General features: G+C 64.2%; 50 protein-coding genes and 1 pseudogene (2 of these 51 running past the window's edge). 34 read left to right on the forward strand and 17 right to left on the reverse strand.

Annotation, left to right across the window (positions count from 1 at the left end):
- From AC0L2K_RS02065 to AC0L2K_RS02115, 11 genes are all read left to right on the forward strand, one after another.
- A protein-coding gene (locus AC0L2K_RS02065) for a 2-dehydro-3-deoxygalactonokinase (RefSeq protein ID WP_473530459.1) crosses the window boundary here: on the forward strand, positions 1-286 show its 3' portion. 656 nt of this gene lie to the left of the window's left edge; the window shows 286 of its 942 coding nt (coding positions 657-942); its start codon lies beyond the left edge, outside the window; the stop codon is at positions 284-286.
- Positions 287-308: 22 nt separating this feature from the next.
- Positions 309-950, forward strand: coding sequence for a 2-dehydro-3-deoxy-6-phosphogalactonate aldolase (locus AC0L2K_RS02070; protein WP_128169325.1), 642 nt, complete (start codon positions 309-311; stop codon positions 948-950).
- On the forward strand, positions 947-1828 hold the full coding sequence (locus AC0L2K_RS02075) for an SMP-30/gluconolactonase/LRE family protein (protein WP_473530460.1): 882 nt from the start codon (positions 947-949) through the stop codon (positions 1826-1828). The genes AC0L2K_RS02070 and AC0L2K_RS02075 overlap by 4 nt, the downstream gene beginning before the upstream one ends.
- Before the next feature lie 79 nt (positions 1829-1907).
- Positions 1908-2978 (forward strand): D-alanine--D-alanine ligase family protein, encoded by a 1071-nt coding sequence (locus tag AC0L2K_RS02080; RefSeq protein WP_128169327.1) that lies wholly within the window; start codon positions 1908-1910, stop codon positions 2976-2978.
- 107 nt (positions 2979-3085) lie between these two features.
- Complete coding sequence (locus tag AC0L2K_RS02085) at positions 3086-3754, forward strand: helix-turn-helix domain-containing protein (RefSeq protein ID WP_473530461.1); 669 nt, start codon at positions 3086-3088, stop codon at positions 3752-3754.
- A 29-nt stretch (positions 3755-3783) separates the two neighbouring features.
- The gene (locus tag AC0L2K_RS02090; RefSeq protein WP_287176117.1) at positions 3784-4854 is read left to right on the forward strand and encodes an extracellular solute-binding protein; all 1071 of its coding nucleotides are present in this window, start codon (positions 3784-3786) and stop codon (positions 4852-4854) included.
- A gap of 10 nt (positions 4855-4864) precedes the next feature.
- Positions 4865-5755 (forward strand): ABC transporter permease, encoded by an 891-nt coding sequence (locus AC0L2K_RS02095; protein ID WP_128169330.1) that lies wholly within the window; start codon positions 4865-4867, stop codon positions 5753-5755.
- On the forward strand, positions 5755-6540 hold the full coding sequence (locus AC0L2K_RS02100; RefSeq protein WP_027154694.1) for an ABC transporter permease: 786 nt from the start codon (positions 5755-5757) through the stop codon (positions 6538-6540). The genes AC0L2K_RS02095 and AC0L2K_RS02100 overlap by 1 nt, the downstream gene beginning before the upstream one ends.
- Before the next feature lies 1 nt (position 6541).
- Complete coding sequence (locus AC0L2K_RS02105) at positions 6542-7651, forward strand: ABC transporter ATP-binding protein (RefSeq protein ID WP_128169331.1); 1110 nt, start codon at positions 6542-6544, stop codon at positions 7649-7651.
- Between the two features lie 26 nt (positions 7652-7677).
- Positions 7678-9063 (forward strand): NAD(P)/FAD-dependent oxidoreductase, encoded by a 1386-nt coding sequence (locus AC0L2K_RS02110; protein ID WP_473530462.1) that lies wholly within the window; start codon positions 7678-7680, stop codon positions 9061-9063.
- A 25-nt stretch (positions 9064-9088) separates the two neighbouring features.
- Positions 9089-9442 carry a cupin domain-containing protein gene (locus tag AC0L2K_RS02115; RefSeq protein ID WP_473530463.1) on the forward strand — a complete coding sequence of 118 codons (354 nt, stop codon included), beginning with the start codon at positions 9089-9091 and terminating at the stop codon, positions 9440-9442.
- Between the two features lie 48 nt (positions 9443-9490).
- Here the strand turns inward: AC0L2K_RS02115 and AC0L2K_RS02120 are convergent, their stop codons facing one another.
- The 6 genes from AC0L2K_RS02120 to dnaK all read right to left on the reverse strand — a co-directional run bounded on the left by AC0L2K_RS02120 (position 9491) and on the right by dnaK (position 15471).
- Positions 9491-9778 (reverse strand): DUF1330 domain-containing protein, encoded by a 288-nt coding sequence (locus tag AC0L2K_RS02120; RefSeq protein ID WP_128169334.1) that lies wholly within the window; start codon positions 9776-9778, stop codon positions 9491-9493.
- Positions 9779-9795: 17 nt separating this feature from the next.
- Positions 9796-10479, reverse strand: coding sequence for an orotidine-5'-phosphate decarboxylase (gene pyrF, locus AC0L2K_RS02125; protein WP_091592414.1), 684 nt, complete (start codon positions 10477-10479; stop codon positions 9796-9798).
- A 20-nt stretch (positions 10480-10499) separates the two neighbouring features.
- Positions 10500-11096: an NADPH-dependent FMN reductase gene (locus AC0L2K_RS02130; protein WP_128245677.1), complete on the reverse strand. Its 597-nt coding sequence runs from the start codon at positions 11094-11096 to the stop codon at positions 10500-10502.
- 268 nt (positions 11097-11364) lie between these two features.
- Positions 11365-11970: a phospholipid N-methyltransferase PmtA gene (gene pmtA / locus AC0L2K_RS02135; RefSeq protein WP_128174786.1), complete on the reverse strand. Its 606-nt coding sequence runs from the start codon at positions 11968-11970 to the stop codon at positions 11365-11367.
- 142 nt (positions 11971-12112) lie between these two features.
- On the reverse strand, positions 12113-13243 hold the full coding sequence (gene dnaJ, locus AC0L2K_RS02140; RefSeq protein WP_128174784.1) for a molecular chaperone DnaJ: 1131 nt from the start codon (positions 13241-13243) through the stop codon (positions 12113-12115).
- 311 nt (positions 13244-13554) lie between these two features.
- Positions 13555-15471 carry a molecular chaperone DnaK gene (dnaK, locus tag AC0L2K_RS02145; RefSeq protein ID WP_128174782.1) on the reverse strand — a complete coding sequence of 639 codons (1917 nt, stop codon included), beginning with the start codon at positions 15469-15471 and terminating at the stop codon, positions 13555-13557.
- Between the two features lie 558 nt (positions 15472-16029).
- Here dnaK and AC0L2K_RS02150 point away from each other — a divergent pair.
- The 4 genes from AC0L2K_RS02150 (at position 16030) to AC0L2K_RS02165 (ending at position 24170) form a co-directional block, all read left to right on the forward strand.
- Positions 16030-19650 carry a hypothetical protein gene (locus AC0L2K_RS02150; protein WP_473530464.1) on the forward strand — a complete coding sequence of 1207 codons (3621 nt, stop codon included), beginning with the start codon at positions 16030-16032 and terminating at the stop codon, positions 19648-19650.
- 147 nt (positions 19651-19797) lie between these two features.
- A complete protein-coding gene (locus AC0L2K_RS02155) occupies positions 19798-21756 on the forward strand; it encodes an EB domain-containing protein (RefSeq protein WP_473530465.1) in 1959 nt (652 codons plus the stop codon).
- A 130-nt stretch (positions 21757-21886) separates the two neighbouring features.
- Entirely contained in the window at positions 21887-22564 is a 678-nt protein-coding gene (rpe, locus tag AC0L2K_RS02160) for a ribulose-phosphate 3-epimerase (protein WP_473530466.1), read from the forward strand.
- A 226-nt stretch (positions 22565-22790) separates the two neighbouring features.
- Positions 22791-24170, forward strand: coding sequence for a malonyl-CoA decarboxylase (locus AC0L2K_RS02165; protein WP_473530467.1), 1380 nt, complete (start codon positions 22791-22793; stop codon positions 24168-24170).
- Positions 24171-24229: 59 nt separating this feature from the next.
- Here AC0L2K_RS02165 and nagA read toward each other — a convergent pair.
- The 4 genes and pseudogenes from nagA to AC0L2K_RS02185 all read right to left on the reverse strand — a co-directional run.
- Positions 24230-25390, reverse strand: a pseudogene (nagA, locus tag AC0L2K_RS02170) (N-acetylglucosamine-6-phosphate deacetylase); the annotation flags it as partial.
- Positions 25387-26418: an SIS domain-containing protein gene (locus tag AC0L2K_RS02175; RefSeq protein WP_287290142.1), complete on the reverse strand. Its 1032-nt coding sequence runs from the start codon at positions 26416-26418 to the stop codon at positions 25387-25389. The gene AC0L2K_RS02175 and the pseudogene nagA, both read right to left, overlap by 4 nt.
- A complete protein-coding gene (locus AC0L2K_RS02180; protein ID WP_128174772.1) occupies positions 26415-27197 on the reverse strand; it encodes a GntR family transcriptional regulator in 783 nt (260 codons plus the stop codon). Before AC0L2K_RS02180 ends, AC0L2K_RS02175 begins: the two co-directional genes overlap by 4 nt.
- Positions 27194-28075 (reverse strand): glucosamine kinase nucleotide-binding domain-containing protein, encoded by an 882-nt coding sequence (locus AC0L2K_RS02185; RefSeq protein WP_473530468.1) that lies wholly within the window; start codon positions 28073-28075, stop codon positions 27194-27196. Before AC0L2K_RS02185 ends, AC0L2K_RS02180 begins: the two co-directional genes overlap by 4 nt.
- A 200-nt stretch (positions 28076-28275) precedes the next feature.
- Here AC0L2K_RS02185 and AC0L2K_RS02190 point away from each other — a divergent pair, with 200 nt between their 5' ends.
- The 6 genes from AC0L2K_RS02190 to AC0L2K_RS02215 all read left to right on the forward strand — a co-directional run bounded on the left by AC0L2K_RS02190 (position 28276) and on the right by AC0L2K_RS02215 (position 35074).
- Positions 28276-29232: an N-acetylmuramic acid 6-phosphate etherase gene (locus AC0L2K_RS02190; RefSeq protein WP_473530469.1), complete on the forward strand. Its 957-nt coding sequence runs from the start codon at positions 28276-28278 to the stop codon at positions 29230-29232.
- Positions 29233-29234: 2 nt separating this feature from the next.
- A complete protein-coding gene (locus AC0L2K_RS02195; RefSeq protein WP_287282984.1) occupies positions 29235-30494 on the forward strand; it encodes an ABC transporter substrate-binding protein in 1260 nt (419 codons plus the stop codon).
- Positions 30495-30725: 231 nt separating this feature from the next.
- Positions 30726-31649 carry a carbohydrate ABC transporter permease gene (locus AC0L2K_RS02200; RefSeq protein WP_473530470.1) on the forward strand — a complete coding sequence of 308 codons (924 nt, stop codon included), beginning with the start codon at positions 30726-30728 and terminating at the stop codon, positions 31647-31649.
- Positions 31650-31885: 236 nt separating this feature from the next.
- Positions 31886-32725, forward strand: a complete 840-nt coding sequence (locus AC0L2K_RS02205; protein ID WP_473530471.1) for a carbohydrate ABC transporter permease — start codon at positions 31886-31888, stop codon at positions 32723-32725.
- On the forward strand, positions 32722-33783 hold the full coding sequence (locus tag AC0L2K_RS02210; protein ID WP_473530472.1) for a Gfo/Idh/MocA family protein: 1062 nt from the start codon (positions 32722-32724) through the stop codon (positions 33781-33783). The genes AC0L2K_RS02205 and AC0L2K_RS02210 overlap by 4 nt, the downstream gene beginning before the upstream one ends.
- Positions 33784-34075: 292 nt before the next feature.
- Entirely contained in the window at positions 34076-35074 is a 999-nt protein-coding gene (locus AC0L2K_RS02215; RefSeq protein ID WP_128185661.1) for an ABC transporter ATP-binding protein, read from the forward strand.
- A 165-nt stretch (positions 35075-35239) separates the two neighbouring features.
- Here the strand turns inward: AC0L2K_RS02215 and AC0L2K_RS02220 are convergent, their stop codons facing one another.
- The 4 genes from AC0L2K_RS02220 to deoC all read right to left on the reverse strand — a co-directional run bounded on the left by AC0L2K_RS02220 (position 35240) and on the right by deoC (position 40502).
- Positions 35240-36085: a fumarylacetoacetate hydrolase family protein gene (locus AC0L2K_RS02220; RefSeq protein WP_023801471.1), complete on the reverse strand. Its 846-nt coding sequence runs from the start codon at positions 36083-36085 to the stop codon at positions 35240-35242.
- Between the two features lie 61 nt (positions 36086-36146).
- Positions 36147-36878: an SDR family oxidoreductase gene (locus AC0L2K_RS02225; RefSeq protein ID WP_473530473.1), complete on the reverse strand. Its 732-nt coding sequence runs from the start codon at positions 36876-36878 to the stop codon at positions 36147-36149.
- A 170-nt stretch (positions 36879-37048) separates the two neighbouring features.
- Positions 37049-39421, reverse strand: coding sequence for an aldehyde dehydrogenase family protein (locus AC0L2K_RS02230; protein WP_473530474.1), 2373 nt, complete (start codon positions 39419-39421; stop codon positions 37049-37051).
- A 16-nt stretch (positions 39422-39437) separates the two neighbouring features.
- On the reverse strand, positions 39438-40502 hold the full coding sequence (deoC, locus tag AC0L2K_RS02235; RefSeq protein WP_473530475.1) for a deoxyribose-phosphate aldolase: 1065 nt from the start codon (positions 40500-40502) through the stop codon (positions 39438-39440).
- Positions 40503-40838: 336 nt separating this feature from the next.
- Here deoC and AC0L2K_RS02240 point away from each other — a divergent pair, with 336 nt between their 5' ends.
- The gene (locus AC0L2K_RS02240) at positions 40839-41126 is read left to right on the forward strand and encodes a GIY-YIG nuclease family protein (protein WP_473530555.1); all 288 of its coding nucleotides are present in this window, start codon (positions 40839-40841) and stop codon (positions 41124-41126) included.
- Positions 41127-41261: 135 nt separating this feature from the next.
- Here the strand turns inward: AC0L2K_RS02240 and AC0L2K_RS02245 are convergent, their stop codons facing one another.
- A complete protein-coding gene (locus AC0L2K_RS02245; RefSeq protein ID WP_473530476.1) occupies positions 41262-42089 on the reverse strand; it encodes a ferredoxin--NADP reductase in 828 nt (275 codons plus the stop codon).
- 219 nt (positions 42090-42308) lie between these two features.
- Between AC0L2K_RS02245 and AC0L2K_RS02250 the strand changes: the two genes are divergently transcribed.
- The 10 genes from AC0L2K_RS02250 to AC0L2K_RS02295 all read left to right on the forward strand — a co-directional run bounded on the left by AC0L2K_RS02250 (position 42309) and on the right by AC0L2K_RS02295 (position 55798).
- Positions 42309-44393 carry a hydantoinase/oxoprolinase family protein gene (locus AC0L2K_RS02250; RefSeq protein WP_473530477.1) on the forward strand — a complete coding sequence of 695 codons (2085 nt, stop codon included), beginning with the start codon at positions 42309-42311 and terminating at the stop codon, positions 44391-44393.
- 172 nt (positions 44394-44565) lie between these two features.
- Complete coding sequence (locus tag AC0L2K_RS02255) at positions 44566-46311, forward strand: hydantoinase B/oxoprolinase family protein (RefSeq protein ID WP_473530478.1); 1746 nt, start codon at positions 44566-44568, stop codon at positions 46309-46311.
- 117 nt (positions 46312-46428) lie between these two features.
- Positions 46429-47205 (forward strand): ABC transporter substrate-binding protein, encoded by a 777-nt coding sequence (locus AC0L2K_RS02260; RefSeq protein WP_473530479.1) that lies wholly within the window; start codon positions 46429-46431, stop codon positions 47203-47205.
- 463 nt (positions 47206-47668) lie between these two features.
- Positions 47669-48796 carry a transporter substrate-binding protein gene (locus AC0L2K_RS02265; protein ID WP_473530480.1) on the forward strand — a complete coding sequence of 376 codons (1128 nt, stop codon included), beginning with the start codon at positions 47669-47671 and terminating at the stop codon, positions 48794-48796.
- Positions 48793-49395: an ANTAR domain-containing response regulator gene (locus AC0L2K_RS02270; RefSeq protein ID WP_473530481.1), complete on the forward strand. Its 603-nt coding sequence runs from the start codon at positions 48793-48795 to the stop codon at positions 49393-49395. The genes AC0L2K_RS02265 and AC0L2K_RS02270 overlap by 4 nt, the downstream gene beginning before the upstream one ends.
- A complete protein-coding gene (locus tag AC0L2K_RS02275) occupies positions 49373-50281 on the forward strand; it encodes an ABC transporter permease (protein WP_473530482.1) in 909 nt (302 codons plus the stop codon). The genes AC0L2K_RS02270 and AC0L2K_RS02275 overlap by 23 nt, the downstream gene beginning before the upstream one ends.
- Entirely contained in the window at positions 50278-51198 is a 921-nt protein-coding gene (locus AC0L2K_RS02280; RefSeq protein ID WP_128170087.1) for an ABC transporter permease, read from the forward strand. Before AC0L2K_RS02275 ends, AC0L2K_RS02280 begins: the two co-directional genes overlap by 4 nt.
- A 92-nt stretch (positions 51199-51290) precedes the next feature.
- Complete coding sequence (locus AC0L2K_RS02285; RefSeq protein ID WP_413468625.1) at positions 51291-52886, forward strand: ABC transporter substrate-binding protein; 1596 nt, start codon at positions 51291-51293, stop codon at positions 52884-52886.
- Positions 52876-53820, forward strand: a complete 945-nt coding sequence (locus tag AC0L2K_RS02290) for an acetamidase/formamidase family protein (RefSeq protein WP_473530483.1) — start codon at positions 52876-52878, stop codon at positions 53818-53820. Before AC0L2K_RS02285 ends, AC0L2K_RS02290 begins: the two co-directional genes overlap by 11 nt.
- Before the next feature lie 208 nt (positions 53821-54028).
- Positions 54029-55798: an ABC transporter ATP-binding protein gene (locus AC0L2K_RS02295; protein ID WP_473530484.1), complete on the forward strand. Its 1770-nt coding sequence runs from the start codon at positions 54029-54031 to the stop codon at positions 55796-55798.
- Between the two features lie 30 nt (positions 55799-55828).
- Here the strand turns inward: AC0L2K_RS02295 and AC0L2K_RS02300 are convergent, their stop codons facing one another.
- Positions 55829-56317 carry a methyltransferase family protein gene (locus AC0L2K_RS02300; protein ID WP_473530485.1) on the reverse strand — a complete coding sequence of 163 codons (489 nt, stop codon included), beginning with the start codon at positions 56315-56317 and terminating at the stop codon, positions 55829-55831.
- A 131-nt stretch (positions 56318-56448) separates the two neighbouring features.
- On the opposite strand from AC0L2K_RS02300, the gene AC0L2K_RS02305 reads away from it, so the two are divergent.
- On the forward strand, positions 56449-56946 hold the full coding sequence (locus tag AC0L2K_RS02305) for a MarR family winged helix-turn-helix transcriptional regulator (RefSeq protein WP_473530486.1): 498 nt from the start codon (positions 56449-56451) through the stop codon (positions 56944-56946).
- 177 nt (positions 56947-57123) lie between these two features.
- A complete protein-coding gene (locus AC0L2K_RS02310; RefSeq protein WP_473530487.1) occupies positions 57124-57405 on the forward strand; it encodes a hypothetical protein in 282 nt (93 codons plus the stop codon).
- A gap of 98 nt (positions 57406-57503) precedes the next feature.
- On the opposite strand, the gene AC0L2K_RS02315 is transcribed toward AC0L2K_RS02310, so the two are convergent.
- Positions 57504-57671: the 3' portion of a hypothetical protein gene (locus tag AC0L2K_RS02315; RefSeq protein ID WP_128185627.1), read on the reverse strand. It continues 66 nt past the right edge of the window; only the last 168 of its 234 coding nucleotides appear in the window; the start codon falls outside the window, past its right edge; its stop codon occupies positions 57504-57506.

Consider the following 57671-nt stretch of genomic DNA (forward strand, 5'->3'; position numbering starts at 1 on the left):
GCTGTTCTCGATCCGCGCTGCGGGCCTTTTGCAGGACCTGAAGGCCGACGATGCCGCTGCTTGCCTGTCCGGCCTGCTGATCGGCGGCGAGATCGCCTCGGCCAGCCGCCGCAATCGAAAAGGCGCGGCGTCGATCGTGCTGGTCGCATCCGGCGCGCTCGGCACCCTCTACACTGAGGCGCTCGGTCTTGCCGGGCTTGCGGTGAGAGCCGTCGATGCCGACGAGGCGGTGCGTGCCGGCCTGATCGAGGCGGCGCGCGAAAATGGCATGATTGCCCAGACATGATCGACAACAGCGGAGTTGCCGCATGACCGAGACCGCATCGTTTCCGAAGCTCGAGCGCGGGCTTGTCGCCATCCTGCGCGGCCTCAAGCCGGACAAGGCGGTGGCCGTCGGCCGGGCGATCTTCGAGGCCGGCATCGAAGCGATCGAAGTGCCGCTCAATTCGCCGGACCCGTTTGTCTCCATCGCGAGAATTGTTGAGGCGCTGCCGGCGACGGCATTGGTCGGTGCCGGGACCGTGTTGACCGCAGCCGATGTCGACGGACTGAACAAGGCCGGCGGGCGGCTGCTGGTCAGCCCCAACATCGATGCGGAGGTCATGGGTCGCGCCATGAATTACGGCATGGTGACGATGCCGGGCGTATTCACGCCGACCGAAGCCTTCCAGGCCATCCGGCTCGGCGCCTCGGCGCTGAAATTCTTCCCGGCCAGCGTGCTCGGCGCGGCCGGGATTGCGGCGATGCGCGCCGTTTTGCCGGCTGAGACGCTGGTCGGCGCGGTCGGCGGCGTGTCGGAGAAGGACTTTGCCGGCTACAAGGCGGCCGGTGTCAGCGTCTTCGGCCTCGGCTCCAGCCTGTTCAAGCCTGGTATGAGCGTCGACGAGGTGGCAACGCGGGCGCAGGCCGCAGTCGCGGCCTGGGACGCAGCGTTTGGAGCAGCGCCATGAGCGAAGCCATCGTTTCGGTTTTTTCCGACCATGTCTGTCAACTCGGCGAAGGCCCGAGCTATGACCCCGCCACCGAAACGCTCTACTGGTTCGACATCGTCAACGGCCAGCTTCTGGAAAAGCCCCTGTTCGGCGGTGCCGTCAAAATCCACGAGCTTGGCCAAATGGCCAGCGCGAGCGCCGTCGTCGACGACAAAAGACAGTTGATCGCCACCGAAACCGGCCTGCATGTCCGCGACGTGGCGACCGGCAAAATGACGCTGCATACGGCCATCGAGGCCAACAATCCGGCGACGCGCTCGAACGATTCGCGCGTCCATCCCTGCGGCGCCTTTTGGGTCGGCACGATGGGCAAGGGCGAGGCAAAGGCCGCTGGCTCGATCTACTGGTTCTTCAGGGGTGAATTGCGCCGGCTCTATTCAGACATCACGGTGTCGAACTCGATCTGTTTTTCCGAAGATGGAACCGTTGCCCATTACACCGATACCAGCACCGGCCTGTTGATGCGCGTCGGCTGCGATCCGGCGACCGGCCTGCCGGCTGGCGAGCCAAAAATCTTCGTCGATCACCGCAAGGCCAAGGGCTATATCGACGGTTCGGTGCTCGATCGCGACGGTGTCCTGTGGAACGCCTGCTGGGGCGGCAGCGTCGTTGAAGCCTACGGGCCTGACGGCAAGCTCATCCGTTCGGTCGCGATGCCGGTGACGCAGCCGTCCTGCCCGGCCTTTGTCGGCAGGAATGCCGACCGGCTGGCGGTCACCTCCGCCTGGTCGGGCAAGGATGAGAAACAGCGCCTGCTGGATCCGCAAGCCGGCATGACGTTTCTGCTCGACATTCCGGTCAACGGCCGCTTCGAGCCGCGCGTGCTGATTGCCTAGGCTGACGTCGATTTCGCGGCCATGCGATGGTAGGCAGTCGCGCTGCCAGGCCCGTTCATCGCCAGGAATCGTTGATGCCATGTCAAGCCGCAGGCCGAAGCTGATCCTAGTCTACGAGCCGGAAAACGCCTGCTTCGAGCGGCTGGTTGCCGATGGCCACGTGCCGGGGCGCGCCGCCGAAATCGCCTCCTATCTGGCGCAATCGACCGACATCGCCCCTGAGTTCGACGCGCTGGCCGCAGCCTGCCAGACGCGCGGCCTGTCCTTCGCACCGGTGGCGCTCGACGATGCCGCAAATCTGCTTGCCGGTGAGGATCCGAAGACGACGCTGGTGTGGACGCTGACCGACGGCATCGCCTATTTCCGCGGCGGCGCGGCGCCGGCCCTGGCAAGGCTGAACGGCCTGAAGCTGCTCGGCGCCGATGATGCGCTGTTTGCGCTCTGTCAGGACAAGTTCCGCTCCGGCGCCGTGCTCGGCGCGCTCGGCCTGCCGGTGCCGCAATCCGGTTTGGCACGCGACGGCCGCTGGCTGGCCGAGCCACCGGCTTCGCCAGCCGGCTGGTTCGTCAAGCCGAACCGGCTCGGCGCCAAGATCGGCATCTGGCCGGATTCGCGCAGCAGAGATCTCGGCCACGCGCTTGAGCTTAGCCGGCGCGTCTTCGCTGCCTATCGCGACGATGTCGTCGTGCAGCCCTACGTCACCGGGCGCAATGCGCGCGCCAGTTTTCTCGGTCTGAAGCCGGACACCGGCGTCGAAGCGCTCGGCATCGTCTTTGTCGAGTCGGGAAGTGATTTCCAGACAATGGAAGACAGCCTGGCGCTCTACGGCGACACCGGCGAGGCGGCCAGGGCGGCGGGAACATATGCCGAGCCGGTGCTGCTGCCGGTTGCCGCCAGCCAGCCGCGAGCCGATGCAAGGATCCGAGGGATCGCGCAAAGCCTGATCGCCGGGCTTGGCCTGCGGGATGTGTTTTCCGTCGATTTCCGGGTCGAAGCCGACGATAGCATCCATCTCATTGAATTCGAGGTCTGCCCGGGCCTGCCTTGCTTCGATTTCCGCGCCTATTGCCGCACGCAATGGGAGATGGGCCTCGCCGATGCGATGGCCGCGACCGCCGCGAGCCGTTTTTTGGCCTCGCCCACGAAATGAGCAGGGCCCGCGTACGCAGCCGCGCCGACGGGCCAGGACCGTGCCTCGACAAACGGCTTGCGTTCCGACATTTCACTTAATAGGGTGTTAAGTGAAGGAGGCGCTCGGTGAAAGTCGACCCTGCGACATCCGCGGAGGTAGCCGCGCTGGCGACGACGGAAGCCGGCAAGGCCAAGCATGTCGGCGGCCGGATCAAGGCCATTCGCATGGCCCGACGCATTTCGCTTCGCCAGCTGGCCGACATGGTCGGCACGACGGCGAGCTTCATCAGCCAGCTCGAGCGCAATCTGAGCGGCGCCAGCGCCAGCACTCTGATGCGGATCGCGGCAGCGTTGGATCTCGGCATCAACGAGCTGTTCGAGCAGACCGAAGGTGGGTTCCACAAGGTGCTTACCAGAGCCGACCGCCCCCTGCTGCCGATCAGCCACGGTTGCCGAAAGACGCTGCTGTCGCGGCGGCCGATCCATGAATTCGAGGTTTATTCGGGGGAGTTCGACGTCGGCGGCTCGACCGGCGACGACGCTTACACGCATGGCGGCAAGCACGAGATGTTCGTCGTCCTGAAGGGCACAGTCGAGCTGACGCTGGCAGACGAGCGCTTCGTCATGAACGAGGGCGACAGCATCGAGTACGCCACCTCGACGCCGCATCGTACAGAGAATATCGGCAAGACGCCGGCGCAGGTGCTCTGGATCATAGCCCCTCCGACCAGTGGCGCGGCGGAACTCAATCGATACACGCCCGGACAAGGCTCGCAGCCGGGCGGACCGAAGTAATGCGGGTGCACATAAATGGGAGATAAAACATGAAGACCAAGATCGGACAGGTGGCCGCGCTCGGGCTGCTGATGATCACCACAGCAGCGCTTGCGCAGAGCAAGCCGGTGGCGGGCGAGGTGGCAGAGGGCTCGCTGAAGGGCAAGACGCTTACCTTCGTCTCGTATGGAGGCATTTATCAGGATGGTCAGATCGCCGCGCTGAAAGAGTTCGTCGACAAATCAGGCGTGACGCTGCTCAGCGACGGGCCAACCGAGATCTCGAAATTGCAGGCGCAGGTCGAGTCCGGCAATGTCACCTGGGACGTTGTCGATACCGGCGATTTCCCACCCTATGTCTATTGCGGCAAGCTGTTCCAGAAGCTGGACTTCTCAAAGATCGATACGTCCAACATTCCGGAGGGCCAGACCAGCGAATGCAGCGTGCCGGCCATGAACTATGGCGTGGTGCTGATGTACAACACCGAAAAGTACAAGGATAACCCGCCCAAGAGCTGGAAGGATTTCTTCGACATCGAGAAATTCCCGGGCTCGCGCGCCCTGGAGGGCAGCGGCGATCTGTCCGGCGGCATGATCGAGCAGGCACTGCTCGCCGCCGGCGGGTCGGTCGAAAACATGACGGTGGCCGATATCGACAAGGCTATCGAGAAGGTGAAATCGCTTGGCCCGGACACGATCTTCTGGAAGACCGGCGCCGATTCCCAGCAGCTCGCCGAATCCGGCGAAGCCGACATGATCGCGATGTGGACCGGACGTGCCATGACCGCGGTGAAGAACGGCGCGAAGTACACGCCGGCGTGGCAGGACTGGCTGGTGGTGATGGATCAGATGACCATTCCGATGGGCGTCAAGGACCCCGACGCGGCGCATGCGCTGATCAACGCCTATCTTGGCAAGAGCGCGCAGGAGACGCTTGCAAAAACCACCTCGTATACCCCGATCCACAAGGACGCGAAGCCCGAAGTGGACGAGATCACCGCGGCGTTCATGACCAACACGCCGGACAAGCTGAAGCTTGGCTATCAGCAGAACATCAAGTTCTGGGTGGAGAACTTCGAGGTGGCGAACGAAAAGTGGAATGGGTTGATGGCCGGCAATTAGGTCCGCCGCCGTGGCAACGAGAGCAATCGACAGCCGGGACACTGTTCCGGCTGTCGCGGCAGACGACCGGCGGCGCTGGTTTCGTGGACAGGCTTTCTGGCTCGTCGCGCCGGCGCTGCTGCTGCTCGTCATCTGCCTGGGCCTGCCGCTCGCCATCGTCACCTTGCGCAGCTTTTCCGAGCCGCAATGGGGATGGCAGAACTATGCCTGGTTCTTCGGCACACCGGTCAATCTGACCGTGCTTCAGCGGACCTTCGCGATCTCCGCCTGGGTGACGCTGGTATGTCTCATTGCCGGCTATCCCTATGCCTATGTGATGACCGCGGTCGGACCCAGGATGCGGCTCATCCTCATCCTGTGCGTGCTGGTGCCGTTCTGGGTGAGCGGCGTCGTGCGCACTCTGGCATGGGTCATCCTGCTGCAGGATTCCGGCGTGATCAACTCCGTCATCAGGGCAGTCGGCCTCAGCCCGGTCAAGCTGATCCGCACGCAGACAGGCGTGGTGATCGGCATGGCGCAGGTGCTGTTGCCGTTCATGATCCTGCCGCTCTATTCGGTGATGAAGACGATCGACCTGCGGCTCATGCAGGCGGCACGGAGCCTCGGCGCGAGCCCGGCGCGCGCCTTTGCCCAAGTCTATCTGCCGCTCTCGCTTCCGGGCGTCTACGCGGGCGCCATCATTGTCTTCATTCTTGCACTCGGGTTCTACATCACCCCGGCGCTGCTCGGTGGTCCGCGGTCGACCATGCTCTCGACCCTGATCCAGAACCAGGTGCTCAGCCTGCTCAACTGGGGCCGCGGCGGTGCGATGGGTGTGGTGCTGTTGATCGCCACCTTCGTCCTGCTCGCGCTCGCAGCACCGCTGTCGCGTCAACCGCACAAGATGGGCTCGAGACGCTGATGAAACAGCCCGGTCGAATCCTGCTCGGTCTGTACTGCCTGCTGGTCGCGGTCTGGCTGGTCGCACCGACAATCGTCGTCGTGCCAATGTCGTTCAACGACAAGAAGTCGCTGGCCTTTCCGCCATCCGGCTTTTCCTGGCAGTGGTACCAGAACTTTTTCACCAACCCCGAATGGTCGGCGAGCCTGGTCGGCTCGCTCAAGGTCGCCGTCGTCACGGCGCTGTTCGCCACCGTCATCGGCACGCTGGCGGCATTCGGCCTCGATCGCATGAAAAGTCGCGTCAGCGGCGTGCTGCGCGCGCTGCTGATCACGCCAATGGTCGTGCCGGGGGTGGTGCTCGCCGTCGGAATCTACGCGGTCTATCTCGATACGCGGTTGGTCGGCACCATGACCGGCTTCGTGCTGGCCCACACGATGCTCGCCGTTCCTTTCGTCATCATCGCCGTCTCCGCCAGCCTGGAAGTCTTCGACAAACGGCTGGAGACTGCTGCGGCCAGCCTCGGCGCGACCCGGCTGACGGCGTTCAGGACGGTGACCTTGCCGCTGATCGCGCCGGGCATCCTGTCGGGGCTGCTGTTTGCGTTCGTGACCTCATTCGACGAGATCATCGTCGCGCTGTTCATCACCAGCCCGTATCTGAAGACACTGCCGGTCCAGATATTCTCGAGCATTACCCGGGACGCCGACCCCACCGTTGCGGCAGTGGGCACGCTGCTCTTCATCGTGACGTCGCTAGTGATCGGGGCGGGGCTGCTGATCGGTTCGAGACAGGGAAAACGTTGACATGGCCTCACCATCGACCCGCGGCGCAGCCATAGATCTCAAATCCGTCAGCAAGCACTATGGCAGCTTCATCGCCCTCGACAAGGTCTCGCTGCGCATCGAGCCGGGGGAGTTCATGACGCTGCTCGGACCCAGCGGTTCGGGCAAGACGACCACGCTCAACGTCATCGCCGGCTTCACCGAAGTCAGCTCGGGTTCGCTTGATGTCGGCGGCAAAAGCGTCATCGGCGTACCGGCGCACAAACGCAATATCGGCGTCGTCTTCCAGCACTACGCGCTGTTCCCGCATATGACGGTGAGCAGGAACGTCGCATATCCGCTGACCCTGCGCAGCATCGCCAATCCCGATCGCGCGGCCCGGGTGCGCAAGGCGCTGGACATGGTGAGGATGGCCGATTTCGGCCACCGCTTCCCCAGCGAGCTCTCCGGCGGACAGCAGCAGCGCGTCGCGCTGGCACGTGCCATCGTATTCGACCCGCCGCTGCTCTTGATGGACGAGCCGCTCGGCGCACTCGACAAGAAGCTGCGTGAATGGCTGCAGCTCGAGATCAAACGGATCCACAGGGAATTGGGCACCACCTTCGTCTACGTCACGCACGATCAGGAGGAGGCCCTGGTCCTCTCGGACCGCATCGCCGTGTTCAACCAGGGACGCATCGAGCAGATCGGCACCGGTCGCCAACTCTACGACGAGCCCGAGACGTTGTTCGTCGGAAAGTTCGTCGGCGACTCGACGATACTGCGTGGTGCAGCCTCCACCTCCGGCAACGAGACCGCCATCGACGTAGCCGGACGGAAAGTGGCCGCCGCCAAACGCCTTGCCGACGGCGCCAAGCCGGTGATGCTGCTGCGGCCGGAGAAGCTGAGCCTCGCCAGGCGGGGAAAGGGCGGACAAGATCGAAACACCCTGCCCGGGCGCATCGGCGAGGCCATCTATCTCGGATCTGGCTCCAAATACGAGGTCGTGCTGGCCGACACCTCGAAGGCGATCGTGCGCTCGACGCTGGAGGCCGAAACCTTCGCCATCGGCGACGAGGTCGACCTCGTATTCGCGGGCAACGACGTGAAGCTGCTGGCCGACGACGAGAATGCCGATTTCACGCTGACCTAAAATCCTGTCTGGGAAAAATCGCGACAATGGACGTGAAGAAGAACGGCGACGTTTCATTCTGGTATGCCGACATCGGCGGCGTGCCCGGCTATCGGCCGCCGCTGCAGGGCGATATCGTGGCCGACGTCTGTATCGTCGGGGCCGGCTACACCGGCCTTTGGACCGCCTATTATCTGAAGCAGGCAGCCCCGCATCTCAATATTGTCGTCATCGAGAAGGAGTTCGCCGGCTTCGGTGCTTCGGGGCGCAATGGCGGCTGGCTGTCCGGCGGCTTCTCATGGTCGCGCGAAAAATATGAGGAGGCAACCTCGCGCGCTGGAGTCATCGCCATGCAGGCGGCAATGACGGGCACAGTGAACGAGGTCATATCGGTTGCGGAAGCTGAAGGCATCGACGCCGACATTCGTCGCACCGACGAACTGCTGGTCGCAACCAACGAGGCGCAGGAGCAGCGCGCCAAGGCGATGTATGCCCATGCCAGATCCTGGGCGCTGATCGACGAGCGCGTCGGGTATATCGATGCAGCCGAGATGCGTCGGCGCATAGCGGTACACAACGCCCGCGGCGCCTTCGTCATCAAGAAGGTTGCGCGGATTCAGCCCGCAAAGCTGGTGCAGGGGCTCGCCAGGGCAGTGGAGCGGCTCGGCATCCCGATCTACGAACAGACGACCGTGCTGTCGATCGAGAGCGGCAAGGTCGCAACCAACCGGGGCGTGGTGCGGGCCGAAAAGATCGTGCGGGCGACCGAGGGTTTTACCGCGGGAATCGCCGGCCACGAAAGACTGTGGTTGGCGCTCAACAGCGCCATCGTGGTCACCGAGCCGCTTTCCGACAAGCTGTGGAGCGAAATCGGCTGGGATGGCTACGAGGTGCTCGGCGACGCCGCGCACACTTACTGCTACGCCCAGCGCACCCGGGAAGGACGCATTGCCATGGGCGGGCGCGGGGTGCCCTATCGGTTCGGCTCGAAGACCGACGTTCGAGGCGTCACCCAGCAGGCGACGATCGACAAGCTGCATAAAATCCTGACGACGCTTCTGCCGCAGACCAAGGGGCTCAAGCTCGACCATGCGTGGTGTGGAACGCTGGGCGTGCCGCGCGACTGGTGCACGACGGTGGGCTTTGACAGGCAGACCGGAATAGGCTGGGCCGGCGGTTATGTCGGCCTCGGCGTTTCCACCTCGAACCTCTCGGGGCGCACTCTGCGCGATCTGCTGCTGGGCAACGACACCGAGTTGACGCGGCTTCCCTGGGTCAATCGAACCGTGCGCAAGTGGGAGCCAGAGCCGCTGCGCTGGCTTGGCGTCCATTCGATGTATCAGCTCTATCGAATTGCCGACGAGCGGGAAGCAAAGGGGCTGCCGCGCACGTCGCGGCTGGCCGCCCTGGCCGATCGCATCACCGGGCACTGAACCGCATCACTTCAGGAATTTAGCAATGATCGACTTCAAGACCTTCGCCCACCTGGCGCATATCGACCTCGGTGAGCCCCAGCCGAAGCCCACCTCGCTGGAAGGCGATCAGATGGAAGCAGCCAACACGCTTTGGACTTCCGGGGATGGCAAGATCGAAGTCGGTGTCTGGGAATGTTCGCAAGGCCAGTTCACCGCGCGCCGTGACACGAATTCCGAGATTTGCCACATCGTGTCCGGCCGCGTGACGCTGCACGGTCCTGGTGGCGCAGCCAAAGATGTCGGACCCGGCGAATTGCTCGTCCTGCCGCTTGGCTGGGAGGGCGAATGGACCATCCATGAGAAAACGCGCAAGCTTTACATCCTGCATTCGATCTGAACGCCGCGGGCACGTTCGCGACGGTACGGCAGTGGCCGCTGAACTAAACTAGACCCCTTCGACCAGCACGATCTCGCCGTCGGCCACCTTCTGCCGGATCGTGACGGCGCGCTGGTATTCGGGCGAGCGATAGCAATCGTGCGCCGCAGCCAATGACGGAAACTCGATGATCACGTTGCGGTCGCGGCCCGGCCCTTCTGCTTTTTCATGCGCACCGCCTCGTGCCAGGAAAACCGCGCCGAAGCGATCGAAAGCCGGTTTGGCGGCAGTGACATAGTCCTTGTAGCCTTCCGCATCGCGCACATCGACGCGGGCGATCCAGTATCCCTTCGGCATGCTTGTTCTCCGAATTGTTAGGCCGAGCGCATTTCGTCAAGAATTGCTTCCGCGACCGCTCGCCTGTCGGCGGCGCTGACGATCGGCCGGCCGACGACGAGATGGCTGGAGCCGTTGCGGATCGCCTGCGCCGGCGTGACGACGCGTTTCTGGTCGCCATGGTCGCTGCCCTTGGGCCGTATCCCCGGCGTGACGACGGCCATGTTGGGGCCGACGATCCGGCGCACCGCTTCCGCTTCCTCGGCCGAGCAGACGATGCCGCCCATGCCGGCATGCAGCGCCTGCTCGGAGCGCCTCAGCACCAGCGTATGCGGGTCATGCTCATAGCCGGCGTCGATCACGTCCTGCTCGTCCATCGAGGTCAGCACGGTGACGCCAAGCAGGCAGAGATCGCTGCCCCTGGCGGCCGCGACCGCTGCCTTCATCGTCTTCGGATAGGCGTGCAGCGTCAGCATGGTCATGCCCATCCTAGCAATGGCCTCGACGCCCTTGGCCACCGTGTTGTCGATGTCAAGCAGCTTCATGTCGAGGAAGATCCTGGTGCCGCCGCTGGCGAGCTCGCGGGCGAAGTCGAGGCCGCCGGCGAAGGCGAGCTGATAGCCGATCTTGTAGAAGGAGACGACTCCGTCGAGCTCGCGCACCACCGTCTCGGCGTCCTTCAGCGTCGGCACGTCGAGGCCGACGATCAGCCTGTCTTGCATGGTGCTGGCGCGCTCCTGGATCACGCCTCGATCCGCGTCGACAGCAGGCGCGAGGTTTCGATCAGCGTGCGGCATAGGTGCTCCATCGATCCGTGCAGTCGCTCGTCCCTGAAATTCCCGTCCTCGTCGAAGGCGTTGCCGCCCTCCGGGACAGAGCACTCCGGCGTCACCACCTCCATCTGGCAGCGCACCAGCACGGCGCGCAGATGGTTGATGCAGCGTACCCCGGCGAAATGTCCTTTGGAAGACGAACAAAGGCCGGCGGGCTTGCCGGTGAACGGCCTGAACGACCGCCCGTCATCCGTGCGCACCCGGCTCACCCAATCGATGGTATTCTTGAGCAGCGGCGGGATCGAGCCGTTATATTCGGGCGTCGCGATCAGCAGCCCGTCATGGGCCGCGATTTGCCGGGCAAGCTTGATGGCGTTCTCGGGAATGCCTTTCTCCTTTTCCAGGTCCTCGTCGAGGATCGGCAGCGGATAGTCGGCAAGCGAGATGCGGGTCACCTCGGCGCCATGCAGGGCGAGTTCCTTCTGCGCCACATCGGCGGTCCTGCCGCTGTAGGCGCCAGAGCGAATCGAACCGGCGAAGACGAGAATTTTCGCGATCACTGCCATCGGGCCCCCTTGTTCCCGGACAGGTACAGCCAGGGATCTGTCAAATCAACGCCAACTTCGTCATCCCTGGGCGGAGCAGGAGCGAAGCTCCGTCGCGGAGACCCTGGGATCCATTCCGCGACCTTGGCCGCGGAGCAGAATCCCGTACCGCTGCGGTGCTCAGATGTCCCGGCATGGATTCTCGGGTCTGGGCTGCGTCGCTACGCTCCCGTGGATGACGAAGTGACGCGCGTTTCCACTAATCGCCGAACGGCTTTGCGCGGAGAAGCTAATGCGCCCCGCGCCGGTAGATCCACAGCTGCGTTGGCGGGATGTTGCGGATGACGAAATGGAAATGCTCGACCGTGTAGTCGCCGCGGCCGGGCGGGATCGGCGACAGCGGGCCGTAGGTCAGCTGCACGACCGGGCGGCCCGTCGGGATGCGGTCGAGAAGGCTTTCGACGTAGGCGACGCGCTGTTCGACCGGGAAATTGAGCAATGGCACGCCGGAGATGACCGAATCGAAGGTCAGGCCGCTCTTGTCGCCGAGCGTCGCATCGAGATTGAAGGCATCGCCCTCGATGACGTTGACGCCGGGATAGAGCTGGCGCAGATGGCGCACGAAATCGGGGGAGTATTCGACTGCGTAGAGATTTTCAGGCTTTACGCCGTGGGCGAGGATGGCTCGGGTGATGACACCGGTGCCGGGCCCGACTTCGAGCACCGGCAGGCCCGACATCGAGTTGACGACGGAGGCCATCTTGCGGGCCGTGATGGAACTGGTCGGCACGATCGAACCGACCGCCTTCGGCTTGTCGATCCAGCCCTTGAAGAACTTCAGCTCGTCGTCGAACTTCTCTGCCAGCGTCTTTCGCAGTCCGGGACCATGTGCCATGCAAGTTCTCCTGAACGGTCCCCCGAGTGGCTACTTAGCAGCTACGGGCTTCAAGGCAAGGCGGTCGCCGGTATAAGGTGTTGATGACGCTAGGGGAGCTTCCGCTCGGCTGTATCCTACACCCGATCGGCGAGAGGCGCCATCAGCGCTCGCCGAAGGTCTCGAAAAAGTCCTTCATGCGGGCGAAAAAGCCGCTCGACTGCGGCGAATTATCCTTCGAGGAAAGCTGCTCGAACTCCTCCAGCAACTCGCGCTGGCGGCGGGACAGGTTCTGCGGCGTCTCGACCGCGGTCTGGATGTAGAGATCGCCGACATTGTGCTGGCGCAGCACAGGCATGCCCTTGCCCTTGAGGCGGAACTGGCGGCCGTTCTGGGTGCCTTCCGGCACTTTGACCTTCGTCTGGGTGCCGTCCAGCGTCGTCACCTCGAAGGAACCGCCAAGGGCAGCCGTCGTCATTGAGATCGGCACCTTGCAGTAGAGATCGGCGCCGTCGCGCTGGAAGAATTCGTGCGGCTTGACCGCCAGGAAAATATAAAGATCGCCCGACGGGCCGCCGCGCAGGCCGGCCTCGCCCTCATTGGCAAGGCGGATGCGGGTGCCGTCCTCAATGCCGGCCGGGATGTTGACCGACAGCGAGCGCTCCTCGGTGACGCGGCCCTGGCCGGCGCATTTCGCGCACGGCTCCTTGATGGTCTGGCCACGTCCCTGGCATTGCGGGCAGGTGCGCTCGATCGAGAAGAAGCCCTGCGTGGCGCGCACCTTGCCGTGGCCGTTGCACATCGAGCAGGTGACGGGCTGGGTGCCGGGCTTGGCGCCGCTGCCGGAGCATTCCATGCAGGAGATCGAGGCCGGCACGTGGATCTGCGCCGTCTTGCCGGCAAACGCCTCCTCCAGCGTGATTTCCATATTGTAGCGCAGGTCTGCGCCGCGTTCGCGTCCGCCTGACGAACGGCGCTGGCGCCCGCCCATCATGTCGCCGAAAATATCCTCGAAAATGTCCGCGAAACCGCCGGCGCCGAAGCCGTGTGCGCCGCCGTTCATGCCGCCCTGTTCGAAGGCGGCGTGGCCGAAACGGTCGTAGGCCGCCCGCTTCTGCGGATCCTTCAACGTCTCGTAGGCTTCGTTGATTTCCTTGAACTTGTGCTCGCAGGCATGATCGCCGGGATTGCGATCGGGGTGGAACTGCATGGCCAGCTTGCGAAAAGCGCTCTTGAGCTCCTTCTCGTCGGCCCCCTTTTGCACGCCCAGCGTTTCGTAGAAATCAGCTTTCATCTTTTCCCGCAGTCCGGATATTCAACGTCTTGAAGCACTTTGCGTCGTTCGCCGGCACGCTGTTCCGATTTAGGTGCGATCGAGCCGGGATGCCAGTGTTGACACGGGCTTGCCCGCGTTTTTTCGATCAGGCGCGCACTTTTTCGGCCAGAGTTGCAAAAAAGCCCGGCTTTACGCCGGGCTTTACTACAGCGCCGCGCGTCCTGTTGGACACGCAAAGGACGCTATAGCACTTTGATTTTTGCGCATGATCCTTTCCGGAAATCGATTCCGATTTCGGGGTCATGCGCCTAAACCTGCCGGCAGGCCGCTCAGGCCGACTTCTTCTTATCGTCGTCCTCGTTGATTTCCTCGAAGTCGGCATCGACCACGTCGCTGTCCTTAGCGGCGTCCGCCTTGGCGTCAGCTTCCGCGGCCTCCTTCTGCGAAGCCTCGTACATGGCCTGGCCGAGCTTCATCGAGGTTTCGGCGAGCGCCTGCGTCTTGGCTTCGATCTCGGCCACGTCGTCGCCTTCGGCAGCGGTCTTCAGCGCCGCGATCGCATCGGCGATCGCCGTGCGGTCGGCCTCGGAAACCTTCTCGCCATATTCCTTCAGCGACTTCTCCGAGGAATGCACCAGCGCCTCGGCCTGGTTGCGGGCCTCGACCAACGCACGCCGCTTTTTGTCGGCCTCGGCGTTGGCTTCGGCATCCTTCACCATCTTCTCGATGTCGGCGTCCGAAAGGCCGCCAGACGCCTGGATGCGGATCTGGTGCTCCTTGCCGGTGCCCTTGTCCTTGGCCGAGACGTTGACGATGCCGTTGGCGTCGATGTCGAAAGTGACCTCGATCTGCGGCACGCCACGCGGCGCCGGCGGAATGCCGACCAGGTCGAACTGGCCGAGCGCCTTGTTGTCGGCGGCCATTTCACGCTCGCCCTGGAAGACGCGGATGGTCACGGCCGATTGTGAATCCTCGGCAGTCGAGAACACCTGGCTCTTCTTGGTCGGGATCGTCGTGTTGCGCTCGATCAGCCGCGTGAACACACCACCCAGCGTCTCGATGCCGAGCGACAGCGGCGTCACGTCAAGCAACAGCACGTCCTTGACGTCGCCCTGCAGCACGCCGGCCTGGATGGCGGCGCCCAATGCGACGACCTCATCCGGATTGACGCCCTTGTGCGGCTCCTTGCCGAAGAACTGCTTCACGATCTCCTGGATCTTGGGCATGCGGGTCATGCCGCCGACCAGGACGACCTCGTCGATTTCGCCGGCCTTCAGGCCGGCATCCTTGAGCGCCGCCTTGCAGGGTTCGATGGTGCGCTGGACGAGATCCTCGACCAGGCTCTCGAACTTCGCCCGCGTCAGCTTCAGCGTCAGGTGCTTGGGGCCGGTGGCATCGGCGGTGATGAAGGGCAGGTTGATCTCGGTCTGCGTCGTCGACGACAGCTCGATCTTGGCCTTTTCGGCCGCTTCCTTGAGGCGCTGAAGCGCGAGCTTGTCGCTGCGCAGGTCGATGCCCTGTTCCTTCTTGAACTCGGCCGCCAGATATTCGACCAGACGCATGTCGAAATCCTCGCCGCCGAGGAAGGTGTCGCCATTGGTCGACTTCACCTCGAACACGCCGTCGCCGATTTCGAGCACCGAAATGTCGAACGTGCCGCCGCCAAGGTCATAGACAGCAATGGTCTTGCCTTCCTTCTTGTCGAGGCCGTAGGCAAGTGCGGCCGCGGTCGGCTCGTTGATGATGCGCAGCACTTCCAGGCCGGCGATCTTGCCGGCATCCTTGGTGGCCTGGCGCTGGGCGTCGTTGAAATAGGCCGGAACGGTGATCACCGCCTTCTCGACCTTCTCGCCGAGATAGGCTTCCGCCGTTTCCTTCATCTTCTGCAGGATCATTGCCGAGATTTGGCTGGGCGACTGCTTCTTGCCGCCGGCCTCGACCCAGGCGTCGCCATTGTCGCCCTTGACGATCTGGTAGGGGACAAGCTTCTTGTCCTTCTCCGTAACCGGATCGTCATAGCGGCGGCCGATCAGGCGCTTGACCGCGAAGATGGTGTTTTCAGGATTGGTGACCGCCTGGCGCTTGGCCGGCTGGCCGACGAGGCGCTCGCCGTCGCTGTTGATGGCGACGATGGATGGGGTCGTGCGCGCGCCTTCCGCATTCTCGATGACCTTCGATTCCTTGCCGTCCATGATGGCGACGCAGGAGTTGGTGGTGCCCAGATCGATACCGATTACTTTTGCCATTTTTCTAATCTCTCCGCTAAGCAGGCTCTCAGGACCCGTACAGGCGTTCCGACGAAAGCCCCTGTTCACAAGAAATTCCGCTTCGGCAACCGGCATTCCGGCGCCGAACGGCTTGGCGCGTATATAAGAACAGGCTGCGCGGCGCGCAAGCATTCTGCGCAAGGCATCCAACACATCCTTTTCTCGGCCCGGCCAGGGTTCTCCGGCCCATGAACCTTTCCGCGTCGGTTCGCGACTGACACCCAGATGCGCCGCGTGGTGCGGCCCTGGAAAGGAAAGGCCATGGCTGGAAATCCAGGCTCGGCGCGACCACCGCTTTCGGGATGGGGGCGCTATGCCAGGCGTTTCGCTTGTTGCGTTGACCATGCGTAAGAGCAGGCATATCGTGATCACGAGGAAAGCAGACAATTCGATCAGGGAAAAACGTGCCGGAACGTCGCGCCTTGCCCTGATTTGCGCGGAAACGTCGGATGTTTCTCCCGTCGCCCGCGGGGGGAATTCATGTCTTGCGACCACGGCGCGTTCGTGCGCTCTCGTGCTGGCCGTTTGCGCCGTGCGATGCAACCGGCCGGCGGCTTTCCGGCGTTGGCGCTCGTCACCATCCTGTGGCTTGGCGGTGCCGTCCAGGCGCAGGAAACGCAGATCATCTATCCAGGCTCGATGGCGGTGACCGGATTTTCCGGTACCGTCATTCGTGATCCTGAGGAGGGCCTGCCGCCCAGCGTCGACCCGGTCGACGAAACCTTTATCGACACGACGCGCGCAACCTTGCGCGTCTTTGACGTTTCAAGGCTGGGCGGGCGGGCCTCCGGCCAACTCGTCTTCACGCCGCCGCCCTTCGAAGTGACGGCCGGGCAGATCGGCCAGGTGTTCGGCATCACCTATGACGACGGCGTGCACGACGGTGCACCCTCGGGCATTGCGAACCTCTATGCCGGCGCCACCTCGCTGCATGGCGTCCGCATCGTCACATCGGACGAAGATGCGGACGGTCGTCCCGAGCGGCAGCGTCGTGGTGCTGCCGGCGCCACCTTCATGGACGGCCAGTTCGGCACCGAGAACGGTGGCGGACCGGGCACGATCTGGAAGATCGACGGCATCACCGGCCAGGTCAGCAAATTCGCCGACCTCGCCACCAACAGCGGCCCTGGCATCGGCGACGTCACCTTCGACACTATCAGCCGCCAGTTCTTCGCCAGCGACCTCGACACCGGTCTCATCCACCGCATCGACGCCAACGGCGTACTGCTCGACAGGTTCGACCACGGCGTTGCCGGGCGCCCGGCGCACGGGCTGGCCCCGCTTGCCGACGATGGCCTGGTGATGGACATCGAGGGCGCTGCCTTCGACAGCGAGGACCCCGACAGCTGGGGTTATACGCAGGATGAGCGTCGCGTCTGGTCGGTCGCCTATCACGGCGGCCGCCTCTATTATTCCGTCGGTGAAAAGGCCGAGCTCTGGTCGGTGGGCGTTGCCCGCGACGGCAGCTTTGCTGGCGACCCGCGCTGGGAACTGACGGTCAAGCCCGGCAAGGACCAAGGGGTCACCGATATCGCCTTCGACATCAGCGGCTTCATGTACCTGGCCCAGCGCGGCCCGGTGGAAAACCGCTACGACTACAGCCGGTTCGCCGATACCGGCACGGGTGAGGTCTTCCGCTACGGGCGCGAAAACCCGGACGATCCGGCGACGGAATCAATCTGGGTGGAAATGCCGCAGGACTATGCGGTCGGCTTCCCGCAAGACAACCGGCAGTCGGCTGGCGGCCTCGACCTGCAATATGGCTATGACGCCGACGGCAATCTCGACGCGAGCATCTGCACCGAGACGCTGGTCAAGACCGCAGACAAGTTGCGCGACAACCCCGCGCTTGCCGAACGGCTTGCCGGCGGCGGGCCGCTCGCCGTGCACGGTGTGCAGATCACGCCGACGGCGCTGGTCAAGCCAGCCAACGTGCCGCCTTTCGGCGCGTGGTTCGTCGACTTTGACGGCTATTTCGAAGACCCCGACGTAGAAGGCCCTGAGGCAGAAGGGCATGTCGGCGACGTCGAAGTCTGGCATCCCTGCGAAGGCCGTGCCGGCTACAATGAGCAGATACCGGGCGGCGGTTACCTGCCGCCTTTCTATCCGCCTGATTTTCCGCGGCCCGGCGGCATGCCTCCTTGCCTCGACAACGACCGCGACTGCGCCTCGATCCCGATCTGCCGGCGTGGCGACCGGGGCCGCGACTGCCGGCCGCCGGTGGAAAAGAAGGTCGATTTGATCCTGAAGAAGCGTGCCCGCACCCCGGTCTGCACGGCAGATGGTGTCTGCACCTTCGTGATCGATATCATCAACAACGGCAACGTCCGCTACGACGGGCCGCTGACGGTTACCGACACCTATCCGGGTGGCATGCCGGCATCGTCGAGCTTCGGCCCGATCCCGCCATGGACATGCGGACCGAACGGCCCCGGCCAGTTCCGTTGCGACAATGCCGGCATCGTGCTCTCGCCGGGCGCCTCGACGCCGATCTTCGTCAAGGCGGTGATGCCGGCCGGTTACCGGCCAAACACGGTCGAGAACTGCGCCGAGGTGAAAGCCATCCCCGGCGAGAACAACCTCACCAACAACAGGGCCTGCGCCAGGCAACGCATCCGTCATCCCGACAGCGGCAAGCCGGCCATGCGCATCACCAAGATCTGCAGGGGAGCGCTGGCCGGTGCTGCGGTCGTCACCTGCCGCATCACCGTCATCAGCACCGGCACCAGTGCCCCCACCGGTCCGCTGCGGGTCAACGATGCCGCGACGCTGGTGCCCGGCGGCAGGCCCGTTCAGATCCAGACCGTCACTCCCGACGGCGCGGAATGGACGTGCGGACCGGTTCCGGCCAATGCGTTGTCGTGCCAGATTCCCGGCGCCGTCATGACGCCCGGAACCAGCCGTCACTTCGACGTGGCGCTTGCAGCGAATGGCGTATTCGAGAACTGCGCACGCGGCTCCTACGGCCCGGCGCCAGGAGACGACGTGGTCCATCCGATCGGCAGGGCCTGCGCCAAGGGTGGCGGCGCCTCGACCATCCGTGTCGAGAAAACCGGCGATGCCGAGTGCCGGGTCGGCCAGCCCTGCTCGTTCGAGATCACCATCGCGAATGATGGGAAAAACGCCTTCTCCGGTCCGGTTCGCATTGGTGATGCGATCGGTGTCGAAGGCCTTGGCCGGCTGGAAGGCGTTGCGATCACCTCGATCGACCCGCCCTTCGGCTGTGCACCGGAACCGGCGACCTTGCCTGCATCCTGCATCGCCAACCTGACGCTCGGCGCCGGGGAAAGCCACGTTCACCAAGTGACTGTGATAATTCCCGACGACGGCCGCCTGGCCAATCTGCAGGGCACCGTCAGCGGCCAGAACTGTGTCGGCGTGCTGTCGCCCGATACGCCGGTGCGAGGTGCCGGCAAAATGCTCTCCCGCGAGTCGGCCAATGTGCAGGGCGATCGCGGCAAGGCCTATGCCTGCCATCCCTTCACCATCAAGAAACAGGTGAAGAAGGCGTGCTCGCAGGGCCTCGTCATGAACGACGCCGGTCGCTGCGTCTGCCCGCAAGGCACCACTTTCCGCAACGGCCAGTGCTCGTCGGCTGGCGGCACGGTCATCATACCGAAGCCGAAGGAGCGCTGCGTGCTGCTCAAGGGCCAGATCCGTACCTCCGAGGGGCGTTGTGTCTGCCAGCGCGGAACCGAGCTGGATAACCGCAGGTGCGTGTCGACCGACGAGCCGCCGGCACGCCTGTGCAAGCTGCTGCCTGGCCAGATCCGCACCAAGAGCGGCGATTGCGTCTGTCCGAGACGGACGGAACTGAGGGGCAGGGCCTGCATGCCGATCGTCACGAAGCCGACCGTTGAACAGTGCACCATCCGCGGCCAAGTTCACAACAAACGGCGCGCCTGTGTCTGCCCGCGCGGGACCGAGGTGATCAGAGGCGCATGCCGCCGGGCGCAGCTGGAGTGCGCGCCTGGCTCACGGCTGATCAACGGCCGGTGCCAGCCGATCATCCAGCGGCGCTGCCCGGTCGGGACAGTCGGACAGTATCCGGCCTGCACTCCGATCCGCAGGGCGCCGACGCTGCAGATTAATCCGAACCTGCTGCTGAACCCGAGCATCCTGCAGCAGCCGAGGCGCAGGCCGCGGGCTCTCCAGTAGGGTCCCGGGCTCAGCCCAGCACCAAGACCTCGCCCAAGCAATCCGGCGGGGTTTTTTCGTCCGTCGGACGTGTTTCAGCCGCTGCGTGAACCTTATCGCCGCAGTCGGCGACAAACTCCCCGAAGCAACATTTCAGGGAGAGAGAAAATGTCTTCAGCCAAACATGCTTTCCGCAACACGGCAGCGGCCGCTGCCCTGATCGCAGCTGCGCTCGCCACCACGCCGGCCTTCGCCAAGCAGGCGAACATCAAGTCAATGTCGTTCAACACCGAAAGCGCCAACACGACAATCCATGTCGGCTCGAGCGACAAGCAAAAATGGGACACGCTGAAAAGCGGCAACGTCCAGTTCTGGGGCCACATGAAGCTCAACACACGGTGGCCAGGCTATGTGCAGGACGTCGGCGTGGCGCTCGGCGTTTGTGGACCGGGCCAGTGCGGCGCGTTTCCTCCGATCTGGAGCGCCTCGCCTGTCGGCCGCGACTACGATCACCAACAAAATTTCTCCTTCGACCCCTCAATCATGCCGCTGTCCTCAGATAGCGGTATCGCCGTCGTGCCTTACGGCAACCAGATCATCGCCAGGTGCAACCAGCACCTCCAGCCCGATGGGCCGACAAAATCCTACTCGTTCACGCACAGTTTTCATGCGAGCTTCTCGGCACTCACCGACACGGCGCTCGACATGGACAATGCGGTCAGCGAGGCCCAGGGCGGCAGCTGGCCCCATCCGCTGTACGACTCGCACTATGCCGAGCATGGCTCGTTCGACGTCCAAATCGTCTGCGACCCCGTCATCAAGCCGCCGGTTCAGGACGTCGCCAATGATTTCGGCGAATTCGACGTCGAAAACGTCAAGCTGTTCCTGACCACCTACCAGTCGAACCAGGCCGGCTCGACGCCCGGTACGGTCTGCCCGTCGTTGAAGGTCACGAGCCGGGCGCAGGCCAACCAGGCCGGGCCGGTGTCGATGCGCATCTGGCGCCAGAAGAACGACGGGCCGATCACCTCCGAGGTGCAGCAGGCGTGGGCGTCATACGACGCGACCAAGAATGGCTATTTCGCCACCTATGAGAAATGGGAGGACGTCGGCGCCACCGCCTATTTCCAGTACAAGACCGAGATCATCGGCAACGGCCCGTTCGAACCTTTCGACGGCTGGAAGGACATCACCGTCCATTGCACCGGCGCGGGTGGGGGCGGCTTCACCGACGCACCTCAGGATAACCCCGAAAACCCGCCGGCGCATTCGGACTGGCAAGGCGAGGTCACCGTCTCGGACAGCGCTGGCTTCAAAAAACTCTGCCCGCGCAAAGGCCAGGTGGCGTTCGAGGTCGAGCGCGATGCGCCGGGTGCGTTGCACTACCGCATCAGTTGCTCGAACGGCGCATTCTTCACCGGCACGACAGCCGCCTTTAACAATGGCGGTGTGTTCAAGGCGAGTGCCGCACACGAACTCAGCATCGTCAGAACCCGCTCGATCCAGTGCACCCTGCAGGAGATCAAGCAAAACGGTTCGATCGCCACCGTCGACAACAGCACGGAGGATTTTACCTGCATCAAGCGCAATTTTGATCCGAATGCCGATGGTCTGGCGGTCGATACGCGACCCAATCCCGGCAAACCGCAAGTTCCGCCGGTCGTCATCGATGCCGGCCGCACATGCCTGCCGAGCCAAAGGCTGATCCGTGGCAAATGCGTCGACAGGCCGGTCGTGGCTGCCTGCCGCAGCACCGAAAAGCGTGTCGACGGCAAATGCGTTGGGGTCAGCATCCACTGCCTGCCCGGTCACCATCAGGTCGGCCTGAAATGCGTGCGCAATGCAGTGATCGCCGACAGGTGCAAGCGCGACGAACAGCGCATCGATGGGAGATGCGTGCACAAGCCCTCCATCATTGTCGATTGCAAGCGCGGCTATCATCTGGTCGGCAATGCATGCGTCAAGAAGCCGGTGATCGTCACCGCCTGCCGGGCAACCGAAAAACTGCTGCGTGGACACTGCGTGCCCAAGCACCCTGTGAAGAAGCTCAACCTGCAGAAAGTGAAGCAAGCCAGCGGCAAGGTGTTGCCGCCACGACCGGCCAGGCCGCGGCATCCCGTGAACTGAAATCGCGACGCTTGAACAGGGAGAGAGGTGGCCGATGCTGCCTCTCTCCTTCGCGCTGGCACCGGATTCCTGTCGACAAGCAGCGCTGAGACGATTACGGCGAAGGCGGGCTCGAGAACGGGAAGCGAACATGGCTCAAAAGACCCTGATCGCGCCATCGGTGCTGGCGTCGGATTTTTCGAAGCTCGGCGACGAGGTCGAGGCGGTGGTGGCGGCCGGCGCCGACTGGATCCATCTCGACGTCATGGACGGGCATTTCGTGCCCAACATCACCTTCGGCCCGCCGGTGATCAAGGCGATCCGCAACCGCACCAAAACCTTTTTCGACTGCCATCTGATGATCGCGCCGGCCGATCCCTACCTGCAGGCGTTCGCCGAAGCCGGCTGCGACGGCATGACGGTGCATCCCGAGGCCGGGCCGCATCTCGACCGTTCGCTGCAGACGATCAGGAATTTGGGCAAGAAGGCCGGCGTGTCGCTAAACCCGGCGACGCCGGAAACGGCGATCGAATACTTGCTCGATCGGCTCGATCTGATCCTGATCATGACCGTCAATCCGGGTTTTGGCGGCCAGTCCTTCATCCCGGAGGTCGTCGACAAGGTGAAGCGGGTGAAGGCGCTGATCGGCAATCGGCCGATCCGGATCGAGATCGACGGCGGCGTCTCACCCGAAACCGCGCCACTGGTCACCGCCGCCGGCGCCAGCGTGCTGGTCGCCGGTGCGGCTATCTTCAAGGGCGGCAGCGTCGAAGCCTATCGTGCGAACATCGAGGCGATCAGGACAGCGGCCGACCAGGTGGCCGGCTGACGCTGCCGGCGCGACGTCATCGGCACGCGCTGTTCTCCCCAGCCGGTCAGGAATTCGTTGGCCGACGCCGGTGCGCCTGCGCTCGTGACATGCGATCCCCAGCCAAAATGGCCTTGTCCATTTTTGGCGATTTTATTGGCATATCCAAAACTACCATCCATATTCTCTGTCTCACCCTGATGCCTCTCCGGACCCTCCCGCAGGCTCCCCTTCGACGGTCGGATCGATGAATCGCAGCCCCTTCTTCGCTGACCTGCTGAACACCATCGCCGACCGCGGCCGGATGATGCTGAACCTCGTGCGCGGTGACGAGCCGGTTTCGGCCGACAGCCTGGCACGTTTGTGCGTCCGTCTGCTTTCCAGCCAGGGGGAGGCATCGGGCGTCGCCTATGCAAGAGAAATACTCGATCGCTGGCGAACTCTCGGCGCCGATGGCAGGCTGGCTTTCCTGCATGTACTGCGCGATCGTTTCGGCACCGATCACACCAGGCTTGCCGCCGCGGTGGATGCCTATCGCGCCGCGCCGGACGATCGTTCGGCACTTGCCCTGCACGACGCCGCCGAGCCGGCCAGGCAGGAGCTTTTGCGCCGCCTGAACCTGGCGCCCGGCGGCATCGAGACGCTGGTGCGCATGCGCGAGGATCTGCTTGCCCGGCTGCCCACATTGCCCGATCTCGCCATCGTCGATGCCGACTTCACGCACCTGCTGTCGTCATGGTTCAACCGCGGCTTCCTGGTGCTGCGGCGGATCGACTGGTCGACGCCGGCCAACATCCTGGAGAAAATCATCCGCTACGAGGCGGTGCATGCCATCCACACCTGGGACGATCTGCGCCGCCGGATCGAGCCCGCCGACCGGCTCTGCTATGCGTTCTTTCATCCGCAGCTCGGCGACGAGCCGCTGATCTTCGTCGAAGTCGCGCTCACCCGGGCGATGCCGACGACGATCGCCGAGCTGCTCGCCGACGAGCGGCCGCTGGTGCCGCCGCGGCAGGCTACGACGGCGGTGTTCTATTCCATCTCCAACTGCCAGGAGGGCCTGCGCGGCATCTCCTTCGGCAATTTTCTGATCAAGCAGGTGGTCGAGGACCTGCGCCGCGACCTTCCCGGCCTGACCGATTTCGTCACCTTGTCGCCAGTGCCGGGCTTTGCCCGCTGGCTGGCCGAGCAGGCCGAAAACATCCCCTCCGCCACTGAGGCGCTGGATCTCGTCGCCGACGAGGGCTGGCATGCAGATGCTGCCGTGCGCGACCGCGCAGGCCAAGCCCTGCTTCCGCTTGCGGCACAGTATTTCCTCGAAGCTCGCACCGCCTCCGGCAAGGTGATCGACCCGGTCGCCCGCTTCCATCTAGGCAATGGCGCGCGGCTGGAGCGCATCGACCTTTTCGGCGATCTGTCGCCCCGCGCCTTGCGTCAGGCGCATGGCCTGATGGTCAATTATCGCTACAAGCTCGACGACATCGAGAAGAACCACGAGCTGTTCGCCGCCAGGAACGATGTGGCGGCCGCGCCCGCCGTGCGCCGCCTGCTGCCAAAACCGACGAGACCGTCTGCACCGCGGCTTCCGGCGCCAGCCCAGGTGATTGTGGACAAGAGGGACAGTTGAGCAACCAGCCGCTTCAGGCTGCGGGCCAAACGGCTGATATCTTGGGCACCCTTTGCGACACCGACCTCGAAAACCCTCTTGCCTTCTATCCAGACGCCCTTGACGTCCAATTCGTCCGACAGCGCAACGATATCGGCGGCGGTGCCGTTGGCGAAGCGCCCGAGCCGGTGTGATTGGCCGATCGCCTGCGCCGGATAGAGCGAAGCCATGCGCAGCGCCTCCGACAGGTCCAGTCCGACGACACGGTGGACGAAGCGGACAGCGGAGATCATGTCGAGGTCGGCGCCCGCCAGCGTCCCGTCGGCAAGCCGCAGGCTGCCGTCCCTGCGGTAGACGGCGCGGCCGTTCAGTGTGAACGAGGTCATGTCGGTGCCGATCGTCGCCATCGCGTCGGTGACCAGGAAAATTTTTGCCGGGCCCTGCTTGGCGCGCAAAGCGATGGCCATGGCGGCGGGATCGACATGGATGCCGTCGGCGATGATCCCGGCAAACAATGTGCCTGTATCGATGGCAGCACCCGCCAACCCCGGCTCGCGGTTGCCGATCTGGCTCATGGCGTTGAACAGATGGGTGACCATTGTTGCGCCGGCATCGGCGAACGCGCGCGCCTTGGCATAGAAGGTGTCGGAATGGCCGAGGCTGACGACGAGGCCGGCCTCGACCAGCGCCGAAACGCGTTCCGGGTCGACGGATTCCGGCGCTACAGTCGTCAGCAGCACCGGCAGGGTTTTCCGCGCCGCAACCAGCACCGCTTGGTCGGCATCCAGCATCGGCCGGATCAGCGCCGGGTCATGCGCGCCCTTGCGGGCGATCGACAGATGCGGGCCTTCGAGATGCAGGCCCAAAAAGCCCGGCACCTTCTGCTGCGCGGCCTCGACCCCGGCGGCAACCGCCGCTGCGGTGATGGCGGGCGTGTCGGTGATCAGCGTCGGCAGCAGCGCCGTCGTGCCGAACGGCGCATGTGCCCGGCAGATGGTCTCGATCGAGGCGACATCGGGGTGGTCGTTGAGCATGACGCCGCCGCCGCCATTGACCTGCAGGTCGACGAAGCCCGGTGCAAGCATGCCGCCGCCGGTTTCGATACGCTCGACGCCGGACGGAACGGCTCCGGCGGCGACGATGGCCTCGACGAGACCGTCTCGCACGACAAGGGCAGCGTCGTCGTGCCAGTCGTCGCCGTCAAAAATCCGGGCGCCAGTCAGGGCAAAACGGTCGCTCATATGGTTTCCGTCACCTTGCGAAGATTGGGTGGCGTGTCCGGATCGAGACCGCGATGGCGGGCAAAGGCCTCGACGAAGCCATAGAAGGACACGATCAGCGCCAGCGGGTCGGTCAGCGGATGGCCGGTGGCGACATGCGGCAGGTGCTGAGCGCTTGTCGCCTTGTCCGAAGTCACGAAGACGGCCGCGCCCTTGCCCGCCAGGCTGTCGGCGGCCTCTGCGACCGACGGCTCGGAAGCATCGCGGGCGGCGAGCGCCAGCACCGGAAAATCAGGCCCGACCAGCGCCAGCGGGCCATGCATGACTTCGGCAGCGCTATAGGCCTCGGCGTGCATGGCGCAGGTTTCCTTGAATTTCAGCGCCGCCTCATTGGCGATCGCCGCGGACGGACCACGACCGAGGATGAACAGGGACTTCTGCGTCTCAAGGGCGCTGGCCAGCGCCATCCAGTCGCAGGCGATCGCCTTGCGGAAATGTTCTGGCAAACGGGCGAGCGCCGCCAGCAACTTGTCGTCCCCGGTGCTATGCGCCATCAAGGCGAGGCCGGCGACGGCTGAATTGACGAAGGTCTTCGTCGCCGCGACGCTGCGCTCCGGGCCGGCCAGGATGTCGATGGCGTAGTCGCAGGCCCGCGCCAGCGGCGAATCGGCGGTGTTGGTGATGGCGACGGTCAGCGAACCGCCGGCTCTCGCGGCTTGCGCCATGGCGACGATGTCCGGGCTCTTGCCCGACTGCGAGATCGCCAGGCAGGCCGAGCCGGCCAGCTTGAGCCTGGCGCCATAGATCGAAGCGATCGACGGGCCGACCGACGCGACGGCAAGGCCGGCGGTCAGTTCCACCGCATACTTCATGAACGTGGCGGCATGATCGGAGGAGCCGCGCGCTACGGTGACGACGAAGTTTGGATCGCGCTCGCGAATGCCGCGCCCGGCCTCGGTCAGCACCGCTGCCGAGCCGTCGAGCAGGCGCGCGGTCGCCTCCGGGATCTCCTCGATCTCGCGCCGCATATGGGTAATTGTCGCGCTCATGGCCGGCCCTCTTCGCCCGGCCCGCTCAGCCGGAGCTCGGCGACGAAATCATAGGCGTCGCCCCTGTAGATCGAGCGGGTGAATTCGATCACCTTGCCGCTCGCCAGATAGGAAATACGCTCGATGTGCAGGCCGGCAATGCCAGGCGGCACTTCGAGCAGGCGCGCGTCGTCGTCGCCGAGATTGGCGGCGGAGATGCGCTGCACCGCCCGCACCGGCCGATGGCCGGTCGTTTCAAGTGCCGCGTAGAGCGACGAACCGATCGCCGCCGGGTCGGGCAGCACGCTGGCAGACAGTGCCGCGCGCTCGATCGCCAGCGGCGTTTCGTTGGCGATGCGCAGGCGCGCCACCCGCGCCACCAGTTCGTTCGATGACAGGCCGAGCACCATCATCTCGTCCGGCGAGGGCGCATAGAGGCCGCGGTCGAGCCAGGCCGAACGCACCGCCATGCCGCGCCGCGCCATATCCTCGGTGAAGGACGTCAGCCGCGACAGCGACTGCTCGACGCGCTCCATCCGCGGCGCGACAAAGGTGCCGGAGCCGTGACGCTGGACAAGGATGCCGTCCTTGACCAGATCCTGCACCGCCTTGCGCACGGTGACCCGCGAAATGTCGGCCTTGCTGGCGATGTCGCGCTCGGACGGCAGCGCGTCGCCCGGCCCGATCAGGCCGCGATTGACCGCGTCCTCGATGCTCTTCCTGAGCTGCAGATAGAGCGGCGCGCCGCTTTGCGCCGACTGTTTCAGCGTGGCGAAGATCTGGTCGGCGGCCTCGCTCATCGCGCCGCCTCCGTCGCACTCGAGAAAACGCGCACCGCCATCTGCACGGCGCCGCCCAGCGCGTCGTCGAGCGGCGGCTTCAGCAGCGCCCGGTAGCGCGCCGACAGGCGTGGTGCATAGAGCGGCGCCAGCCCGCCAAGCAGGCAGAGCGGATCGTCGTCGCCGAGATCGAGCACGCCAAGTGCTGCCTCGACGTCGGCGATTGCCTTGTCGAGGATCCAGTTGGCGACGGCGTCGCCCTTTTCGGCATGCTCGAAGACCTTTGGCGCAAAGCCGCCGAAATCGCCGGGTTTTGCGTTGGTGGTGAACTCGACCAAATCCTCGGGATTGTCGCGGAAGACGGCGAGCATGGCCTGCGTCAGCGGCGATCCCTGGCGGATGCCGTCATGGGCGAGCAGCGTCTGCTCGAGCAGGTCGCGGCCGATGCGGGCGCCGCTGCCCTGGTCGCCGACCTGGAATCCCCAGCCGCCGATGGCGCGTGACTTGCCGTTTTTGCGCGCCATATAGGCGGTGCCGGTGCCGAGGATGGCCATGGCGCCGTCACCGGAGCCGACCGCGCCTTCCAGGGCGATCTCGGCGTCGGTCTCGACACGGTTTTGGCTGAACGGCAGGATCGCTTCGAGCTGCTGCCTGTAGGTGCCGACATTGGCGCCGGCGAGGCCGAGGACGGCCGGCGTCTGCGGGATCAGTTCGGGATCCTGCCCGGCGGCGACAAAGGCCTGCCTTGCCGCCTCGACAATGTTGGCCCTGGCGCCGGTGAGATCGGTGCGGATGTTGGCGGCACCGCTCTTGGCGCGGCCGACGACAGTGCCGTCCGCCGTTGCAAGAGCCGCCCTGCAGCTGGTGCCGCCGCCATCGATGCCAAGCACAAATTTCACACGATTTCTCCTCCGGGCGGATAATACCAATAAAATACCAATAGCCAAGGATTAATTTTCGTTTCAAAAAGATTAAGGTGTATTTTATTGAAAAACCTATGTATTTTGACGAAAGGCCAGTTCCGAGGCAGGGAAATCGCTAATGCGTATGGACAAGTGGTATTTTTTTGGTATTGTTTTGGGGATTGGAGGGAAAGCAAATGGCCGAAACGCGCACCGAAGCGCTTCACCAGAATGCCGAGGGGCTGGACATCCAGGCTCCGGACGCCATCCTTTCCTCGTTGGCCAACGTGCAGATCGAGGCCGCCAAGGCGGTGCGCGGCGCCGTTCCGGCCATCGCCAAAGCCGCCGAGATCATCGCCAGCCGGCTGAACAGCGGCGGCAAGCTCGCTTACGCGGCAGCCGGCAGCTCGGGCCTGATGGCGCTGGCCGATGCGCTGGAGCTGCCGGGCACCTTCGGCATTCAGCGCGACCGCATCGCCATCCTGATCGCCGGTGGCGACGATGCCTTCAAGACACTGGCCGGCGGGCCGGAGGACGACACCGAAGAAGCGTCGGCGGCGGTTGCCGCTGCCGGCATCGGCGAGGGCGACTGCCTGATCGCGGTCTCGGCCAGCGGCTCGACGCCCTATGCGGTCAGGGCGATCGAGGACGCCGGGCGCCGCGGTGCGGCGACCATCGCCATCGCCAACAACAAGGATGCGCCGCTGCTTCGGCTGGCCGACATCGCCATCCTGCTCGAAACGCCGCCGGAGCTGATCGCCGGCTCGACGCGCATGGGTGCCGGCACCGCCCAGAAGATCGCGCTCAACATGCTGTCGACGCTGGCCGCCATCCACCTTGGCCATGTCCATGACGGCTACATGGTCAATCTCATGGCCGACAACATCAAGCTGCGCGACCGCGCCGCCCGCATCGTCGCCGCGATCAGCGGACGCGACAGGGACGATGCGGCGCGCCTGCTCGAGAACAGCGGCGGCAACGTCAAGACCGCCATTCTGCTCGCCGCCGGCGCCGCCAGCGCCGACGCGGCGCAGAAGATACTCGAAGGCACCGGCCAGAAGCTGCGTCCGGCGCTTTCAGCGATCGAGGGGAGCATGGGGCGGAAAGCCCCTGTTCTCAAAACCGAACCTGAAAAAGGTCAACAGGGAGACTGAGCATGACAACCAAACTACTGACGGCACTGCTTCTCGGCACCAGCATTCTCGGCTCGGCCGGAATGGCCTGTGCCCAGGACGTAACGCTCAACATCGAAAGCTGGCGCGGCGACGACCTTGCCATCTGGAAGGACAAGCTGATCCCGGCTTTTGAGGCCAAGAACCCGGGCATCAAGGTGGTGTTCGCGCCGTCGGCGCCGACCGAATATGACGCAGCACTCGGCGCCAAGCTCGCCGCCGGCTCGGCCGGCGACCTGATCACCTGCCGCCCGTTCGACAAGTCGCTGGAACTGTTCAAGAAGGGCAATCTCGCTGATATCTCGACGCTGCCTGGCATGGAGAATTTTTCCGACGTCGCCAAGGCCGCCTGGCAGACCGACGACGGCAAGTCGAGCTTCTGCGTGCCGATGGCTTCCGTCATCCACGGCTTCATCTACAACAAGGACGCCTTCGACCAGCTCGGCATCAAGGTGCCGACGACCAATGAGGAGTTCTACGCCGCGCTCGACAAGATCAAGGCCGACGGCACCTACATCCCGATGGCGATGGGCACCAAAGATCTCTGGGAAGCCGCGACCATGGGCTACCAGAACATCGGCCCGAACTACTGGAAGGGCGAAGAAGGCCGTCTGGCGCTGATCAAGGGCGAGCAGAAGCTGACCGATCCGCAGTGGGTTACGCCGTTTGCCGAACTCGCCAAGTGGAAGCCCTATCTCGGCGACGGCTTCGAGGCGCAGACCTATCCGGACAGCCAGAACCTGTTCACCCTCGGCCGCGCCGCCATCTACCCGGCCGGCTCGTGGGAAATCGGCCTGTTCAACACCCAGGCGCAGTTCAAGATGGGCGCGTTCCCGCCGCCGGTGCAGAAGGCCGGCGACGCCTGCTACATCTCCGACCACACCGACATCGGCATGGGCCTCAATGCGGCGTCGAAGAATGCGGATGCGGCCAAGACCTTCCTGACCTGGGTCGCCTCGCCGGATTTCGCCACCATCTACGCCAACGCGCTGCCGGGCTTCTTCAGCCTGAACAACACCCCGGTGAAGATGGAAGACCCGCTGGCCCAGGAATTCGTTTCTTGGCGCGACAAGTGCAAGTCGACCATCCGCTCGACCTACCAGATCCTGTCGCGCGGCACGCCGAATCTCGAAAACGAGACATGGGTTGAATCGGCCAACGTCATCAACGGCACCGTCACGCCGGAAGCTGCCGCCAAGAAGCTGCAGGACGGCCTCGACAGCTGGTATAAGCCGGCGAAGTAAGAGCGAGCGCTATCCCCCCTCGAGGGGGAGATGTCGCCGGAGGCGACAGAGGGGGTCGGTAAAGGCAGGCTGCGACTTGATCGTTGCCGGGAGGCGCGGTCGAAGTCACGATGGCGCGGCCTTAGCCGACCCCACCCGCCTCGCTTCGCGAGGCACCCTCCCCTCGAGGGGGAGGGAGGCGCCGCACCCTTGGCGGCAATTGCAAGAACCTGATCGGCGGGGACCGAACGCATGGCCGCAGCACCGAAACGACCGTTCCGCTGGCATATCGTCGTCTTCCTGGCGCCGGCGGTGCTGGTCTATACGGCGATCATGATCCTGCCGCTGGCCGGCACGCTGCAGCTCTCGCTGTTCCGCAACATCGACCAGGCCCAGGTCTTCGTCGGGTTCGAAAACTTCCGCAGGCTGTTCGGCGATCCCAACTGGTCGGTCAATTTCTGGAACGCGCTGCGCAACAACGTCTGGTTCTTCATAATCCACATGATCGTGCAGAATCCGATCGGCGTGCTTTTGGCCGCACTGCTGTCCAGCCCGCGGCTGAGATTCTCCGCCTTCTACCGCACGGCGATCTTCGTGCCGACGATCCTGTCCTTCGTCATCGTCGGCTTCGCCTGGAAGCTGATCCTGTCGCCGCTGTGGGGCGTGGCGCCAAACCTGATGGATCTCGTCGGCCTCAAAGGCCTGTTCACGCCGTGGCTCGGCAAAGAACAATATGCGCTGACCACGCTCAGCCTGATCTCGGTGTGGCAGTTCGTCGGCATCCCGATGATGCTGATCTATGCGGCATTGCTGTCGATCCCAGAGGAGGTGATCGAAGCCGCCGAATGCGACGGCATCACCGGCATGTCGCAGTTCTGGAAGATCAAGCTGCCGCTGATCCTGCCGTCGATCGGCATCATCTCGATCCTGACCTTCGTCGGCAATTTCAACGCCTTCGACCTGATCTACACCGCGCAAGGCGCGCTGGCCGGACCGAATTACTCGACCGATATCCTCGGCACCTTCCTCTACCGCGCCTTCTTCGGTTTCCAGCTGCAGGTCGGCGATCCCAACATGGGCGCGGCGATCGCCACGATGATGTTCCTGATCATCCTTGGCGGCGTCTGCGTCTACCTGTTCCTCGTCCAGACGCGCCTGCGTCGCTATCAGTTCTAGGGGGCCGATATGTCGAGCTTGAATACCCCCCTCTGGCCTGCCCTCTTTGCCACCACTTGGCATCTCCCCCTCAAGGGGGGAGATTGGCAGCTTCAGCCCGGCGACTTCTCTTGCAACGTTGAAGAGTGGCGAAAGCAATGCTGCAGTCCAATCTCCCCCCTTGAGATGTCCGGCAGGACAGAGGGGGGCGCCCTGGCGCCATCCTTTGGAAATGCAGCTCGTCAGGAGACTTTCCAATGAGCACGGCGACCCACTCCCTGCCCCGCACCATCGGCGCCCATGCGGTGCTGTTGACCTATACGGTGATCGCGCTGTTTCCGGTGATCATCGTCATCATGAATTCGTTTAAATCCCGCGCCGGCATCTTCGGCGCGCCGCTGGCGCCGCCAACGCCGAAAACCTTCGACCTGATCGGCTACACCACCGTCATTGGCCAGGGCGATTTCATCCATTATTTCCAGAACAGCCTTGTCGTCACCGTCGCCTCGCTGTTCTTCGTGCTGCTGTTCGGCGCGATGGCCGGCTTTGCGCTGTCGGAATACCGTTTTCGCGGCAATTCGCTGATGGGGCTTTACCTCGCCCTCGGCATCATGATTCCGATCCGCCTCGGCACCGTCGCGATCCTGCAATTGATGGTGGCGAGCGGGCTGGTCAACACGCTGACGGCGCTGATCCTGGTTTATACGGCGCAAGGCCTGCCGCTCGCCGTCTTCATCCTGTCGGAATTCATGAAGCAGGTCTCCGACGATCTGAAGAATGCCGGACGCATCGACGGCCTGTCCGAATACACCATCTTCTTCCGGCTGGTGCTGCCGTTGGTGCGGCCGTCGATGGCGACTGTCGCCGTCTTCACTATGATCCCGATCTGGAACGATCTGTGGTTTCCGCTGATCCTGGCGCCGTCGGAGGAAACCAAGACGGTGACGCTCGGCGCCCAACTGTTCCTCGGCCAGTTCGTCACCAACTGGAATGCGATCCTGGCCGCGCTGTCGCTGGCGATCATGCCGGTGCTGATCCTCTACGTCATCTTCTCGCGGCAGCTGATCCGCGGCATCACCTCGGGAGCGGTCAAGTGAGCTCAGAAAAACCTCTTCGCGTCGTCGTCGCCGGCCTCGGCAACATGGGCCGCAGCCATGCGCTGGCCTATCACACCAAACCGGGGTTCCAGATTGCCGCTCTTGTCAACCGTTCGGACGTGCCGCTGCCGGCCGGGCTTTCCGGCTATGGCATCAGGCGCTCCTTCGACGAGGCGCTGCGCGACGAAAGGCCCGATATCGCCTGCATCGCCACCTATTCCGACAGCCATGCCGACTATGCGGTCAAGGCGTTCGATGCCGGCTGCCATGTCTTCGTCGAAAAGCCGCTGGCGACGACGGTGGCGGATGCCAAACGTGTCGTTGCCGCAGCCAAGGCCAATGGCAGAAAACTGGTGATCGGCTACATCCTGCGCCATCACCCGTCCTGGATCAGGCTGATCGCCGAGGCGCGCAAGCTCGGCGGTCCTTACGTGTTCCGCATGAACCTCAACCAGCAATCCTCCGGCCATAGCTGGCAGACGCACAAGCAGTTGATGCAGACGACGTCGCCGATCGTCGATTGCGGCGTGCACTATCTCGACGTGATGCTGCAGATCACCGACGCCAGGCCGGTCGAGGTGCGCGGCATGGGGCTGAGGCTGAGCGACGAGATTGCGCCCACGATGTACAATTACGGGCACCTGCAGGTGCTGTTCGACGATGGTTCGGTCGGCTGGTACGAGGCCGGCTGGGGGCCGATGATCTCGGAAACCGCCTTTTTTGTGAAGGACGTGATCTCGCCCAATGGCTGCGTGTCGATCGTCATGAAGGAGGGCGTCAGATCCGACGACATCGACACCCACACCAGGACCTCGACCATCCGCCTGCACAGCGCGGCGACCGGCGCGGACGGAAAATTCGCCAAGCCGGATGAGATGCTGTCGATGGAAGGCGAGCCCGGCCATCAGGATCTCTGCGATCTCGAACAGGCTTTTCTGCTCAAGGCGATTCGCGAGGATATTGATCTCTCCCGCCACATGGACGACGCGGTGAAGTCGCTCGCGGTGTGCCTTGCCGCCGACGAGAGCGTGCGCAGCGGAAAGGCGGTGCAATTGTGAGAGGGGAATTTTCGTCAGGGGTAGCGCTCTACGGCGCCCCCCTCTGGCCTGCCGGCCATCTCCCCCTCCAGGGGGGAGATTGGATGTCGCCGCCGGTTTCGCCACTTTTCAACGTTGCAAGAGAAATCGCCAGGCTGAAGCTGCCAATCTCCCCCCTTGAGGGGGAGATGTCCGGCAGGACAAAGGGGGGTGCCCTGGCGCCCACATTCGCGGGGGAGATGCCAAGTTTTGGCAAAGAGGGCAGGCCAGAGGGGGGTGCCTTGGCGCCCACATTCCAATCCGGAGGAACGCCGTGGGCTCGCTGAACATCGAGAATGTGAAAAAAGCGTTTGGGCCGGTCGAGGTGCTGAAGGGCATTAATCTCGAAGTGACCGATGGCGAATTCGTCGTCTTCGTCGGCCCCTCCGGCTGTGGTAAATCGACCTTGCTCAGGGTCATCGCCGGGCTGGAGGATTCGACCTCGGGCCGTGTTGTCATCGATGGCGCGGACGTCTCCGCAACCCCGCCGGCCAAGCGCGGCATCGCCATGGTGTTCCAGACCTATGCGCTCTACCCGCATCTGACGGTGAAGAACAATATGGGCCTCGGCCTCAAGCAGGCAGGCACGCCGGCGGCCGAGATCGACCGCCGCATCGGCATCGCCTCCTCGATGCTGTCGCTGGAGCCGTATCTCGCCAGGCGCCCGGCCGAGCTGTCCGGCGGCCAGCGCCAGCGCGTCGCCATCGGCCGCGCGGTGGTGCGTGAGCCCAAGCTTTTCCTGTTCGACGAGCCTTTGTCCAACCTCGATGCCGCACTGCGCGTCAACACCAGGCTGGAGATCGCGCAACTGCATCGCCGGCTGAAGGCGACGATGATCTACGTCACCCATGACCAGGTCGAGGCGATGACGCTTGCCGACAAGATCGTCGTGCTCAATGCGGGCAAGATCGAGCAGATCGGCGGACCGATGGAACTCTACAATGCGCCGGCGAATGAGTTTGTCGCCGGCTTCATCGGCTCGCCGAAGATGAATTTCGTCGACGGCGCCAGGCTTGGCGAGACGGCCAAGACCATCGGCGTCCGTCCCGAGCATTTGACCGTCGATGCGAAATCCGGCGCCTGGAAAGGCACGGTCGTCCATGCCGAGCATCTCGGCGCCGACACCAACCTCTATCTCGACTGCGAAAAGGCCGGGCTGATCACCGTGCGCATTTTTGGCGTCTACAACGCCGAGCCGGGCGCCACGCTCTACGCGACGCCGGATCCGGCGAAGACTTATCGGTTTGGAGCGGATGGCAAGGTGCTGAAGTAGCGCGCCCCTTTCTCCTTCTCCCCCTGTGGGAGAAGGTGGATCGGCGCGCAGCGCCAAGACGGATGAGGGGTGTTGGACGGAGTGCTGTCGGTGCCAAGCTGGAGCACCCCTCATCCGACCGCTTCGCGGCTACCTTCTCCCACAAGGGGAGAAGGCAGAGCGCCCCTACTCGTCCGCCTTGAACGTCTGCTTCTGCATGCCCAGCCCTTCGATGCCGAGCTCGACGACGTCGCCGGGCTTTAGGAACACCGGCGGCTTCATGCCCAGCCCGACGCCTGGCGGCGTGCCGGTCGAGATGATGTCGCCAGGATGCAGCGACATGAACTGGCTGAGATAGGAGACCAGATAGGCGACGCCATAGACCATGGTCTTGGTCGAGCCGTTCTGCATCGTCTTGCCGTTGACCTTCAGCCACATCGGGATGTTCTGCGGGTCCTGGATCTCGTCCTTGGTCACCAGCCACGGGCCGATCGGCCCAAAGGTGTCGCAGGACTTGCCCTTGGTCCACTGGCCCTGGCGCTCGGCCTGGAAGGCGCGCTCGGACACGTCATGCGCGACGCAGTAGCCGGCGACATAATTCAGCGCCTCGGCCTCGGTGACGTATTTCGCGGTTTTGCCGATGACCACGCCAAGCTCGACTTCCCAGTCGGTCTTGACCGAGCCGCGCGGGATCAGCACGTCGTCGTCAGGCCCGACGATGGCCGAGCTTGCCTTCATGAAGATGATCGGCTCCGGCGGCACGGTGGCGCCGGTCTCGGCGGCATGGTCGGAATAGTTCAGGCCGATGCAGATGAATTTGCCGGTGCCGGCGACGCAGGCGCCGATGCGGGGATTGCCGGAGACCGCCGGCAGCGATTTCGGATCGAGCTTCGACAATGTTTCGAGCGATGCCGGGTCGAGCGCCTTGCCGGCAATGTCGGTGACATGGGCGGAGAGATCGCGGATCGTTCCATCCGCATCGAGCAGGCCGGGGCGTTCGCTCCCCGCTTCGCCATAGCGCAGCAGTTTCATTCTTTTTCTCCTGATTGCGGCGCAGAGGCCGTTTGCAAACTCAGAGTTTTCAAATGGCCTCTTAGATCGACCAGCCACCGTCGATATTATAAGCCTGCCCCGACGTATAGCTGGCTCCAGCCAGATAGACGGCGAGATCGGCGATTTCCTCTGCTGTGCCGAGGCGGCCCATCGGCTGGCGGGCGATGAAGGCGGCGCGGGCAGCCTCGTAGTCGCCCTGCGCATGCATGCGGTCCTCCAGCGACGGGCTTTCGACGGTGCCCGGGCAAATGGCGTTGCAGCGTATGCCCTTGCCGACATAGTCGGCGGCGACCGATTTGGTCAGGCCGATGACGGCCGCCTTGGTCAGCCCATAGACGAAGCGGTTGGGCACGCCCTTGGTCGAGCCGGCCAGCGACGCCATGTTGATGATCGAACCGTCGCCGCGCTCCAGCATGCCGGGCAGCACGGCGCGGATGGTGCGGATCATCGAGCGAACGTTGAGATCATAGGCAAAGTCGAGGTCGGCGTCCTTCATCTCGAGGATCGAGCCGGAGTGGACGAAGCCGGCGCAGTTGAACAGCACGTCGACAGCGCCGATCTCGGCGAAGGCCGACGCCACAGCCTCGTCGTTTAGCACGTCGAGCTTGCGGGTCTTGATGCCAGCAATCTTGCCGAGGTCGGCGAGCAGCACCTCGTTGATGTCGGTGGCGTGGACGACAGCGCCCGCCCTGGCGAAAGCCAGCGCGCTCGCCCGGCCGATGCCTTGCGCTGCCGCTGTGACGACCACGATCTTGCCTCCCAGATCCGCCATGCTTTTTTTCTCCTTGTGGCCGCCCGGGTGCCTAGGGCGGCAAATGTTTTTTCTCGGTAAAGAACATCAATTCTGCCGTCAAGCCAGCTTCTTTCTCCCCGTCACTATACGGGGAGAAATGCCCGGCAGGGCAATGAGGGGCGGCGCCGACGTCGACAATCGACGCACGCTCAGTCGCCGTAGGGCACCCAGACGTTCTTGACCTCGACGGCACGGCGCAGCAACGGATCGCCGGCGGCCTCGTTCGACGCCCAGTCGAGGCTGCGGCCGTTGCCGGTCCAGACGCGCTTGAGATTGCCGACAGAGTCGGCTTCGGCCCTGGCGCAGGTCTCGGCATCGGCGAACAGCCAGAGCCCGTCGACATCGTCATGCCTGGCCAGCACGCCGGCGAGCTCGGCGCTGCGGCCGGTGACGATGTTGATGGCGCCTGCCGGAACGTCGGAATATTCGATGATTTGGTAGAGATCGGTGGCAAGCAGCGGAGATTTTTCCGACGGCACCGCGACCACGGTGTTGCCCATGGCCAGCGCCGGCGCCAGCAGCGAGATCAGGCCAAGCAGCGGCGCATTGTCTGGCGCCACGATGCCGACGACGCCGACCGGCTCGTGCAGCGCCAAAGTGACGGCGCGGGCCGGCGGCTGGTGGACGCGGCCTTCGAACTTGTCGGCCAGGCCGGCATAGAGGAACAGCCGCTCGATCGATTGCTCGACCTCTCCGCGCGCGGCCTTGGCGGTGGCGCCGGTAAGCTCGGTGAGGCGCGCGCCAAATTCGTCGACACGGCCGGACAGGTTTTCGGCCAGATAATACAGCACCTGGCTGCGGTTGTAGGCGGTCGCCTCCGGCCAGGCCTTGCAGGCGCGTGCAGCCGCGACGGCATCGCGAATATCCTTGCGACTGCCGAGACCGACCTCGCCGGCAAGCTTGCCCTTGGCAGTGGCGACGGCAAGCGAATAATTGCCGTCCGGCCGCACCTGCTTGCCGCCGATGAACAGCTTTGCCGTGCGGTCGATGGCGTCGCCTTCCGCCCGCTCGACAGGTTGTGTCGAAGCCGCTGCCGGCTTGATGGCCGGGCCGAGCGGCAGTTTTGCAAAGAGATATTCGAGCATGCCCTCGCGCCCGCCTTCGCGGCCGAAACCGCTTTCGCGATAGCCGCCAAAGCCGCAGGCGGCGTCGAACATGTTGGTGCCGTTGACCCAGACGACGCCGGCCTTCAATTGCGGCGCGACGTGCAGCGCAAGGTTGACGTTCTCGCTCCACACCGAGGCGGCCAGGCCGTAGCGCGTGTTGTTGGCGAGCTCGACCGCTTCCTCGGTGTTACGGAAGGTCATAGTCGCCAGCACCGGGCCGAACACCTCTTCCTGCGCCAGAACGTTGGCCGGCGAAACGCCCGTCGCCAGCGTCGGCAAATGGTAATAGCCGGAGGACGGCAGCGCCACGTCGGGCTGCCAGCAGACGGCGCCCTGTTTGGCGCCTTCGGCGACCAGGCCCTTGACGCGATCGAGCTGGGTCAGGTCGACCAGCGGCCCGATATCGGTGTTCTTGTCGAGCGGGCTGCCGACGCGCAGCCGGCTCATCCGCGCCTTGACCTTGGCGATGAAGGCCTCGGCGATGCCCTCCTGCACCAGAAGCCGCGAGCCGGCACAGCAGACCTGGCCCTGGTTGAACCAGATGCCGTCGACCAGTCCCTCGACGGCGCTGTCGAGGTCGGCATCCTCGAAGACGACGAAGGCCGACTTGCCGCCAAGCTCCAGCGATATTTTTTTGCCCGACCCGGCAGTGGCCTTGCGGATGATCTTGCCGACCTCGGACGAGCCGGTGAAGGCGATTTTTTGGACGCCGGGATGGTTGACGATTGCCGCACCCGCCTCCGGCCCGCCCTGGACGATGTTGACGACGCCCTTCGGCACGCCGGCGCGCTCACAAATCTCGGCGAACAGGATGGCGGTAAGCGGCGTGAACTCGGCCGGCTTCAGCACCACCGTGCAGCCGGCGGCCAGTGCCGGCGCGATCTTCCAGGCCAGCATCAACAGCGGGAAATTCCACGGGATGATCTGGCCGACGACGCCGACGCCCTTCTGATCAGGGAAATCCTTGTCCAGCGCCTGCGCCCAGCCGGCATGATGGATGAAATGGCGGATGGCCAACGGCACATCGATGTCGCGGCTTTCGCGGATCGGCTTGCCGTTGTCGATCGATTCCAGCACCGCAAACAGCCGCTGATGACGCTGCATGGCGCGGCCGATGGCGTAGAGCACTTTGGCGCGTTGGTAGCCGGTGGCTGCGGCCCATTTCGGCAGCGCCTTTGTCGCGGCCGAAACCGCCGCGTCGATATCGGCAGCACCGGCATCCGACACCTTGGCCAGCAATTTTCCTGAAGACGGATCGCCGGTGTCGAAGGTTTTGCCGCCGGCGGCTGCTTTCCAGTCGCCGCCGATGAACAGCGCTTTGGAAAAATCACGCGCAGCAAGCCAGGCATCGGCCTCATTGCGGGCCTCCGGCGCCGGACCGTAGTCCATGGCATGATAGCGTTCGAGAATGTTCATCAGGCGCTCCCGGTAGTCACGCCATCGCGTGGCGATGGTTGGCCGAATAGTGACCGGTCAGATGGTGTTCGAGCTGGCGCTCGATGTCGGTCAAAAGGCTCGATGCACCGAAGCGGAACAGGTCCGGCTCCAGCCATCGCCGGCCGAGTTCTTCCTTCATCAGCACCAGCCAGTCTAGCGACGCCTTTGCCGTTGAAATGCCGCCGGCCGGCTTGAAGCCGATGAGATAGCCGGTCTCCTCGAAATAGGCGCGGATGGCGCGCACCATGGCGAGGCCGACCGGCAATGTCGCGTTGACGCTTTCCTTGCCGGTCGACGTCTTTATGAAATCGGCGCCCGCCATCATCGCCACCATCGAGGCCAGCATGACGTTGCGCAGCGTGGCGAGGTCGCCGGTGCCGAGAATGACCTTCAGATGCGCCTCGCCGCAGGCGGCGCGCATCGAGACGATCTCGCTATAGAGTTCCTGCCATTTCGCGGCAAAGACCAGGCCGCGCGGAATGACCACGTCGATCTCGTCGGCGCCGTCGCTCACCGACGCTTCGATCTCCTGCAGCCGCGTCGAAAGTGGCGTGAGGCCATGCGGGAAGGCGGTGGAAACGGCGGCGACATGGATGCCGCTGCCGCGCAGCGCATCGACGGCGGTGGCGACGAAGGGATGATAGACGCAGACCGCCGCCGGGCGGATCTTTTCGCCCGTAATGCCGAGGCCTTCGACGATGTCGCGGCGGAACGGATTGACCGCCTTGGCGCAGAGCCGGCGCACGCGCTCTTCGGTGTCGTTCGAGTTCAGCGTCGTCAGGTCCATGCAGGCAACGGCGCGCAGCAGCCAGGCGGCTTGGTTGTCGGCCTTGATCGAGCGCCGCTTGGTCAGGCTGGCGACACGCCGTTCCAGCGCCGAGCGGTTGACGCTGCGCATCGATTCCATGAAGCCGAGATCGAGCTTCATGCCGGGATTGCGGGCAATGCCGTGCGATTGCGGCGCCGGCGCATTGGCGGCGGTGCGCGCCGGCAGCGGCATGATCTTCGAAGGTCCCAATCTGTCGGCACTAAGCTCGGCTTCGCGGCTGGTGCTGCTCATCTCCTGCCCTTTCGTTCGACGACTTGTGCCGAAGATAGCCCGTGAAGCAGCGCTTCACGAGTCCTTCAGGCGGTCATAACGGAAAAAGGCCGCTGTGACATCAGCCGAACAGCGCGGCAGAATGAGACCAGCAGCGATCCGTCGCGCCCCCGGGGCATCAAAAGGCCTGCAACATTTGCAATTAGCCGTAAGCCCCGCGCCTTCGTCATCCTAGGGCGAAGCAAGGAGCGAAGCGACGCGGCGCAGACCCTAGGATCCATGCCGTTACCCATGCCGAAGAATGCAGCGGCTCAGAATGGCACTTGCGTCCGCAACGGTGCTCGTTACGCTTCCGCCATGACCGGCTATGCCTATATGACCGCGAGCCAGAAGCGCGGCACGATCTACATCGGCGTCACCAACGATCTCGGCCGCCGCATGCCGGAGCACAAGTCCGGACAAGGCTCGCGCTTCACCAGCCGCTACGGCGTGGAGCGGCTGGTCTGGTACGAGGAACATTTCGACGTTCGCGACGCTATCCAGCGCGAGAAGTCGCTGAAGCGCTGGCCGCGCCAGTGGAAGATCGAACTGATCGAAAAGACCAATCCAGAGTGGTTCGAGCTTTTTCGCGGAACGGGGTGGTAGCGTTCAGTTCTGGGCCGTAGCATTCTTCGGCTGGCGTAACGGCATGGATCCTAGGGTCTGCGCCGCGTCGCTTCGCTCCTTGCTCCGCCCTAGGATGACGAAGTGGAGGGACGGTTCGGCTAATTTTCCATGGTCTCAGCCGACAAACGCGCGCTCGACGACGAAACTCGCCGGATGGTGCAGCGAGCCTTCCTCGAAGCCGAGGCTTTCGGCCAGTTCCTTGACGTCCCTGAGCATGTGCATCGAGCCGCAGATCATGATGCGGTCCGTCTCCGGGTTGAGCTTGTCGATGCCGAGATCGGCATAGAATTTTCCCGAGCCGATCAGCGCGGTGATGCGGCCCATGCGCTCGGAGGTTTCGCGCGTCGTCGAATTGTAGAGCGTGACGCGGCCGCCGGTCAGCTCGCCGATCAGCGGGTCGTTCTCCAGCTCTGCGACCAGCTCCTGGCCGTAGGTCAGTTCGGCATTGTCGCGGCAGGTGTGGGTCAGCACGACCTGCTCGAATTTCTCAAAAGTGTCGGGATCGCGCAGCAGGCTGGCGAAGGGCGCGATGCCGGTGCCGGTCGAGATCATGAACAGGCGCTTGGCCGGGGTCAGCGCGTCGACCACCAGCGTGCCGGTCGATTTTTGCCGCATGATGACGGTGTCGCCGATCTCGATCTTCTGCAGCTCAGAGGTCAGCGGGCCGTCCGGCACCTTGATCGAAAAAAACTCCAGCTCGTCGTCCCAGGCGGGGCTGGCGATCGAATAGGCGCGGAACACCGGCTTCTCGGCATTGGGCAGGCCGATCATGACGAACTCGCCGGAGCGGAAGCGCAGCGACTGCGGCCGGGTGATGCGGAACGAAAACAGCCGGTCGCTATAGTGCTTCACCGAGACGACGGTTTCGGCATAGACATTGGCCGGAATCGGGAACTGCAGCGGCCGGGCGCCGGCGGTGTTGAGCGCGGATGTGGTGTTCATCAAACCTAACCTTCTGGCCCAACCGGGGCGCTGACGCCAAACTTTCTCCTGCGCGCCCGAACCGATCAGGTTCCGGCGTGCCGTTTGCACACTGCCAAGCGGTAAGCTCTTGTGTCCGGAATTTATTAGTATACAAATGATATTTGCGTCAAGACGCCAGGCTGAAACACCTTTCCAAACTGAGACATATCTGTAGTCCTGACATTTCGGGTTTCGACAATGGAAGAGAATTTTTCGGCGCAGACGCTGGATTCCTCGGGCAGCGTCGTCGCCGGCATCGATGTCGGCGGAACCTTTACCGACCTGCTTCTGATCGACGGGCGTCACGGTGGCAAGGTGCATATCGCCAAGACCCCGACCACCATCGACAACCAGGCTTTTGGGGTCGTCTCGGCGCTCGACGCCACCGGTTTTCCCATCGACGGCATCGACCTCATCGTGCACGGCACGACCACCACCACCAACGCAGTGCTCGAGCGCCGGCTGGCCAGGACCGGCATGATCACCACGCGCGGCTTTCGCGACGTCATCGAGCTTGGCCGGCGGACACGGCCGCAGGCCTATGGCATGACCGGCAGCTTCGTCCCGATCATTCCGCGCAACCTGCGGCTCGAAGTGTCGGAGCGCGTCGAAGCCTCGGGCGCGGTGCGCATTCCGCTCGACGAAGCCGAGATGCGCGACGCGGTTTCACAATTGATCGCGGCCGGCTGCGAATCCCTCGTCATCCACTTTTTGCATTCCTACGCCAATCCGGCGCATGAGCGGCGCGCCGCCGAGATCGCCGCCGCGCTTTGGCCGAACAGCTACATCACGACAGGCCATGCGCTGCTGTCGGAAGCGCGCGAATTCGAGCGCGGCGTCACCGCTTCGGTCAACGCCTCGGTGCAGCCGATCCTCGAGCGCTATGTCGAGCGGCTGCGCAAGGAATTGGCGGCAAAAGGCTATGCCCGCGACTTCCTGATCATGAACGGCAATGGCGGCATGATCTCGGCCCGCTTTGTCACCCGTGAATCGGCCAAGACTGTCATGTCCGGTCCGGCCTCCGGCGTCATCGCCGCCGCCTATACCGGAAAACGCGCCGGCTTCGAAAACCTGGTCACCTACGACATGGGCGGCACCTCGACCGACGTGGCGCTGATCCGTAGTGCCGAACCGGCGGTGTCGAACGAGATCGAGATCGAATATGCGATGCCGATCCATGTGCCGATGGTGGCGGTGCACACCGTCGGCGCCGGCGGCGGCTCGATCGCCCGCGTCGACGCGGCCGGCCTGATCCAGATCGGCCCGGAAAGCGCCGGCGCCCATCCCGGGCCGATCTGCTACGGCCGCGGCGGCGTTGAACCGACCATCACCGACGCCAATCTGGTGCTTGGCCGGCTGGCGCCGAAAAAACTGCTCGCCGTCGAGAACCCGGTCACATCAGAACACGTCACCGGCATTTTTGAGGACAGGATCGGCCGCCCCACCGGCCTGTCCGGCGTCGAGGCGGCTGGTGCGGTGCTGCGGCTCGGCAACATAAAAATGGCCGGTGCCATCCGCATGGTCTCGGTGTCGCGCGGCCACGACCCGCGCGATTTCGCGCTGTTCGCCTTCGGCGGCGCCGGGCCGCTGCATGCCACCGCTCTGGCGCGCGAGCTCGGCCTGCCCAAAGTCCTGGTGCCGGCGCGGCCGGGCATCACCAATGCGCTCGGCTGCGTCGTCGCCGATCTCAGGCACGATTTCGTCAACACCGTCAATCAGCCGGTGGCCGGTCTCGATGAAACCCAGCTTCACGCGATATTGGAACGGCACCGAATCGAAGGTGAGGAGCTGATCGGCAAAGAGGCAGTAAAGCCAGAGACGATCCGCGTCACCCATTCCGCCGACATGCAGTTCGTCGGCCAGACCCACATCATCAACGTGCCGCTGCCGTCGTCTTCGGTGACGCGCGCGGTCCTGCAGCAGCTGTTCGAAAAGGCCTATTTCGCCCGCTTCAAGGTCGAGCTGCCGGAAATCCGCGCCAATCTGGTCAACCTCAACACCTCGGTCACCGGCGTGCGGCCGGCGATCGATCTGTCGCGGCTGATCGACCCGGCTGGCCGCGCCAAAACGCTTGATGAGGCGTGCCGCGAAATCCGGCCGGTCTGGTATGGCGGGCGCTGGCACGACACGCCGGTCTACGTCAGGGAAAAGCTGCCGCTCGACGCCGTCATCGAAGGGCCGGCGATCCTCGAACAGATGGACGCCACCACCGTGCTCGAGCCCGGCGACCGGGCGCGCTCGGACACCGACGGCAACATCATCATAGAGGTGGGGCAGATATGACAAGGCTTTCATCGAAGAGGACCCCCACCCCTAACCCCTCCCCACAAGGGGGAGGAGGTTTTGGTCGAGCCACCAGTTCCTGGCATCGACACGCAGCGATTTGCTGCTTTGAGCGCCAACGAAAGTCCCCCTCCCCCTTGTGGGGAGGGGTTAGGGGTGGGGGTCCGCGCGGATGATCACTCTCGACGCCATCACGCTTTCGGTCATCCAGGCGGCGCTGCAGCAGGTCTGCGACGAGATGGACCTGACGTTTTCGCGCGCCGCCTTCTCGCCGGTCATCGCCGAGGCCAACGACCGCTCGGACGGCATCTATTCGGCGGTCGACGGCTCGCTGATCGCACAGGGCAGCCAGGGCCTGCCGGTGTTCGTCGGCGTCATGCAATATTCGACCAGGACGGTGATCGAAATGATCGCCGACGGACGCTGCCTGCCGCCCGAGCCAGGCGACATTTATATCGTCAACGACCCCTATCTCGGCGGCACCCATCTGATGGATGTACGCTTCGCCATGCCGGTCTACCGCGACGGAAAAATCTTCTGCTGGCTGTCGAACACCGGCCACTGGCCCGATATCGGCGGTTCGGTGCCGGGCGGTTTTTCGGCCTCGGCAACGGCGGTCGAGCAGGAAGGCCTGCGGCTGCCGCCGGTAAAACTGTTCAAGCAGGGCGTGCTCGACCGCGAGATCTACGCCATCATCTGCTCCAATATCAGGGTTGCCGACCAGCGCATCGGCGACATCCGCGCGCAAGCGGCGGCACTGCTGATCGGCCAGGACCGCCTTAACGGAATCCTGGATCGTTACGGAGATGAAAAAGTCGTCGAGGCGATCGCCGAACTGCGCCGCCGCGCCGCCGAACAGATGCGCGCCAACATATCGGCCATTCCCGACGGCATCTATCGCTCCAAGGCCTTCGTCGATTCCGACGGGGTGGTGAACGAGCCGCTGACCATCGCGCTGGCGGTGGAGAAACACGGCGACACGCTCAGCTTCGATTTTTCGGGCTCGTCAAAACCCTGCGCCGGGCCGATGAACAGCGTCTTGGCGACGACCTTGTCGTCGGTCTATCTCGCCATGCGCCACATTTTCCCCGATGTGCCGATCAGCGCCGGCGCCTTCGAGCCGCTGATCGTCAAGCGGCCGGAAGGCACTTTCCTCGACACCAGATATCCGCGCCCGGTCTCGGGCTGTGCCGCCGAGGTGTCGCAGCGCATCGCCGAGGCGGTATTCGCGGCGATGGTGCAGGCGCTGCCCGACAAGGTGACGGCGGCTCCGGCCGGCTCCAGCGGCAATTTCGCGCTTGGCGGCAACGACCCGGCCCGCGGCCGCGATTATGTCATGTACCAGATCTCCGGCGGCGGCTATGGCGGCAATGCCGGTCACGACGGCCTGAGCAATGGCTGCTCGACCATCGGCATTTCAAAATCGCCGCCGGTCGAGATCATGGAGCAGGCGTTTCCGGTGCTCTACCGCCACTATGCCCTGCGCGAAGGCTCGGGCGGCGCCGGCAAGCATCGCGGCGGTTTCGGCCTCGCCTATGAGGTCGAGATCCTGCGCGGCGACGCCCGCGCCTCCTTCGTCATGGACCACGGCCGCTTCGGCCCGCAGGGCGCGCTCGGCGGCAAGGACGGCGCGGTCAACACGGTGACCGTTTTTCGCGACGGCCAGCAGCATGTGCCGCCGCACCTCTCCAAGGAGCAGGACATCGCGCTAACAACCGGCGACCGCGTGCGCGTCGGCACGCCGGGCGGCGGCGGCTATGGCGATCCCCTGCAGCGCGACCCGGAACTGGTGCTGCGGGATGTCGCCCTGGGCTATTATACGCCCGAACAGGCCAGCGAGAAATTTGGCGTCGCCCTTTCCGCGGACGGGTCGGCGATCGACCTGGCCGCCACCGGGCGGAGACGAGCAGCCGGCTGACCGTCGAAGCCTGCAATCGGCCCTGCCGCGCCGTGATCGCCGCAGGGCATGTCGTTTCCGTCTCCGCCGCGCCCACAAAACCCCGTAGACTCAGGCCCATCAACGGAGATCTGGATCATGCGCCTTTTCGGTCGTTTCTTGGCTGCCGCGTCCGTCGCCCTGGCGCTCGCCACCGGCGCTGCCACCGCCCAGGACAAGAAACTCAGGCTTGGCACCGAGGGCGCCTATCCGCCTTTCAACTATGCCAATGCCGATGGCACGCTGGGCGGCTTCGACATCGATCTCGGCAAGGCCCTGTGCGCCGAGATGAAGACCGAGTGCGAATTCTCAGTGCAGGATTTCGACGGCTCGATCCCGGCGCTGCAGGCCGGCAAGTTCGACGCCATCATCAACATCACCATCACGCCGGAACGCGCCGAGAAGGTCGACTTCACCCACAAATACTACCAGACGCCGCCGGCCATCGCGGTGCCGAAGGATTCGACCGTCACCGGCACCTCGCCCGAGGACCTGAAAGGCAAGGCGCTTGGCGTGCAGAGCGCCACGATCCACCAGAATTTCGCCGAACAGAAATACGCAGGCTCGACCATCAGACCGTATCCGACCGGCGACGACGCCCGCACCGACATGGTCAACGGCCGCCTCGACGCGGTGATGGACGGCTCCATCCTGCTGACCGAATGGCTGAAAAAACCCGAGGGCGCCTGCTGCAAGCTGCTCGGCACCCTGGCCCCCGACCCGGCCATCCACGGCCCAGGCGTCGGCATCGCGCTGCAGAAGGGCAACAAGGAGCTGGCCGAAAAACTCGACGCGGCGATCGACGCGCTGCGCGCCAACGGCAAATACAAGGAAATCAACGACAAGTACTTTGCCTTCGACGTCTACGGCGAGTAGGCGGAGGCGCTCCGAGCGGGGGGCTTGTTCAAACGCCAGGGCAATCGCTTCAGGTCGGCGCCGCCCCTCATCTGCCTGCCGGCATCTTCTCCCCGTATAGTGACGGGGAGAAGGGGCTGACCGCAACGTTGGCACCATTCCTGCACCGCTGCTGATTGGCGAAATCCTATGCGAAGGCGTCTTTCTCCCCGTCACTGTACGGGGAGAAATGCCCGGCAGGGCAATGAGGGGCAGCGCCGACCTCGACAATTGGCCGCGCCGACATCGACAATTGGTGAATGTCGTCGGGCTCGGCGCGCAACGCGGTCACTTTCCCGGCCTTCACTTTCCCGCTTGACTGACCCGCCGTACCGAATACGCTATTGGCGAAAATACCGGCTCCGACCGCCGGGCGGCAAAAATGCCTCGTATGCCTCGCCTTCCGCGGCGGCGGCTGCGGGGCATTGTTATTTTGGGGATTTGCTTGGGACGGCGTATTGAAATTGGCATCCTTTACTCGCGGTCGGGCAACTACCGCCTGCTGTCCGAATCCTGCCGTTCCGGTGCGATGACGGCGATCGCCGACATCAACGCCGATCCCGCCATCCCGATCGAATTCGTTCCGGTCGAACGCGACCCGCAAGGCAACATCGATGGCTACGCGACGGGATGCGCCGACATTCTCGCCAACAGCGGCGCGCGCCACATCATTGGCTGCATTACGTCATGGAGCCGCAAGGAGGTCATCCCGATCCTCGAGCGCGCCGGCGGCACGCTCTGGTACGCCTGCCCCTATGAGGGCTTCGAAGCGAACGAGCATGTCGTCTACATGCATGCTTGCCCGAACCAGCATCTCGTTCCGCTGTTGGCCCATGTCGTGCCGCGCTTCGGCGCCAACGGTTTTCTGCTCGGCTCGAACTACATCTGGGGCTGGGAGACCAACCGTGTCGCCCGCGACCTGATCGCCGACGCCGGCGGCAAGGTTTTGGGCGAGCGCTATCTGCCGCTCGGCGAGGTCGATGTCTCCAGGCTGATCGCCGAGATCCAGGCGACCCGGCCGGATTTCATCTTGAACAACCTGATCGGCTCCTCGTCCTATGCCTTCATCGCGGCCTATGCCGAGCTCGCCGATCGCGACCCGCATTTCAGGCCGGAGCGCTGCCCGATCCTGTCCTGCAATCTCACCGAATGTGAGTTGCCGGCGCTCAACGGGGCGGGCAATGGCCACCTTTCCGTCGGGCCATACTTTCACGATATCGCGGCAGCGGATCGCCAGGGCGATTCGGCGCCCTCCATCATGCCTGCCTCGTCCTTCGAGGCGGCCGCCTATGCCTCGGTGCGGACGCTTGCCGAAATCCTCGCCCGCAATCCCGGCGCACAATGGCCGGACCTTCCCCAGGCCTTTGCCGGAACCTCGTTTCGAACCCCGCTCGGCGACATCTCCATCGATCCGCAAACCCAGCACGCCACCTTGCCGGTGCAGATCGGGCGCATCGAGGGCACCGCGTTCAAGACTGTGATCGTGACCAAGGGTGTCGCGCCCGATCCCTATCTGTCCCGCTACGACCGGACCGAGACATTCGGCCGCCCACGCCTGAGGGTGGTATCGTGAGCAAGGTCCCGCGCATCCCGAATCTCGGCGGCGCCAGGGCCTTTGTCCTGCATCGTCCGCATCCGACGGTGCAGGCGATCACGCGGCAATTGTCGGCCATCGGCCTCGAGACGGTCGGGTGCTGGCCGGAACTGCCGGCCGAGGCGCTCGTGGCGGACTTCGTCTTCTTTGATGCCGATCTCGGCTTCGACGAACAATTCCCGTGGACGCCGGGTGAGGCGCCGATGCCGCTGGTGGCGCTGATCGGCTCGGAAGCGCCAGGCCGTATCGAGTGGGCGCTGTCGCACAAGGCCGACGCCCAGTTGCTGAAGCCGGTCGGCAATGCCGGCGTCTACAGCGCCCTTTTGATCGCGCGGCAAAGTTTCGAGGCGCGCAAGCTTTTGGCAAGCGAGATATCGTCGCTTCGCCTGCGCGTCGCGGAGCGCCAGACCATCGTGCGCGCGGTGGAGGCCTTGTCGAAAGGTGCCGAGGACGGCCGCGCCTATGCGCAGCTGCGGTCGCTGGCGATGAGCTGGCAGATCAGTGTCGAAGAGGCCGCGCGCCGGATCGTGGCGATGACGGAAGGAGAAGGCGGCGATGACCAGTCCCATCGCGCCTGATCTTCCGGCAACCGGGCGCATGCCGGCCAGGCCGCGCGCCGGCGTCTGGCGGCGCCTGGTCAAGCGTCCCCTGGCATTGATCGGCCTGGTGATCGTTGCCGTCGTCGTGGCCGGCGCCGTCCTGGCGCCGTGGCTGACCGGCTACGATCCGAACGAGCAGATGTTCGACGGGCTGACGCTTGAAGGCGCGCCCTTGCCGCCGAATGCCAGCTTCTGGCTGGGCACGGATCTGCTCGGCCGCGATCTGCTGACCCGCATCCTTTTCGGCGCGCGCACCTCGCTGATCATCGGCATCGTCGCCAACGGCGTGGCGCTTCTGATCGGCACGCTGGTTGGCGTCACCGCGGGCTATTTCCGCGGCTGGATCGGTGGCGCGCTGATGCGCTTCACCGATCTGATGATGGCCTTTCCGGCGCTGCTGCTCGCCATCTGCCTGGCGGCGGTGCTCCAGCCGAGCCTGTGGATCGTTGCCATGGTGATCGCTCTGGTGAACTGGGTGCAGACCGCGCGGGTCATCTACACCGAGACCAGCTCGCTCGCCGAGCGCGAGTTCATCGACGCCGAGCGTACGATCGGGGCCAGCGTGCCACGCATCCTGTTTCGCCATATCCTGCCGCATCTGCTGCCGACGATCATCGTCTGGGGCACGCTCGGCATCTCGACCACGGTGCTGCTCGAAGCAACGCTCAGTTATCTCGGCATCGGCGTGCAGCCGCCGACCGCATCCTGGGGCAACATCATTTTCGAGAACCAAACCTATTTCCAGGCAGCGCCCTGGCTGGTCTTCTTTCCGGGTGCGGCGATCCTGGCGCTGGCGCTGGCCTTCAACCTCATCGGCGATGCGCTGCGCGACATCCTCGATCCGACGCAAAGGGGCCGGGCATGATCGCCTATCTCGGCCGCCGCGTTATCCAGTCCGTGCTCATCCTGCTCGGCGTCTCATTGATCACCTTTGCGTTGCTCTACCTGCTGCCCGCCGACCCCGTCCGCCAGATCGCCGGCCGCAGTGCCACGCCCGAAACGGTCGAGAACATCCGCCGGCAGCTCGGCCTCGATCAGCCCTTCTTCATCCAGTACTGGCACTATCTGACCAGCCTGCTCAGCGGCGATCTCGGCCGCTCCTACATCCAGCGTTCAGAGGTCACGGAGCTCATCGTCTCGCGGCTGCCGGCAAGCCTGCTTTTGATGGTCGGCGCCATCCTTTGCGAGCTGGCGATCGGCCTGACGATGGGCCTTGTTGCCGCCGTCAGGCGCGGCACCGCCACCGACCAGACGCTGATGGTCGCGTCCTTTGTCGGCGTCTCGGCGCCGCAGTTCGTCGTCGGCCTTCTGCTCCTTTACGTATTCGCCGTGCAGCTCGGCTGGTTTCCGATCGGCGGCTACGGCACCTGGCGCCATCTGGTGCTGCCCTCGCTGACCATGGGGATCCTCGGCGCCGGCTGGTACGCCCGCATGATGCGCTCGTCGATGATCGACGTGCTGCGCCAGGATTATATGCGGACCGCCCGCGCCAAGGGTCTTGCGCGCGGCGCCATCATCTTCCGCCATGCACTGCCCAACGCCATCCTGCCGGTCATCGCCATGATCGGCATCGACATCGGCATCTTCATGGGCGGCATCGTAGTGGTCGAAAGCGTGTTCGGCTGGCCCGGCATCGGCCAGCTTGCCTGGCAGGCCATCCAGCGCGTCGACATTCCGATCATCATGGGCGTCACCCTGGTTTCGGCCTTCGCCATCGTGCTTGGCAATCTCCTGGCCGACACCGTCGCACCGTTCATCGACCCGCGCATCAAGCTCAGATGAAAACCAAAAAAAGACCGGCAACAACCAGAGAAAGGGAACATGAGATGAAGAAATTCTTGACCTCCACCGTTGCGGTATCGGCGCTCGCGCTGATGCTCGGCATGACAAGCGCCCGCGCCGAACACGCCGTCGATCCGAACGCCAAGCCGGGCGGCGCGATCACCATCACCTACAAGGACGACGTCGCCACGCTCGATCCGGCCATCGGCTACGACTGGCAGAACTGGTCGATGATCAAGACCCTGTTCGACGGGCTGATGGACTACGAGCCGGGCACCACCAACCTGCGGCCCGACCTCGCCGAGAGCTACGAGATTGCGCCCGACGGCAAGACCTTCACCTTCAAGCTGCGCCAGGGGGTGAAGTTCCACAATGGCCGCGAGATGACTGCCGACGACGTGAAATATTCGCTCGACCGCGTCACCAATCCGAAGACGCAGAGCCCGGGCGCCGGCTTCTTCGGCTCGATCAAGGGCCATGAGGATGTCGCTGCAGGCAAGGCGGAAAGCCTGGCGGGCGTCACCGTCGTCGACCCCTACACCATCAAGTTCGAGCTGACCCGGCCCGACGCCACCTTCCTGCATGTCATGGCCATCAACTTCTCGCATGTCGTGCCGAAGGAGGAGGTCGAGAAATACGGCGCGGATTTTGGCAAGCATCCGGTCGGCACCGGGGCTTTCAAGTTCGCCGAATGGACGCTCGGCCAGCGCGTCGTCTTCGAGCGCAACCCGGATTACTGGCACAAGGGCCTGCCGCATCTCGACAAGGTCACCTTCGAGATTGGGCAGGAGCCGATCGTGGCGCTGCTGCGGCTGCAGAAGGGCGAGATCGACGTGCTCGGCGACGTTATTCCGCCGGCCAAGTTCCAGGAGGTGATGGCCGATCCCGAGCAGAAGGCCCGTGTCGTCGAGGGCGGCCAGTTGCACACCGGCTACATCACCATGAACACCACCATGGCGCCGTTCGACAATGTGAAGGTGCGGCAAGCGGTCAACATGGCGATCAACAAGGACCGTATCGTCCAGCTGATCAACAACCGTGCGGTGCCGGCCAACCAGCCGCTGCCGCCGTCGATGCCCGGCTATGACAAGGAATTCAAGGGCTATCCCTATGACGTGGCCAAGGCCAAGGCTTTGCTTGCCGAGGCCGGTCATCCCGATGGTTTCGACACGCAGCTGTTCGCCATGAACACCGATCCCAACCCGCGCATCGCCCAGGCGATCCAGCAGGATTTGGCGGCAGTCGGCATCAAGGCCAGCATCCAGTCGCTCGCGCAGGCCAATGTCATCGCGGCCGGCGGCGACAAGGCCGGCGCGCCGATGATCTGGTCCGGCGGCATGGCCTGGATCGCCGATTTCCCCGATCCGTCGAATTTCTACGGGCCGATCCTCAGCTGCGCCGGCGCGGTTCCGGGCGGCTGGAACTGGTCGTGGTACTGCAACAAGGATCTCGACGCCAAGGCGGCGGAGGCTGACTCGATCGTCGATCCGGCCAAATCAGGCGAACGTGCCAGGATGTGGAGCGCGATCTACGGCAAGATCATGGAAGACGCGCCCTGGGTGCCGGTCTTCAACGAGCAGCGCTTCACCATGAAATCGCCCCGGATGGGCGGCGCCGACAATCTCTATGTCGACCCTGTCCATATCCCGATCAACTACGACAATGTGTATGTGACCGATGTGCAATAACTGCGACTACACCATCCACGGGCGCCATCACCATTTCGGCTGGGACAATTCCTTTGTCCCGACTGAGCGGGTGGCGCCCGGTTCGACGATCGAGTTTCAGTGCCTGGACTCGTCCGGAGGCCAGTTGACGCTGGACAGCACTGTGGACGACGTCGCTTTGCTCGACTTCGCCAAGGTGAACCCCGTCACCGGGCCCATCTATGTCGACGGGGCTGAGCCGGGCGACGCGCTGAAGATCACAATTGAGGCGTTCAAGCCGTCCGGCTTCGGCTGGACGGCGAACATTCCGGGGTTCGGCCTGCTCGCCGACGATTTTCCGGAGCCGGCGCTGAACATCTGGACATACGACGCCGCCTCGCTCGAGCCGGCGCTGTTCGGCAAGCATGCGCGGGTGCCGCTGAAACCCTTTGCCGGCACCATCGGCAACGCGCCGGCTGAAATGGGTCTCCACTCGGTGGTACCGCCAAGGCGCGTCGGCGGCAATCTCGACATCCGCGATGTCGCGGCCGGCACCACGCTCTATCTGCCGGTGGAGGTGGCCGGTGCGCTGTTTTCGGTCGGCGACACGCATGCCGCGCAGGGCGACGGCGAAGTGTGCGGCACGGCGATCGAAAGCCCGATGGATGTCGTGCTCAAGCTCGACCTGGTTAAAAATGCACGGCTGAAGACGCCGCGCTTCACCACGCCGGGTCCGGTGACGCGCCATCTCGATGCCAAGGGCTATGAGGTGACGACCGGCATCGGACCGGACCTGATGACGGGAGCCAGGGAAGCGGTCTCGCAGATGATCGACCTGCTTGCCGGCCGCTACGCAATGGACCCGGTCGAGGCCTATATGCTGGTTTCGGTCTGCGGCGATCTCCGGATCAGCGAGATCGTCGACATGCCGAACTGGGTGGTGTCGTTCTATTTCCCGCGCTGCGTGTTTGAATGAACGCTGCGTTCCGTCACACCCCCCTCTGGTCTGCCGACCATCTCCCCCGCAAGGGGGGAGATCGGATGTCACGACGGATTTCGCCAATCTTCAACGGCGAAGAATGGCCGCGGGGGGGAAACTGCCAATCTCCCCCCTTGCGGGGGAGATGTCCGGCAGGACAGAGGGGGGTGCGCAGGAACACGACCTTCTCCCGGCCGCGCCCACAATGACCCTCGCCGACAACCCCATCCTCGATATCGCCAACCTCTCCGTCAGCGTGCGCGGCGAGGACGGCGAACGGGAAGTCGTGTCGGACCTGTCGCTGACGCTCAAGCGTGGCGAGACGCTTTGCATCGCCGGCGAATCCGGCTCCGGAAAATCGATGACGGCGCTGGCGATAATGCAGTTGCTGCCGCAGCCTGCCGCACGAATTTCCTCTGGCATGATCCAGCTTGGCGAAATCGACCTCGCGACACTCGATGAGCGTCGGATGCGCCATATTCGCGGCGACCGCATCGCGATGATCTTCCAGGAGCCGATGACATCGCTCAATCCGGTGCTGTCGATCGGCCGGCAGCTGGTCGAGTCCATCGAGGCCCATACCGGCCTGTCGCGTGCCGAGGCGCGCCAGCGCGCCGTCGAGGCCCTGAAGGCCGTCCGCATCTCGGAAGCCGAAAGCCGGCTAAAACAGTTTCCGCACGAACTGTCCGGCGGTATGCGCCAGCGCGTGATGATCGCAATGGCGCTGGCGCTGAAACCGGATGTGCTGATCGCCGACGAGCCGACGACGGCGCTCGACGTCACCGTTCAAGGCGAGGTGCTGGAACTGTTGCGCGATCTGCAGCGCGAACACGGCACCAGCGTCATCCTCATCACCCACGACATGGGTGTGGTTGCCGAAATGGCCGATCGCGTCGTCATCATGCGGCACGGCCGCATGGTCGAGCAGGGAACAACCGCCGACATCTTTGCCCGCCCGCAAGCCGACTATACGCGTGAACTGCTCGCCGCCGTGCCGCGCATTGGTACCGGCGTCGGCCGCCAAAAATCCGCCGAACAAAAATCCGTCGAAGCGGAAATGCCCGCAAGCGTGGCGGTGGTCAACGATCTGCATGTCCGCTTCGACCTGCGCGGTGGCTTCTTCGGCCAAGTGAACCGCCGTGTCCACGCCGTCGAAGGCATCAGCTTTTCGATCGCGCCGCGCGAGACGCTGGCGCTGGTCGGCGAATCCGGCTGCGGCAAGTCGACCACCGCCAAGGCGCTGGTCGGGCTTGTGCCCTACCACGGCGATATCGTGATCGGCGGGCGCAATCTGGCGGGCCTTGGCCGTGACCAGCGCAAGGCGGTTCGCCGCGATGTGCAGATGATTTTCCAGGATCCCTATGCCTCGCTTGACCCGCGCATGCGCGTCGGCGACCTCGTTGCCGAGCCGCTGTTGATCCATGGCATCGCTTCGAAGGAAGAGCGCAGCCAGCTTGTGGCAGCGCTGTTCGAACGCGTCGGCCTGTCGGCCGACCAGATGGAGCTCTATCCGCACGAATTCTCGGGCGGCCAGCGTCAGCGCATCTGCATCGCGCGCGCTCTCGCGCTCAGGCCCAAACTCATCATCGCCGACGAAAGCGTTTCGGCGCTCGACGTGTCGGTCCAGGCCCGGGTGCTCGACCTGCTGAAGGAACTGCAGCGCGAATTCGGCATCGCCTATCTGTTCATCTCGCACGATATGGCGGTGGTCGAGAACATTTCCGATCGTGTCGCCGTCATGTATCTCGGCCAGATCGTCGAAATGGGCACCCGCGACCAGGTCTTTTCGAACCCGCGCCACCCCTACACCAAGCGCTTGATCGAAGCCGTGCCGGTGCCCGATCCGGCAAGACGCCGGCCGCGTTTCGCGCGTCTCGATCAGGAGATTCCGAGCCCGACCCGAAAAATCGGCGAAGAGCCGCCGAAACTGGCCCTGAGGGATCTTGGCAACGGTCATCTCGTTGCGGTTTCCTGACGTGCGCAACTGTCGGCATTCTTGCGACGCTCAGAGCCACCGCCGCACGGTTTGCCTGTAGCCGCGATACGCATCGCCGAACCGCCGCTCGAGATAGGCCTCCTCGCGGGCGACGACGCCGTAGCGGATCAGGATCGCCAGCGGCAGCGTGAGGACAAGGGTCCAAATATTCTGCGCGGCCACGCCGATGCCGCCATAGATGAGGAACATGCCGAGGTAGATCGGATTGCGCGTCCAGCCGTGGATGCCGGTCGTCACCAGCACGCGCGTCGGCTCATTCGTCGGCACCGGCGTCGCCGCGCGGGAGAAATTGCGAATGCCCGCGGCGAAAAGCGCAAAACCGATCAGGATCAGCGAGCCGCCAATGATCCAGCTAACCAGCCCCGGACCGGGGAACGGCAAACGCAGCAGGCGATCCAGCACGAAGCCAATCAGGAAAGCAGCGAGAAAGAGCAGCGGCGGTCTCGCGATGACACCTGCGGTTCCACTGTCGGTTTGCCCAGCCTGGTCCATTGCCATGTCTGCTCCCGCAGATGCCTAGGGCGCCGAAGCCCCATGCCGCCTAAAGATGACAACCAAGGTGTCATTCTAAAAGTTGACAACCGTGGTGTCAATCGCAGAAATTGGCACGGAAAAGGGGAAAGAAAGCGATGGCGTCGGCAAGACACGACCAGAGGACCGGGACGGACCCCATCGCTGACGGCAAAGCCGAGGCGATCACCGAGCTGATGCTCGAAGTGGCCCAGTGCTTCTTCAGGATACGAGCTCTCGGCCAGAAGACAGGGCTCATCACCAGTTGGGGCGGCGGTGCGTTCGGCTTCATGCGAAGCCTGGCGCTGCTTGGTCCGCTCACCGTGCCGCAGATCGCCCAGATGCGGCCCACCAGCCGCCAGCGCATGCAGCGCCTGGCGGATGAGCTTGCGGCCGAGGGGCTGGTCGAATTCATCGACAATCCAAAACACCGGCGCTCGAAGCTTGTGCAGCTGACGCGCAAAGGCGCCGCGCGCTACGGCGAGCTGAACGCCCAGCTCTTGGCGATCGCCTCGACCATGGGCGTCGCTCTCGACGAAACGGATATCCGCAAGACCGTCGAGATCGTGCGGCAACTGAGCGATGACGTGAAAGTGCGGTCGGAGCGGCTGGGCTGACGCAAAGGCTGCGGCGGCGCCATTGAAGCGATCCCCGATGCTTGAGCGATGAGCTCGCCGGCTGATTGCCGCTTCCGTCCGCCCCGCTGGCGGACGACTGCCAACCGGAACCTCTGCGGAGCTGAGGCGTTCGAAGCGCAAAAGCTGAGAGCTGCGCCACCGCAAAAGAGTACTGCAATGGCTCAGAAAGCAAAGATAACGACAGGCACGAACGACCGGCCGCGCAACGAGACCATAGGCCAATCCGGCGAAGGCCTGCCGGGCAGCATGCCGCTTGAAGTCGACGAGGCCGCCGCCCGGCTAGGAAAGCAGCTGCAAGGCAAACCCGGGCGATTTGGCGAAGCCTATCCCGATGCGCCAGGCATTGCCGGCGCCAGCGTGATTATTTGTCGCCGCTGCGCCGGGACAGGCATGATCGACGGCCGCACCTGCCCCGAATGCGGCGGAACCGGAAGGTGACGACGCCGATCGGCGGCGGCTGAGGCGATCAGGAGAGCGATTACGCTTCGCGTCAACGTCGATCACTGAAGCGAAAGGGGCCGATGGCATCGTGCGGATCAGATCGCCGGCACCCACTTCCAGAACACGCCCTCCATCCGTTCGGGGTAGTGTTTGAACTCGCATTCGAAGCGCCATCCGTAAGCCTTGGCGGCCGCCAGTGCTGCCGGGCTGACCGGGTTCATACCCGTTCCCGGCGCAAACCAGTCCTCCAGCAAGTCGTCGGG

It is taken from the genome of Mesorhizobium sp. WSM4817, from assembly GCF_055811135.1.

Coding starts and splice junctions, on each gene's coding strand:
- AC0L2K_RS02070 (WP_128169325.1), top strand. CDS start 309: ATGACCGAGACCGCATCGTTTCCGAAGCTCGAGCGCGGGCTTGTCGCC.
- AC0L2K_RS02075 (WP_473530460.1), top strand. CDS start 947: ATGAGCGAAGCCATCGTTTCGGTTTTTTCCGACCATGTCTGTCAACTC.
- AC0L2K_RS02080 (WP_128169327.1), top strand. CDS start 1,908: ATGTCAAGCCGCAGGCCGAAGCTGATCCTAGTCTACGAGCCGGAAAAC.
- AC0L2K_RS02090 (WP_287176117.1), top strand. CDS start 3,784: ATGAAGACCAAGATCGGACAGGTGGCCGCGCTCGGGCTGCTGATGATC.
- AC0L2K_RS02100 (WP_027154694.1), top strand. CDS start 5,755: ATGAAACAGCCCGGTCGAATCCTGCTCGGTCTGTACTGCCTGCTGGTC.
- AC0L2K_RS02105 (WP_128169331.1), top strand. CDS start 6,542: ATGGCCTCACCATCGACCCGCGGCGCAGCCATAGATCTCAAATCCGTC.
- AC0L2K_RS02110 (WP_473530462.1), top strand. CDS start 7,678: ATGGACGTGAAGAAGAACGGCGACGTTTCATTCTGGTATGCCGACATC.
- AC0L2K_RS02115 (WP_473530463.1), top strand. CDS start 9,089: ATGATCGACTTCAAGACCTTCGCCCACCTGGCGCATATCGACCTCGGT.
- AC0L2K_RS02120 (WP_128169334.1), bottom strand. CDS start 9,778: ATGCCGAAGGGATACTGGATCGCCCGCGTCGATGTGCGCGATGCGGAA.
- pyrF (WP_091592414.1), bottom strand. CDS start 10,479: ATGCAAGACAGGCTGATCGTCGGCCTCGACGTGCCGACGCTGAAGGAC.
- AC0L2K_RS02130 (WP_128245677.1), bottom strand. CDS start 11,096: ATGGCAGTGATCGCGAAAATTCTCGTCTTCGCCGGTTCGATTCGCTCT.
- pmtA (WP_128174786.1), bottom strand. CDS start 11,970: ATGGCACATGGTCCCGGACTGCGAAAGACGCTGGCAGAGAAGTTCGAC.
- dnaJ (WP_128174784.1), bottom strand. CDS start 13,243: ATGAAAGCTGATTTCTACGAAACGCTGGGCGTGCAAAAGGGGGCCGAC.
- dnaK (WP_128174782.1), bottom strand. CDS start 15,471: ATGGCAAAAGTAATCGGTATCGATCTGGGCACCACCAACTCCTGCGTC.
- AC0L2K_RS02150 (WP_473530464.1), top strand. CDS start 16,030: ATGCAACCGGCCGGCGGCTTTCCGGCGTTGGCGCTCGTCACCATCCTG.
- AC0L2K_RS02155 (WP_473530465.1), top strand. CDS start 19,798: ATGTCTTCAGCCAAACATGCTTTCCGCAACACGGCAGCGGCCGCTGCC.
- rpe (WP_473530466.1), top strand. CDS start 21,887: ATGGCTCAAAAGACCCTGATCGCGCCATCGGTGCTGGCGTCGGATTTT.
- AC0L2K_RS02165 (WP_473530467.1), top strand. CDS start 22,791: ATGAATCGCAGCCCCTTCTTCGCTGACCTGCTGAACACCATCGCCGAC.
- AC0L2K_RS02175 (WP_287290142.1), bottom strand. CDS start 26,418: ATGAGCGCGACAATTACCCATATGCGGCGCGAGATCGAGGAGATCCCG.
- AC0L2K_RS02180 (WP_128174772.1), bottom strand. CDS start 27,197: ATGAGCGAGGCCGCCGACCAGATCTTCGCCACGCTGAAACAGTCGGCG.
- AC0L2K_RS02190 (WP_473530469.1), top strand. CDS start 28,276: ATGGCCGAAACGCGCACCGAAGCGCTTCACCAGAATGCCGAGGGGCTG.
- AC0L2K_RS02195 (WP_287282984.1), top strand. CDS start 29,235: ATGACAACCAAACTACTGACGGCACTGCTTCTCGGCACCAGCATTCTC.
- AC0L2K_RS02200 (WP_473530470.1), top strand. CDS start 30,726: ATGGCCGCAGCACCGAAACGACCGTTCCGCTGGCATATCGTCGTCTTC.
- AC0L2K_RS02205 (WP_473530471.1), top strand. CDS start 31,886: ATGAGCACGGCGACCCACTCCCTGCCCCGCACCATCGGCGCCCATGCG.
- AC0L2K_RS02220 (WP_023801471.1), bottom strand. CDS start 36,085: ATGAAACTGCTGCGCTATGGCGAAGCGGGGAGCGAACGCCCCGGCCTG.
- AC0L2K_RS02225 (WP_473530473.1), bottom strand. CDS start 36,878: ATGGCGGATCTGGGAGGCAAGATCGTGGTCGTCACAGCGGCAGCGCAA.
- AC0L2K_RS02230 (WP_473530474.1), bottom strand. CDS start 39,421: ATGAACATTCTCGAACGCTATCATGCCATGGACTACGGTCCGGCGCCG.
- deoC (WP_473530475.1), bottom strand. CDS start 40,502: ATGAGCAGCACCAGCCGCGAAGCCGAGCTTAGTGCCGACAGATTGGGA.
- AC0L2K_RS02240 (WP_473530555.1), top strand. CDS start 40,839: ATGACCGGCTATGCCTATATGACCGCGAGCCAGAAGCGCGGCACGATC.
- AC0L2K_RS02245 (WP_473530476.1), bottom strand. CDS start 42,089: ATGAACACCACATCCGCGCTCAACACCGCCGGCGCCCGGCCGCTGCAG.
- AC0L2K_RS02250 (WP_473530477.1), top strand. CDS start 42,309: ATGGAAGAGAATTTTTCGGCGCAGACGCTGGATTCCTCGGGCAGCGTC.
- AC0L2K_RS02255 (WP_473530478.1), top strand. CDS start 44,566: ATGATCACTCTCGACGCCATCACGCTTTCGGTCATCCAGGCGGCGCTG.
- AC0L2K_RS02260 (WP_473530479.1), top strand. CDS start 46,429: ATGCGCCTTTTCGGTCGTTTCTTGGCTGCCGCGTCCGTCGCCCTGGCG.
- AC0L2K_RS02275 (WP_473530482.1), top strand. CDS start 49,373: ATGACCAGTCCCATCGCGCCTGATCTTCCGGCAACCGGGCGCATGCCG.
- AC0L2K_RS02280 (WP_128170087.1), top strand. CDS start 50,278: ATGATCGCCTATCTCGGCCGCCGCGTTATCCAGTCCGTGCTCATCCTG.
- AC0L2K_RS02285 (WP_413468625.1), top strand. CDS start 51,291: ATGCTCGGCATGACAAGCGCCCGCGCCGAACACGCCGTCGATCCGAAC.
- AC0L2K_RS02290 (WP_473530483.1), top strand. CDS start 52,876: ATGTGCAATAACTGCGACTACACCATCCACGGGCGCCATCACCATTTC.
- AC0L2K_RS02295 (WP_473530484.1), top strand. CDS start 54,029: ATGACCCTCGCCGACAACCCCATCCTCGATATCGCCAACCTCTCCGTC.
- AC0L2K_RS02300 (WP_473530485.1), bottom strand. CDS start 56,317: ATGGCAATGGACCAGGCTGGGCAAACCGACAGTGGAACCGCAGGTGTC.
- AC0L2K_RS02305 (WP_473530486.1), top strand. CDS start 56,449: ATGGCGTCGGCAAGACACGACCAGAGGACCGGGACGGACCCCATCGCT.
- AC0L2K_RS02310 (WP_473530487.1), top strand. CDS start 57,124: ATGGCTCAGAAAGCAAAGATAACGACAGGCACGAACGACCGGCCGCGC.